Consider the following 52,242-nt stretch of genomic DNA (forward strand, 5'->3'; position numbering starts at 1 on the left):
GTGAATGACAATCAGATTTCTGTTCACTGGTCAGATCTACCGAAGGATGAGCTAGCCCGTTTCTGGCAGGATGTCGATGCCGGCACTCAGGGTAATTTCCTCATTGCACCGGTCAAAAAACTGACCCGCCGCAAGCGCGGTGAGCATTCCACAAAAGCCAAATGTGAGAACCCGGCCTGGTATCGCCCAGAGCATTATAAAAAGCTCTCCGGACAGCTCGGTCATGCCTACAATCGCCTGGTGAAAAAAGACAAAGAAACCGGGCAGGTCAGCCTGCGCATGCATGTTTCTCGTCACCCTCTCTATGTCGCCTGCCGCCGTAAGGCGGGACGTAAATATGGCTTCCGTCCGGAACGTCAGCGCCTGCTCGATGCCCTCTGGCCAGTGCTCATCAGCTTCTGTGATGCCGGCAAGCATACCGTCGGCATGTGTATCTCCCGTCTTGCAAAAGAACTCAGTGCAAAGGACGCAAAAGGCAATGTCATTCCGGAAACAGAAGTGACCGTGTCACGCCTTTCACGGCTTATTGAGGAACAGGTACGGTTTGGCGTTCTGGGCCTCGCAGAAGAACGCGCCTGGGATCGTGAATCCCGCACCTGGCTGCCAACATATGTCTATATCACCCCCGTGGGATTCCAGATGCTGGGCGTCGATATGGACAAGCTGTTTAAAGAGCAGGAGAAAAAGCTCCGTCAGAGCGCCGAGCGTGAGCAGCTGATCCGGGAAGGGGTGATGAGCGAACATGATGATGTTCAGGCCCACTCTGCGCGGAAATGCTGGTCTGGCCGTAAGCGTCAGGAGGCACTCGTTTACCGCCGCAAAAAAGGCGCGGAGCGTAAACGTGCCAACAACCTGATTAAGCTGCCGGCAGATGAACGACTCCATGCAATGTCTGAATGGATTTACCGCACCCTGCCGCCTGACGAAGCGTACTGGTGCACATCTGAGCGCCTGAAGGCTCTGGCCATCCAGCATCTTTACCAGCTGGATCTGGCGCTTTCTCCACCGGACTAGTCACAGACGACACAACAGTCTTCCTGTTTACAGGCCCCTCACCGGGGCTTTTCGTGCTGGTTTTTTTCGGCCATTCAGCTCATTTTTCATCCTTTCACTCCTTTCTTCTTCCGGTCACCATGACGTTCTGCCGGTCGTTATGGCCCGCAATGGCCACAGTCTCTTTTTTTTACACAGAAATCCGCAAACGAATAAGTGAAGTAACCCGGAAATGAATAAAAGACATTCCGCAAAACAGTCTTACATCACCTTTTCTATCTCTCTGTTCATTACATTCCAGAGTAGATCTTTGTCTTCGGCCACTCTGTGGATAACGTAAAATGCCTTCGCATGCAGCGGCCTCACGGCCGCGCGCTCAGAAGGAAATCAAAAGTACCTCCCGTCGCAAGCGCCGGGCCCCGTTCTCGCCAGAACCCGGCACCGCATACATACCTGACCCCTGCTAAACCGACGCCGCCCCGGCCCGAAGGGCCGGAACACCATCGCTTTAAGAGGGATGTTGTAACTAGAAGTAAGAGCGGCTGCAGTTAGCGTCGCGGCAAGCGCGCTGTACACGCTCGTAAGCGCCTCACGGCGCTAACGCGGAGATACAGCCCGTCAGCGGCCTCTGGCCTCGACGTGCTCACTCCGACCGCGCACGTCACTACCAGGCGTGGCGGTTAACGGGTATGGCTCTGCAGGGTAAGGGATGGGACAGGCAGAACCTTTCAAACCGCAGCGGCTTACGCCGGTCACGGCGCCCGTCGGCATTCTCTCCCTGTCTGGCCTCAGCTGGCGCCTCCATGCCGCGATGCGGCATTAGTGAGTTCTGCAGGACAGCGTGCCCATTTTTTGTTGTCAAAACTCGTTTCGGGAATATGCTTTCAGAAACAGATAAGCGAGGCGATAAAATGGACACGTTGCTTTTACCCGGCCAGAATCCCCGTGCCTGGGCCGAAACCATGATCAACCTGGAGGCCCGGAAACTGGTGAATACGGCCAACACGGTGGCGGCTATGCATCTCCAGGATGGTTTCATCCGGATTCAGTTTGTGGATGAGATCAGGGCATTCATCATGGCCCAGTTTGAGGCCGCACGCCGGGCGAAAACGGATGATGACTGTATGGCCTGTCTGCGGGCCTTACGGGCTGAGAATACCAGCCTGCTGGAGCAGTCCCGATCGCTCAGAACCGGCTATGCAAAACTCTATGCCGAGGTGAAGGTTGTCCGGGATGAGAATAAAATTGTGGGTTACATCATTTCAGCGGTCGACGTCGTGGTGGCCGGTGCGGCCATCTTTGGTGGGATCGTCATGATGTCCTCCATGACGCCGGTGGGCGTGGTGGCCGGCGCGGTGATTGTCGTAAATGGCTTTAACACGATTTCACGGGAAGCCGCGCACAACCTCCTCGGTGATAAGCAGACGGAGGGAATATTCGCTGACGGCTCGATGGAGATCGCTGAATTTCTGGGCTTCAGCCGGCAGCAGGGGCTGGGGACGTTTAAGGCTGTCACACTCTTCAGCGAAGTCTACGGCGCGTATGGCCTGAGGCTGAAACCCGAAGCACAACGGCTGTGGTACTGGACCAGGCCCGATTTCTTCAGGAAAGTATCCGGCACCCCCCGTCCCGCAATGGCGCTTAAAATTGCGGGATGGGGGGTTAAAGCCAAAGTGGCGCTTGATTTACTGACTATTGAGCCTTCCGGGAAATAGTCTTCTGCAGGCGGAATGCTTTCCAGCCCAGTACAGGAGGGAAGGTCACCCAGGCAATGATCAGGACTACAAGGGAACTCATGCCCCCGGAAAGAATGTGTGTCCGGCTGCCGGCAATGAGGGTGACCAGCATAACCAGAACCAGCGCGACAGTGATCCATACCGACACCCGGAAGCGCCGTGAGAGCGCATCGATGAGATGCTGCATGGTGCCTCCGCCTGCTGCAAGCCGGCCCTGTAAATTGTCCACTTCGTTCTTGCTAAAACCTGCCTCAAGCAGCTCTTTCTCACTGATAGCCATCACGTCCTCCCTAATCAGGCGAAAGTATACTGTACCAGACCAATAATCCCCAGGTGACCGGCGTAAGCATAATAAAAGAAATTACGCGGCATGAAACGCCTGCGGCCCTCCGGACAGATATGCCTGCAGAATGAAACCACTGCCAGGGGGAATGCCAGAGTAGGCAGCGTGGCCAGTAATAATGTTTCTGCGGGCATATCCAGGAGATGCGATAACCCGTTTAAACAAAACAGTGACAGCACGGCAGTGATGGCTGCCAGCCGCTGCACACCGGGTGTATCGCTGCCACAAACCGTTGCCATACTGATGGCCAGCGTTATTCCTGCCAGCCCGTAGCTTGCCGGCTGCAGGGGCCAAATCATGAGGGACAGGAGCAGATATCCGGCGAGCATTCCTTTCCGGCCGTACCGGTACTGCAGGGCAAGCAGCTGCGTGACGCCTGCAAACACGAACAGAATGTTCAGGGCCCACCAGGGCTGTTGATTCTGGAAGGCCAGGCTGAACACCGGCTGCGTTATGACTGCCCAGATCCACAGGCGACTGGCTCTCTTCTGCAGTCGTTCCGGGGTGCGCTGTACGTTCATCGCCCATATAAGCGTGAACAGGGGGAAGGCCATCCGGCCAAGCGCATACATCACCGGCCAGGCTGGCGACAGAAACACCGTATTGATGTGGTCGATAATCATGGCCAGAAGTGCGAGAAGTTTGACCATATCGAGAGCTGCGGGACTGAGCTGGCTGGCGTTCCTGATACTGGGAAGAACGTCGGGTACTGAATGATTCATGCTGTAGATTCCCCTTGCGACACGCGGTTAACAGCCAGCACTGAACATAATGCCAGAATGCCCTGCCGGTTTGCGTTGTGACCCTGATCTTTAGTTTCTCCAGAATCTTGCGCACTGCAAATTCTGATTTATCACGCAGCACGCGCATTGCGCCTGCCACATCCTTATTCTGAATACAAATACTTAAATTATGAAAATCTTTCACACCGCCCCCTTTCTTACTCTCTTATTATCGGCCGTGTGAATATTATATTTAGTTCAGTAGGATTATTTCTAATAAAAGTTTTATATTAGCACCCCCCCAATTTTAGTCATATTATTGACTATGCTTAATGGTTGACAATTGTTATTCAATATTTGCATTGCTTGCTGATGCCTTTGCCCTGACCAGAGCGAAATCTTCACGAATAGATTTTGCGGCAGGCTTCCACCCTTTAGCCCATTCCTCGTTCATACGGCCTTCACTAACAATTTTCAGGGTGATGGCATAAGGGGTGCGCTGCAGTTTCTTTGACAGCCAGAGTATATGATCATCGATTCTGTCATCCGGAATATCAGAAATAATCGAATGAATAAGGTCCAGGTCCTCCGGTGCCCACGGTTTTCCGGAACGCGGAAAAACTTCATCCGGAAGGCGTGGTTTTTTTTCCTTTTCTTCTTTTACCTGCTTTCTGGCTTCTTTTTCAGCTGTGATGAGGCGCTGCCGTTCTGTTAACGCACCCAGAGTTGCAACCGTCCTGACCATATTTTCGCGCTGCTCACGCGTAATATTGACTTCACCGCATATAATGGCATTTAACGTATCGATAAGAATTTCCAGTTTGCTTTCGGTTAATTTGAAAGTCATACAATAATCTCCTTAATTTTTATTCGTTTTTTGCTCATCCTGATGCAGACTACGCCAGCGCCAGGGCTCTATCTGACCCGGTTCTGACCAGAGTCCAGCTGACTGGCGGCGGGCTTCGGCCTCCAGAACAGCGTAGTCTGGCCGGACGGGTTTTCCGTGGTAACGGTATGCCCAGGCCAGACCTTTACGTACCTGTTCGGCATTTACATCCGTCATACCAAGCCATATGGTACCCAGCAGGCGTCCATAGCGATCCGTTTCACTTCCCTTGACGGTTACGGGCCGCTGAGCCACCATCGATGACAGTTCCTGACGGGAACGCTGGCCAAAGGGTTGACTCTTTTCCGGCGCATCGATGCCAGCCAGGCGAACACGCGTCAGTTGGTTTCCTGGCTCAAGTATCTCAACGGTATCCCCGTCCAGCACGCGCACAATCCGGCCGCTGATATCGGCACTGGCCGAAAACGCCACAACGAACAGGACCAGTGAGCAGAACTTCCGTTTCATTATTCGTTATCCCAGGTTGTATACATTGCGGTTATTAAGCATGTAAATTTCAACTCGGCTTATCCTCCAACGAGGCTTTTTAAAGGAATGCCAAACATTGAATGTAATTTCCGGATCATGGGCAGCGTCAGATTACGTTTGCGGTTAAGCACTTCATAGACCCGGTTAGATTTTCCGATCGCCGGCTCAAGATCTTTTACCGTCAGTCCCTGCTGTTCCATCCTGAACTTAATAGCTTCAATCGGGTCCGGGGCTTCGATAGGAAAGTGTTTGTTTTCGTATTCATTAATCAGCACGCACATGATTTCAAAAAAGTCTCCCTCCGGGGTATCGGCAGGAGGTTCGTTATCAAACATAGGCTCCACAGCGCGTAACGCGGCTTCATAGTCCTGTTCAGTTTTAATTGGTTTAATCTGCATAGGGTTTACTCCAGGCTGACAGTTTCAGCATCTATTTTGTCATATTCTTTATGCGTACCAATGAATTTGATAAACATCCATCCTCGCTGGTATGCAATCGCAACAATTAACCGATAGTCATTTCCCTTAATATTAAAAACCACTCGCCTGTTTTTAAGAATACTGGCACTGCGGTATTGTTCTTTGATTTCTGCCGGGGTTTTCCATTCAGCTTTACAGGCCTCATCTACCCAGGCTTTTAGCGGCTGCTCTGCATCGGGATTCGCCGTCCAGAAATCCCTCAGTGTCTTGATAGCGATTATCTTCATGTCATAATGATAGTCCCATTTTAGGACTATCTCAAGTATTTTGTCCCGTGATGGGACTTTAATCTATTTGAAGATACATTCCAGAGTGTCAGCGCCGGCTAAACCTGTACTGTAATTTCATATTTTTTGGTTGCCTGCCTGCCGTCGTGACAGAAGCCTAGGTTACACAAGGCTCAGGATTCCCCTGTGCCACTGGAGGTATCTATGATGAATTATCAGATGACGCTGAACGAACTCGTTACCGCCACAGAACAGGCCAGAGAGAACTACCGGCGGCGTGGTACGTTGATATGCAGAATGCTCTATGAATTCTGGTATGTACGGCTGGGAACGGAGGCTTTCGATCAACAGACGCTGACGCTTCGGTGTCCGCTTGCACTGGAAGAAATGTACCGCCTGGCAATTCAAGCGCCCTAGAACTGTTCTGTTACAGGCAGAGCCGCGAAAGCGGCACTTCCCTGCACTGCTTTTCTGGTGTGCAGCTCCACTCAGCCAATGAGCTGCAGGGCATAACTGATATTGAGGCCTGTCAAATTGGTATTGAGGGCCTTCATCATGTCTGCACTCGTATACTTGATATTGCCCTTCAGGCTTCCCTGATAGCCTTTTGACGTGACCACTGCCAGTTGTTCCGGATTGCAGAGAGCTTTCATGCCGGCGATCAGGTCTGACTCAACGGCACGCAGATAAAGCGGGGAGGCCGCCACCACAAACCGATCGGCAGGCCTTGACTGCATCAGCTTCTTCAGTGAGGTACACCGTCGTTCCGAAGGTGGACGCGTTGTCAGCCGCTCCCAGTGAGTGCGATGGCAGAACGGCATCGAGGAGAACGTCGCTTCATACGGGACCACGGGATCAGAGACATGCAGTAGCCCCAGGCCTGCGGATATAATCCACATCTCAGCACCACTACGCGCCGCAGCTGCAGCTGCCCTGCTCCAGTGCTGGCCTGTATACAGCTCGCCGGCAGTCATGGGGGGCGATCCGCGACGGGCCTGCGCCAGTCTCTCCATCCAGAGCCCGTAAGCTCTCTCCACGTCACGTTCATCCGGAAACACAGCATCACCTGCAGCCACAGTTTTGCGGCGCGTGCAGGTGACGATGAGATGGACGTCAGGTCGCGAAATATAACAGACAGGAATTATTTTTGAGCTGGTTTACGAAGCTTCTGAAGGAGCAAAATTTCCTTGTCATTCAGCTCCTCCCCATTCTTCAGCTTTTTAAATATTATCTTGTATCTCTTCGCTCTTCTCCATGTATGAATACTGACCAGCACTGCGGTTGATGCAATTATCATTGCGATAATTGATATGTAAATCGATGTATGTTCGGGCAATTTTCTATTCCTCATGCGGACGAGGGAATGAAGACATACCGGCTACTACTCCGGCGTCGTTCCACACAATCACCGTGGCCAGATGTTCCGCCACCTCCTGTCCCGTGTAGCCGGCCAGGATCGCCAGCGCCCGGGCGCCCGCGTCACGGGACAGCGGACTGCAGAACCCGAATGCGTCCGTCATCAGGAGCCACTGCAGACGGTCCGTCCAGCGCTCGTCAGATCTGCGGACAGGTGAAAACACAATCTCCGTCAGCTGCCCGCGGTTGCAGTACAGCTGGCGCTGCTCCAGTTCGTCCAGCAGGCTGTTCAGTTCGCGCCGGTCAGCCTCTTCCTGACTCATTTGGGCCAGCGGATGCGGTGCCACTGCAGCTCCTGCGCCTGGTCGCCCGTGAACCCCGCGCGGGCCAGCAGGTCGGTCAGCGCGGCCTCCGTGTCATCCTCACAGCCGGCAGCCGCGAGCGGGAACGCCTCCGGACTGTCGCGCAGAACGTGCAGCAGGCGCGCCGGTGCCGGCAGCGCCCGCAGGGACGCTTCAGGACTGACCACGGAGAGTCGAATATCCTCAGTCAGGCCGGAGATCCCCTGCGCCTGCAACGCGGTGTCCAGCTGGCGGTACCAGATGTCCGTCCGGTCTGCAGGCGCGGTACCGTGCTGCGTGCCCTCCTCCGGCGTGGTGCTTTCATTAACCTGCACCCGCACCGCAATCCCCGCATCGTGGCAGGCCTGCAGCCACGTGGCGACCTGCAGGGGATCGCCCGCCAGGCGCGTCAGCTGCCCGGCCGTGTTCCACAGCTGCAGGCAGGTGGTGCCGTCGAGGCGGATAACGTAGTCACCCCGGCATGCCAGGTGCCAGCGATCGTCCAGCGCCACCGTCCGGTCGTCAGTCTCCTCTGCCTGGCCGGGCGGGACCAGGGGCAGAACCCGGACAGTCGTCGCGCGCTGCTCCGCCTGGACGCGCGCCTGTTCGTCAGCGAGAAGCGGGGCGGCCAGCGCCCGGCCGGCGTCCGTCAGCTCAACGGCCAGCTGCAGGTTCGGCGCACGCAGGGTTCGCAGCCAGCCCGCAGCTTCCATGCGCCGGCAGGAGGCGCGCAGGTTTGTCCCGTACACCGGGGCGTCCCCGCCCTTCTCCAGCACCCGCTCGATATCCCGCGTGGCCACCGGCCCCGGACGTTTCGCATCGAGAGCGGCCAGCACAATCAGCACCCGACGCTGCAGCGGTGACGGTCGGCGCGCCTGAGTCATTGCTTATCCGTCTCCGGCCAGATGAGTTTTCTGAGACGCTGATGATCGACGTCTATGAGCGCTTTGGTTTGTTCGTAATTTTTCAGTGGCGCACCAGTAAGCGCCAGTTCATACCACAATCCCAGCAGGGTGCTGGCCTTACTCGATTCGCTGATATATCTAACGCCCTGGCTGTCCAGCTCGCATTCCCGGATACGTTCTTCCGCTATCCGGGTCAGCTGCTCATAGCTGAGTGAAAACGTCATTTCCTGATCCATCCTGCATGCCCCGTCTGATAATATCCGGTTAAGTGTAAAATCATATCGGATATGATTATCATTATTAATGATAAAAATCACACTCAGTATGATTTTAAGCGATTTGCTTGATTATCATATCTCTTGAGGGATTCCCGCCGCGCAGATCCGATTTCCGGCTGTTCCGGATCTCCTCCGAACGCACCGGCGCAGAAACACAACATGTGCCACGCAGTCAGCTGCTGTTTCTCCTATATGTTGTGTTTACCCCCTTCCCTGCGACCCTTCGTGCAGGGGCAGATATTGCCGCTTTGTTTATTCCCTCACCGTGTTACACTTCCGGAAACTGTTGAATACGCAAAAAATCGGATCACACCGAAACGGCCATCAGGTAATTTAACGACGTGGCTATATGGCTGCTTATTATCAGCCTGAAAATGATGACGGCAGGGGAAAATCCTCAAGCGTTATATTCAGGCGTGTGAGCAGGGAATGATTGCGAATTGTGATTATTTCCATGAGTATCTCTTCAAATGCTTCAGGAGGATCTTTGAATGCAGGTATCGAAATACATAACAGCTGACGCGTTAATTCAGGAACTCCATGATGAAGGACACGATGTCATCTATGAGCGAATTACTGAATATCCGGTTCTGAAAGGGGTCGCCCAGATCCCACCGGCAAAACATTTACTCACTCAGGAAGGATACGTCGTCGGGATCTTCGTTGAACCTATGGGAGGATGGCGCCGGCGTGAAAGCGATGACTGCGTCAGTGATGAACCTGGTATTGAAGACAACCCTTTTAAGGTGAAGCACGATGTTAATGCGTCCCGGAAAATAATCCGACGCCTGTAGGAAGACGCTTTCAGCAAGGCGGGATTTCTCAGTAAAGGAGGGATTATGTGTGATTTATGCAGGGCGGACGGGAATTACTTCCATACGCCGGAATGTGTGTATGGCCAGCTGGTCAGTGAGTACCCCGTGATGTGGCTGCGGGATTCGACCCGGATTGGCGCCTGCTACACCCTCCGTGAACTGCTGTCGCCGGAAGGGATGGTGCTGGCCATACAGAACGCACCTCCCGTGACGGGATGGCGGCTGCGTATGCGGTATAACGAGGCCACAGATGAAGAGATCGACCCGCAGCGCGGGGACTGTATCGAGCTGCCCTCCAGGACGGACGCCCTGCTGGCCTTTGAGTCGTTCCGTGGTAGCGCGGCGTCAGTATGAACGGCGGGATTTTTCATTTACAGAACCATACAGAAGGGTACTGGCATTATGGGAAGCATGAAAGACCAGATGATGGATATTGAATCTGAACGATTTGATAAATGGCTTGCGGAAAATTATCCGGATGTTGTCCCCGGCTCAGAAGAATGGGAGCAGGCCGCTAACCTTTATTGCTGGGAACAGGAGTATCTCGCCGATCAGGCTCAGTGGGATCATGAACACGGGCTGTTTGTGGCTTCCCTAAACAATGTTCATCAGCGTTACCTACACGCCATGCAGGAGTTGAAGGGGCTGTATACCCTGCTCGATACAGAGCAGCCTGAACTGGTGTACAGGATGTCTTTCGTCCATGCCGTGACGGTCATGGAGGCGTACCTGATGTACTGCGCCAGGGCTCTGCTGGAAGAGGACTTGCCGCTTACACGGTTCAGGGATGAGTTTTATATGAAGTCCGATAAAATCAAAAATCCGGTAAAACATGCTGCCCGTGACATGGCTCTTTCTCTGTTCCGGCCTGCGGCGCAGAATTTTGTTTCCCGGATGACGTTTCATAACGTAAAAACCATTGAGCGCTATTTCGAGACTGTGCTTCATATACCGCCCGTCTGGCCAACTGAGCCGCTGGGTATCATCGCAGACTGGCGAAACGATCTGGTACACCGCAACGGTGTGGATGAGCATGATGTGCCACGAGTGATATCAGCGCCGCAGCTGCAGAGCGCCCTGCAGAAAGTGTCGGATCTGATAGAGGCTGCAGATCATTCCCTGCGTCTGGAAGTGGACTATTTTGGTAACTCGCGTACAGAAGAAAACCGGGAAATCATTGCGGCAGCACTGCGCATATCCCCGGGCAGAGAATCATCCTGATGACCGGACTCGTAACCCTGGGAGGGTATTCGGCCACAGGTACTCAGTTACCTGTTTCTATCGACTATCCGGCGGCGCTGGCCCTGCGTCAGATGGCACTGGTTCAGGACGAACTGCCGAAATACCTGCTGGCCCCGGAAGTGAGTGCCCTGCTCCACTATGTGCCCGACCTTCACCGCAAGATGCTTCTTGCTACCCTGTGGAACACAGGCGCCCGTATTAACGAAGCACTGGCCCTGACCCGGAGTGATTTTTCCCTGGCACCGCCCTACCCGTTCGTGCAGCTGGCCACACTCAAACAAAGGGCTGAAAAAGCCGCCAGAACGGCTGGCCGTGCGCCCGTCGGCAGTCAGACTCACCGGCTGGTACCGCTTTCTGATGCGAACTATGTCGGTCAACTGGAGATGATGGTGGCCACGCTGAAAATTCCTCTTGAACGACGTAATAAGCGAAACGGCAGAACCGAGAAGGCACGCATCTGGGAGATCACCGACCGGACGGTTCGCACCTGGCTCAGCGAAGCAGTTGAAGCCGCAGCGGCCGACGGGGTGACGTTCTCCGTGCCGGTGACCCCGCACACGTTCCGTCATTCCTACGCGATGCACATGCTGTATGCCGGTATACCACTGAAGGTGCTGCAGAGTTTGATGGGGCATAAGAGCATCAGTTCGACTGAGGTGTATACGAAGGTGTTTGCGCTCGATGTCGCGGCACGGCACCGGGTGCAGTTCCAGATGCCGGGCGATGAGGCGGTAGCGTTGCTAAAAAATAGATGATTAAGATAGCAAGATAGTAATTTATTATCTTGCTATCTTAATGGGTTGTTAAGTTATTAAGTTATTAAGTTATTATTTTAATCTAGATTTTTCAATGAGTTGAGATATTTCTTCTCGCGATAAATTTTCTAACGCCATCACTGCAGCTCTAACTACATCTGATCTATTGACTCTCCTGTTCCCTGATAACATCTCTTCCCTTATGACATTATCAATTGAGCTAAGATTCTCTTCAGCAAGAGAGATGCTGACTGGTTTTGCTTTACTAGTCGCAGGTTTATTACTTGGTTCGTCAAGATTTTTTGCAGTAAGGCCAGCTGAACCTCCGTTTATAAACGAAGCTTCATCCTTTGGCGGCGTATGTGCTCTATTTCTCACAGAATGATCTCCTTAACCAGAGCTTCAATTTCTTCTTGGGCTTTGATGTTCTGTGTTTCAAAAATAGTCATTGATTCGGCCCAGGCATCCCTGTGAGCTTTTCTGTCACATACGCGAGCATTAGACAGATTCATTTCCGGAAAGTCTTTGAGAACATCCGCCGCCTGATTAGCTTCATTAACGAACATGTTAGTTGGTGTCATATTCAACACTAAATACCCACGTACAGACTCGTTGAAATCTTTAGCAGCAGTAAAAACAGAGCATGTATGAGGTACAACATCCAAATCCATTTGGGACGGTCGTAAAGGGGAAATAAACACATCTGCAGCCATTAATCCACTTCGCATCTCTGCACTGTCACGGCCAGCACAATCGGCGATTACAAAGTCATAAGACTTTTCATGCTCTTTAAGCATGGCTTTGATGTTGCCGGACGCTCCAGTCACAGGCATATGAGGCAAGTTCTCTGGTCGATTGTTATACCAGGTTAGCACTGATTTTTGATCGTCGGCATCTACAATGAGAACTCGCTTTCCTAATGCCATAAGATATGCAGCGATGGAAACTGCGAGCGTACTTTTACCTACTCCACCTTTTTGACTACCAAGAACAATGATCATATTCCGCACACCTTGTTTGTTATCTTATTAAGATAATAGGATAACAAGCATTAATTTTCAATATGCGCCGGAGTTAATATTTTGTTATCATATTAACTTAATGTGTTAACAATTACATTAAATTCAATGCATTAAAATACAATATTATCATCTTGCGATCTTAACAAGATATTACGATAACAAGATATTATCTTGTTATCGTAATCGCACTTTTGAGTGAAGGAGTAAAGCAATGGACCTGGTGTGGAAAAAAAATCCAAGGGGAAGGCTTGAAAGGAAACTGAATCTGGCAGAGAGAGAGGCATTGCTGCATGTGTTCAGCAACGGTCGAAAACCCGCTCAGGCTGATTTACGTATAGCAAATTCTGTGCTTGAAGAAATGGACCGCCGTAAGTTGTGGTTAAAATGCGATTGCGTCGAACATGACCCGAACATTGAAGGTCCTTTTAACTGCGAGGTTAACGTTGCCAGGTTACGCCACGTCAAGACGACAAGACAGCATGATGAACAGTGCCCTTTGTTCAGGCTAAAGAAAAGTAAGGATGCTGATAACACAATCACAGAAGGAAAAACCAGCCCACTAAATCCGGTTGGCGGGAATGACTGGTTACCTGACAAGAAGAAAGACACCAAAATCACCGCTGTGGAAGGGCCGGTAGTGCTCCGTAAGCGTCGACGCAAAACTCTTAAACCCATTCCGGCTCTGGGCCGAAAATTGCTGACTCTCATTCAGGCAGCTGGCCTGAACCAACTTGAACTAGTACCTGAATACAAAAGTCCGGGGTTAGTCGGTTCGGTCAAAAGAATAAAAGAAGTTCTGGATGAACATACAATGGGCAACGGAACACAGCTTAATATGTTGTTCAGTTGCGCACCCTGGCTGTCCCTCGAACGGATTAACGACATGCTGACTCAGCTGGAAGTCTCACTGCAGACTGATAGCAGTGATAAGGAGGCACGCGTGTATATCATTGGTATTGCGACCGATGCCAATCGGGAAGAAGTAACCTTTAGCGTTCGGAGTAATACTTTTATCCATAGGCCTGAAGCCCGAGTCAGTATCAATGGAGAAAGCACCTACAACACTGGCAGTCGGGCCCCATACTGGGCAATTCTGGAATACCGCAGAGGTAGGGATGGCAAGGTTTACTGCCATGAGGGCTATGCGCATGCTGCGTATACGCTTGATAATCCTGTGCCTGTGGATAGCAACAAAGAACGCGACACACTGAAGGTAATAATAAACGCCAGCAGCTATGCTGGCCGTCAGGAAAATCATCCGGATGCTATCAGCCTCAGCAAGCCACTTTTCACGTCTAAAAGCACTAAAAATGGGGTGGAGGAGGTCATTCATCCTGACTTCATACTGAATGTGGTTCCGAGCAAAGAAAACATAGTTACCACTTTCATCATCGAAACAATGGGCTCTGAATCCGAGGAGTATGTCGAGCGTAAACTGCAAACACATAGCTGGATGGAGCAGGAAGGTGTGCTCTTAACTGATCCTCCGGGTTGGCCAGAACCTTTAGACAGGACATTTAACAGCTTCCTGCTCAAACACATCTTTAGTGCAGGGAAAATGCACAAATAGTTCAGGCAGCGGTTTTGAATTCAAATAGTGACAATGCACCCTCAGCCAGAAGTGGAAAGGACGCACTTAAGTGTGACAAACGACACTCAGGGCTGAGGGGAGATGTGACAAGCTGCACTGAACTAAATGTGACAAATTGCCCTCATTAAGTGTATTTAAAGCACAAAATTGGAACCATGTAGTTCCAGAAAACCAGTCAGGGCAAAGGAAGACAAACTGTTCTGTGACAAATCACCCTGAGAGCTTTAACTCTAGTGTGACAAACCACCCTGCTAATTGTGACAAATCACCCTCAAAACTCACTCAGGTGTAATCGACATTATGTCGCTGAAAGAAAAGACTATATGAGTCGTCTGGCGTCCTTTCTTTTTCTCTATATAAGACAGGCGCATTGGCGTTCTGCTGTTAATCTCATCGACACTCGCCTGCAGGAACCTACGGCGAAAGTCCGGCATACGCTGATAACTTTGCGGAAGCTGATAGCGCTCCATGATCCAGTCTATTTTCAGGGATACCACGCCAGAGCCATCCGGCTTACGGTACTGGCATAGTGACTCGTACAGGCGCATGGCATAGGGATTGGTGATCTCTTTCGTTTCACTTAGTCGGAACTGTGTGAAACGGTTCTGAAGGCCAATAAAGAAAGGAATGAGGTACGGGTTAATATGAACGCTGTAGAGCCCTCTGGAGGGACTATGGGCACGTTTGATGAACCAGGGAAAGGACTCATAACCTTTTTCTTCCCCGGCATCCTCTTCAGGCCGATAAAAGACCACTTCTTTACCCGCGAATCCCTTGAGAGCCTGACGGATATCTTTGCTTGCCTCGGCGGAGGTCAACCCGAAGGTTTCCGCATACTTGGCGACCTGAATTTCACATATACCGTCATGCTCCTGCAGCGTACCGTCAGATTTTCTGATCTGGTCCACAAAGAGATAAAGCATACGCTTTTGATCGCGAGATAGACTGTATGCCGCCTCAGTCAGTTCGTTTGACTGGACAATTCGCGGGCTATTCTTACGTTTTTTATGGTTGATAACCGCAACTTCCGTCATGACAGGTCCGTGTAAAGTGTGACAGGAATTTAGATTGTCACACTAATTGAAAAAGAGTCAACAGGTTGGGATAACTTTGTGGAATACAACAAATCATGAGGGCAATTTGTCACAGGGTTAAGGGCAATCTGTCACACTTTAAGATGGAGATTGAGGGTGATTTGTCACACTGAAAGGGCAGATTGTCACACAGATCCTTCTCAAACCCGCATGAATAAAGGGCTGAGAGGTGTTCTAAAAAGGTAAACCTAACAACCCTTTAAAAAGATCTTATAAAAATATGCCCGTGGATAAGTGGATAAACAGAGTGGGGTATCCATTAAACACCGAGCGTAAGCAGAATTTGTCCGTGCAGTTCCCTGGTGCTTCCTCGCTCACTCGCGGGCTTCGCCCTGTCGTTCGGCTGCGGCGAGCACTACTGGCTCTCTCTGAAAGGCGAAATTTAACCGATCCTCGCTATGGGGATATCTTTCCAGCGGGTGGTGTACGTAGGGGAGAGCATATCGCGTTTCATCTGCCATGCAGGCGCAATACCTCGTCCTGCAAACCAGACCTGTCCCAGCCCGGAATGATTAATGCCATCGAGAACCTTCATCAGCTCAGCGCTGTGAGGACGTGGAGGACGTTCGTCGAACAGCTGCAGCTGCGAAACGCCGGAGCCGGTGAAGTCATTCAGCATCACACCGGCTTTGGCATACCGGTGCCCATCCTTCCAGATACGCTCCAGAGCCGTTGTGGCGGCCGCAATGATGTCCCGGGTGTCCTGAGTGGGGGTAAGCAGTTTCTCTGTGGCCACGTTGCCATAGTAAGGCTCTTTAACGGCGAACGGAGACGTTTTGATGAATACGGAAATATGCCGGCAGTACTGGCGCTCTTTACGCAGTTTTTCTGAGGCCCGCTCTGCGTACTGACAGACAGCCTGCCGCAGCGAATCGTATTCAGTGACCTTCTCACCAAAGCTGCGGCTGCAGACTATCTGCTGCTTTGTTGGCGGGGCTTCCTCAAGCGACATGCAGCTTTCCCCGTTCAGTTCGCGCACTGTTCGCTCGAGAACGACGGAGAAATTTTTACGGATGAAGGCCGGGTTCGTCAGGGCCAGATCGAGCGCGGTCTTAATGCCCAGAACATTGAGCTTGCGTGCAATACGGTTTCCCACGCCCCAGATCTCTTCGACCGGCTGCAGCGAAAGCAGTTTCTGCGTTCGCTGGGGATTCCCCCGGGTCAGGGCGAGCACACCACGAAACTGTTTCCACTCCTTTGAGGCCCACTGCGCTGATTTTGCAAGGGTTTTCGTCGGCCCGGCACCCACGCCGATGGTCAGTCGGGTACAGTCATATACGTGCTGGCGCAGCTGCCGGCCGAAGTCCTCCAGGTCCATGCAGTGTTCAACGCCGGTCAGGTCGAGGAACATCTCGTCAATCGAATACTGTTCCACCCTGGGGGCCAGCTCCTCCAGGCAGTTCATTACGCGCGCTGACATCGAGGCATAAAGTTCATAGTTGCTTGAGAACGCGTATATTTTTTCCGGGTACCTTTCGTTTTTCATCTGAAACCACGGCGTGCCCATTTTGACCCAGGGCTTTGCCTCGGCACTTCTTGCGATGACGCAGCCATCGTTATTACTGAGCACCACAACCGGCTTTCCTTTCAAATCCGGGCGGAAAACGCGTTCGCAGCTGGCATAAAAGCTGTTCACATCGGCCAGGGCAAACATCAGTACATCTCCCTCGGGCGGTGGATGATGTGCGTGACGACGCCAAAGATATCCAGATCGTCCGGGTCGGGATAAATCGGCGACCAGGCGGCGTTCATGGGCTGCAGCGTCAGTCGTGGCGTCAGCAGCAGCCGTTTGACCGTAAACTCCCCCTGCACGCTGGCCACAACAATATCGCCATGCCGGGGCTTCTCGGCACAGTCCACAACCAGCAGATCGCCATTATAAAGGCTGCCGTCGGCCATGCTGTCACCGCTGGCGCGAAGGTAGTAAGTCGCGCTCGGATGCCGTATGCAGTAATCATGGAGATCCAGATCGGATTCGACATAGTCAGCAGCAGGGCTGGGAAAACCGCAGCTGGCCAGGTCTGCAAACAACGGATGGGCCTGTGGCGGGAGTTCTTTCCCGGTGCTGAAAAGCTGCAGTTTCATCTTTCCTCCTGACGTCTAAATATACTGGTTATGTATACAGTATATTTAACAGCGTGAGGATAATCCAGATCGCCTGCGCCATGAACAGAGTGAGTAATCTAAGCTACTCAAAATGTTCAATAATATCATTTTGATTGTTTTGTATTGCTCATGATGAGAAATAAGGCTTTTATTTTTCCATTTTGCTCTTATAATGTGTATCAAATTGAGTGTAATTGACGGAGCATAATGGTGAATATTTACTGCGATGATGGTTCAACTAATGTTAAGCTGGCATGGTTTGAAGGAAACGAGCTGCAGACCCGGGTTTCTGCTAACTCCTTCCGGCATGGCTGGAAAGTGGCGGAATTCAGTGCTGCAACGTTCAACTATCAGGTGGGCACGCTGAAATATACCTGGGACAGCGTCAGCCGGGATGCCATTCCGACAACAAACGTGGAATATCAGTACGGTGATCTCAACCTGCTGGCCGTGCATCATGCCCTGCTGAACAGCGGACTTGAGCCGCAGCCGGTGAGCCTGACCGTGACGCTGCCCCTGAGCGAGTATTATGACGGGGACTGCCAGCGGAACGAGGAGAACATCCGACGCAAACGGGAAAACCTGATGCGTAAACTGGTGCTGAATAAGGGCAGGGCTTTTACCGTAACGAACGTGACGGTGATGCCGGAATCACTGCCGGCGGCGTTCTCCCGTCTCGCGGAGCTGAAGCCCGGTCCCGCAGAGACCACCCTGATTATCGATCTCGGCGGAACCACGCTCGATGCCGGCGTGATTGTCGGACAGTTTGACGATATCAGTGCGGTACACGGCAATCCGTCTGTCGGCGTGTCGCAGGTCACCCGCGCAGCTGCAGGCGCGCTGCGGGCTGCAGACAGCGAAACCAGCGCGCTAATTGCTGACACGGTCATCCGCAACCGCAATGATCGTCAGTATCTGCAGCGAGTGATCAACGATGCCGGAAAAATTGACGATGTTCTGAACAAAATTACAGAGGCAATCACTTCCCTGGGCGCGCGTGTCACCAGTGAGCTGACGGCCTTCAGGAACGTTAACCGGGTATTCCTGGTCGGGGGAGGCGCATCCCTCATTGAAGAGGCTATCCGTCAGGCCTGGCCTCTGGCTCCTGACCGTATCGAGGTTATCGGCGATCCGCAGCTGGCGCTGGCCAGAGAGATTGCCCTTTACAATAAAGAGGACTAAACGTGCCGGACGGCCAGTATTCTTTCTATCTGCACAGCGACGATCGCACCGACATCGCGGCGATGGCGACCATCAGCACCATCTCACAGCCCCTGCGCGGTGACTTCATCCGGACCGCTGCCACCGCCGGGGCGGTGATGTACCAGACGGATGCCCGTTTACCGGCGCTGATCCCGGTGTTCTTTGACGGGCATCTGAGCGCCATCCGGCTTTGTGCCGTGATGGCGCTGGTATCCGGCACCTGGTCTTCACTCTCAGGACTTCCTGATGAGCCTGATTGTGGCGTGGCTGCTCTGGCCATGTCACCGGAGACGGAATACCAGCGCCGGCGTTACACCCTGACGCTTCAGGATGACCGGAGCAGTGAACGGGTTGAGCGTGTGCTGACGGGGGTGTCATCCCGCCTGCGCGGAGAGCTGCTGAGAAACCTGATTATCACCGGTCTGGCCCTGCATACGACCGCACCGGAGCTGCCGCGTCTGCTGGCCAGCATGCCGGTACCGCCCGGCACGGTCAGCGAGCTGCAGGTTCTTGTTCAGCAGATGGCCGGTACGGCTGGCGTGAGTCAGGCTGCAGTACCGGAGAAACCAGCAGAGCCTGCCGCACCGGTATCCGGTGAAGCGACCAGGATAAAGAAAAATATGCAACGGGTATTCGGAGACTAAAACATGTCAGTGGTTAAACAGAAGGCAGAGCAGTGCATTCATAACTTTCTGCGTGCCCGGAACGTGCCTGAATCTCAGTGGCCGGATCTGGTCAAAAAGACCGGCAGGGGAATGATACTGGCAGGCGTGGCCGTTGTGGTTCCCGGCGTTCTGGTTGATAACATCTCCCTGCCGGTGACAATTGCGATGCAGGTCTGCTACGCCTCACTGATCGGCCTCGGGGTTCTTCTGGCGTTTGACGAGAAAAAACCAAAGGGGCAGGGATGAATATGAACATTAACCTGAAGGAGGCCGTGGTGAGTCTGGATAAACTGACGGGAGAGGAACGCACCCTCGTAATTGTTGCACTGCAGGCGCTGTATCGTCAGCGGGTTTCAGCATACAACTCGACCCTGACAGCATGCAGCTTGTCGGGAAAAACTCCGCCTCAAGATGATATTTTTGGGCTGCATGAAGTGCAGGAGGCACTGCGCAGAATTGGGGCGGCACCGGAGAGCCATTAAATCAGGCCCATGCACTTCAGAAAAAAAACGGCAGGGTGACATCACCTCCTGCCGTAAACATACTTGCTGTTATTATTCTTAAACTTTAGAACCGGTTTGCGTTAAGTCAAAATATATCATCATGATTTATCGCCCTTATTTTTCTCTTTCAGAAAACAGACCCGCCATGCTTTCATGTTAATCCGGCCGCATCGGACGCAGGGGAAGCTGTCGCTCGCGTCTGCCACGGTCATTTTACGGTGGCGGGGCACAGCGCGAGGCTGCAGCAATGTCCGCAGGATACATTCTGAATGTGGAATTCTGGCTTGCAGACGATTTCTGACGCCTGGTCACGGCGTGTATGAAGATGAAATTGCAAAAGCCATGCGTCTCTGAGAGCTCAGCCATGATGCCGGAATCGTTTTTAACCGGAACGCGCTTTAGTTTGTCACTTACGGAGTTAAGGCGGGGGGAAAAAAAAGGACACCTTCCGGGGAGGGGTGTCCTGAAATGTGTCATATTCGTTGTAAGTGAAAACCCATCAGATGTTTTCGGCACAGATAATTGCACAATCGCTGCCTTTTTTCACCTGCCATATATCCGACTCAAAAAAAAAGACGTCTCCGGCCGGGGACGTCCTGAAATCAAAGGCACACATGTAAGATAACGGCGCGAATCCATTATCAGTGTGCATTCTGCCATACCCTGTCTGACTCATCAGCTACCAGAACCGGTAACAAAGGTTGTCGGTTCCCTCCGCCTTATTGCCGCCAGCCGGCGGCGAGTTCAACGCCGTGCCTTCACGCTAACCCGGCCGCTGCGGTCACAAGGGTTCACGTTGTCTCCGTCCTCACCCGTTCGCACCTTTCACGGTGCATTCAGCCCGTGAAAGGCTTGCGCTGCGGCTTGCGGCGTCGCCCCTGCGCCCTCCGCTTTCCGCCGGGTTTTTGTGGCGGCACGGCGCAAGAGGGTGCCGCATATCAGAGAGGAGTGTATCTATGTCCCGTTTTATCCTGGGTGACTGCGTGCAGGTGATGTCCCGTTTTCCGGCGCGTGCCGTCGATTTTATTCTTACCGATCCACCGTATCTGGTTGGCTATAAGGACCGTACCGGTCGTACCCTGGCCGGGGACAACTCAGCAGAATGGCTCCAGCCCGCCTGTCATGAAATGTACCGCGTGCTGAAAAACGACAGCCTTATGGTGAGCTTCTATGCCTGGAACCGCGCGGATCTGTTTCTGAATGCGTGGAAAGCGGCCGGCTTCCGGGTGGTTGGCCATATCGTCTTTGCCAAGAGCTACGCCTCAAAATCGACGTTCGTGGGTTACACCCATGAGAGCGCCTACCTGCTGGCGAAGGGGAGGCCGCAAACCCCGGACCGTCCCATCCCGGACGTGATCCCCTGGAAATACACGGGCAACCGACACCACCCGACGGAGAAGCCGGTGCAGAGCCTGCGACCGCTGATTGAATCGTTCACGCGTCCGGGGGCCATTGTCCTTGACCCGTTCGCCGGCAGCGGCTCCACCTGCGTGACCGCCGCCGAAGCCAGCCGCCGCTATATCGGGATCGAGATGCTTGAGCAGTACCACGCCGCCGGCGTCCGCCGTCTGGCACAGGTTGAACGGGCGATAAGGATGCCGGCGGCCAATGACGGCGCGTTTTACCCTGACTATCCGGAGGCAGCATGAATTACCCGGGCCTTGAACACCTGCGCGCGGACGTGGCCGCGCTCAGCAATGCCATGTGTGATGTGCGGATGCTGCTGAACCGCCTCGAATCGCAGCACCGGCACGACGCGGCAACGCTTACTGAACGTATGGCAGCGCAGACTCTGCGCCGGATTAACACCCTGCTTCTGGAAGCCTACCGCGAAGCCCTGGTGCTGGACGAGACTTTTCAGGACTGACTGACCCTGCCGGGCTGAGGCCCGGCCTGTAATCCCTTACAAGAGAGAAAAAACAATGTACGGAACCCGCGAAGAACTTTGTGAACATCTTGAAAACATGTTCACGCCTGACGAACCCCTGGTCCTGCTGGTCTGGACGGAAGAGGGGATTAGTGTGACCTGCCGTGAAGCCCAGCCAGAACCGGACGGGGCTGAAATCCGGGAAGTGATGAAGGCGCTCGGCGAAATGAAAATGACGCAATACCGCCAGGAGGGGGTAAATAATCTGACTGTCAGCGATCTTCTGACCCGTCAGCGCGAAGCGGCAAACCGTGAGGTGAGTGTACCGGCGGTACTTCTGTCCCGCATCCTGCGTAACTATGAATGCGAGCTGGAAAATCGGATCGGTATGGCCTGGGAAGCCGGGCGGCAGGAGCCAGAAACCGTCAGGAATGAGCTGAAGGACGTTCACGCATTACAGGAGACGCTGGCCGCGTAAGGGAGAGAGCCGGGGTAACGTCCCGGCAACCGGTGGACATCCACAGCGAATAAGGATGTCAGTATCTTCCGCTTTTATCCGCCGCTGCCCTCCGGGCCACGTCGGGACAATGAAACTCCCCTGAAGCTCCGTGCGGTGACGGCATGCGCCGTGACTTCACTGTAGCCCGGCCGCATCGGCCACAAGGGTTCGCTCACGCCTCCGTCCTCACCCGTTCGCACCCTTCACGGTGCATTCAGCCCGTGAAGGCTTTGCGCTGCGGCTTGCGGCGTCGCCCCTGTGTCCTCCGCTTTTCGCCGGTCTGTCGTGTCGTCACGGCGATGCCGGAATCGAGAATATGTTAACCGTGGAGGATCTATGAACCAGACCGTGACCTGTGATGCTGTTCGTCTTGAGGGTGCGCAGCGCCTGACTTTCCTGCCTGATTTGTTTGGCGGCGATTTTATGACGTCCGAGGCATCCGTGTACGCCTATGCCCAGCGTTACTGCCCTGAGTATCTGGGGGGATTCTGGCAGTTTTACCGGCTGCCGGAAGGTGGCGGATATATGGCGCCTGACGTGGAGAGCCTGACCCTGTGCAATCCGGACAACTGGTTTGAGCAGACTGTCAGCGGGGAGGTGGCGGGGATCATCCTCACGGCGCTGGTACTGAATCACCGGAGCTGGCACCACAGTAACCATGACCATGAGGAGCTGTGCCGCCACTTCTGCCGCCGTTATGAGCAGCTTATGGCATTTGCTGATACCCATCCTGAAAGCGCCACGATCTGGCGTGCTCTTGACTGATTCACCACGGGCGGCAATGCCGCCCGACTAATGGAGAAAAACATGATTGGTACAGCAAAAGAGATAGCCATCGAAATGCTGCGTGATGACGATAATGACGGCGAGAAATTTGTATTCGCCAGCTGGAGCCGGAACGATATTCGCGGTCTCTGCATTGACTGGGATCTCAGTGATGAAGAGATCGACGTGGTGATGGAAAGACTGGAGGCAGAGCTGTATCCCTCCGGATGTGTCCCTCTCATCTACAACATTGTTGAGGTGATGGTGGAAGAAAAACGGAAACACCGTAATGTCACCATTCCGGCAGCGGCGCTTGCGGTGGTGATGCAGCTTGCAGGGAAGGAAATGGAGCGTATCGCCGTATGCGCTGAGGATGGCGGCGGATCGGCAGAAGAAACCCTGAAAGAAGAAAACGACGTCATGTTGAGCCTGCGCGCTGCGCTCGATGCCTGACAGAGAAACCGGAGGCGTTGCCTCCGGAAACTGAAAAAAGGAGAACACCATGCAACTGTCACCGGAAACCCGCAGCATCCTGCGCCAGTATAAAGCGCTCATCAACGAGCGACGTCGCGAATCCGGACTCAGCCCCGTAACCACGGCGAAAGTGCTGGATGAGATCTGCGAATCGGCTACCCGCCAGTGTGCCGTTTATCTTTGCGGCCACTTCATTCTCCAGGGCGGTCAGGGGGATGCACAGTAAATAATCCGGGCGGGGCATAGGCGCCGCCTGTTCGCGCGCGAAAACCCTGTCATCCCTTCGGGCTGACAGACGGCAAGGCCAGCGCCTGCGGCGCTGCCCCCTCCCGCCCTGATGTAATCCCGGGGAGATGCACATGAAAGGCATTGTGAGGGCAAATTGTCACTGATACGGTCCTGCGTGGCGTGGCGTGGCGTGGCGTGGCGTGGCGTGGCGTGGCGTGGCGTGGCGTGGCGTGGCGTGGCGTGGCGTGGCGTGGCGTGGCGGCTCTGAAACCCGATCAGCAAATCCTCTGAAAACACCTGAATCCCACTTCTGGCCCCCTTCGGCTCCCGGCCAGCGCTGCTGTCCGGTCGTCGAGCCCCACTCCGCCAGGGCGGCTGCTTAGCACCCGCCAGGCTCCGCCGAACCCCTTCGGGTTTCGGGCTGACGCTAGGGTCTGATGGCGAAGGTCAGGGGCTGCGGCTTCTCCGGCCGTGCCGTCCGGAACGCCTTCACCGCGCCGGCTGATGCCGTCGCTTTAATGTCGCCACGCCGTTCCGACGTGTCGGGTGTGTGCATCCTGTTCATCCGGTGAGGCCATCCCCCATGCGTCCTCACGCGGAGGGCTGGTCGTAGCACCGTCTGGTCGTCATCCGAAGGGTGAAATGCACTCCGCCAAAACTTTTTGCGGGGCGCAAAAACTTTTGTCTCCGCCCTTCTTCTGCCGCCCCGCCGTAGCTACTTGGCCCTTGCCGCGAGAGTACCAGCCTGGGAGATGGACAACCACCACCAGAGGAGAAAAGCAGGATGAACACACAGAACGTCAACGTCAAAACCGCCGGAGAGGAAACCGCCGGAAGATGTGGGGAAGAGCAAAACCCTGTTTCTGTCGCGCGGGAGTGGGTGGCTCAGGCCACTTCGCTGAAGGCGGGGGTCACCGTCACCCTGTCCGACGTGTCCCGATACGGCGACGTGCAGGTGGAGATCCGCACCAACGGAACGCTTAACTGGCGCGCCTGGTCGTTTGAACCGGATTTTCTTTTTGAACTGAAACGCAACCTGCAATACGTGCAGCTTTAACCGGAGGCCGGATGTCCGGCCTTAACCCAGAGAAGGAGGAAAAATGCAGAACCTTAACACCCGTCCGGCGACCCGTAAGGTCGGGCAGAGCACCGAAATCGTGAAGCTGCTGCGCATTCAGGCCAGCGACACCCACTTGGTCGAGTTTGACAACGTGGACACCCGCTTTAACGACTGCAACAACTGGCAGGTGATGGCAGGAGGGAAACGTGTCCTGTTCAGCAACCGCATGTATGAGCGTTTTTCAGATGTGAAATCGGGGATCGTGGCAACGATCAACGTGTGTGAAAACAGCGGCAGCGTAACGGATAAAGCGATGCTGGAAGGGGCAAAAGTCATGATGCAGGTTCTTGATGGCTATCCTTCCTTTGCAGCACTGGCAGCACACCCGAAACGCATTACCGGTTAACCGAGTGCCGTGACCGGATCGCACTCCGGCCACGGCTGACCACAACTATCACTGAGAGGTAAAAATCATGGTCGCCACCAATACTACGGCAAAAAAGCCAGCCAAGACCACCCGTCAGACAAAATCTGCGGAAAAAATCGCGCAGTCTACCGAGCAGAAGCTCGTCCAGCTGCTCGCTGATACGCCCGTGCAAATCTTCCCATACTCCCGCCTGTCACACACGGACTTAAACACGCGCATCATTCCGCATACCGATCGGGAAGTGGAAGAGATGGCAGACAGCATTCAGGCAATGGGCATCCTCCAGAACCTGATCGGTGCAGAACTGCCGGACGGTACGATCGGCATTGTCGGCGGGGAAGGCCGCCGCAGAGGCACAGGCATTCTGGTGATGCGCGGTGTGCTCGATGCAGACACGCCGTTTGTTCCGGTGAAAGTCCTGCCCGTGGAGATGGCTGTGGCGGCCTCGATGATTGAGAACGGTCGACGTAAAAACATGCATCCCGCCGAGCAAATTATCGGTTTTCGGACCCTTCAGCAGGAAGGTAAAACGGCCTCTCAGATCGGCGCACTGATGGGCTACCACCCGCGCCACGTTCAGCGCTGCCTGAAGCTGGCGAATCTTGCCCCCTCCCTGCTGGATGCGCTGGCGCGGGATGAAATCTCCCTTGAACAGTGTGAAGTCCTGACACTTGCTGATACCCATGAGCGTCAGGAGCAGGTCTGGAAAGAGGCTGTTGAAAAGTGGCGCGATCCTGCCGTACAGACTCTGCGCAAAATGGTGACCGACGACAAGATGGCCATCAGTCACCCGATGTTTGAGTATGTGGGCGAGGAAGCCTATACCGCCGCTGGCGGTACGCTGACCGCCGATCTGTTCAGCGACAGGGACAGTACCTTTGCCGATGCGGCGCTGGTGAGATCCCTGCTGGCTGGCAAGCTTACCGTGCTCGCCGCTCGCGTTAAGCAGGAGCAGGGCTGGGGCTGGGCTGAGTTCCGCATGACGGAACTGCGCGCCAGCGGTGAGGACGGTGAACTGTACCGTTTTGCCATGCCGAAAGCTGTCCTGACGGAAAAAGAACAGAAGCGCGTCAGCGAGCTGGAAGAACAAAGGGACGCCACTGAAACCTGCGATGACGAATACGAGCTTCAGCAGCAGATCGATGACATTTACTGCGAGGCAGAGTATCGCGAAGCCACGCCGGAATTTCGCGCCGCCCACGGTATCTGGGTGTCATGGGATGGTAACAATTTTCGGGTTCAGCCCGGTATCCGTAAGCTGACCGACGAAGACCGGGCAGAAGAAGAACAGGCGCGTCAGGAACGTGAAAAGAACGTGATCAGATACACCACGCCAGACATTCCCGCTGACGCCTATCCGGCAACGCTGGTTAAGGCCATGTCAGCCGAACGTACTCTGGCCGTTCAGGCGGAACTGGCGGGTCGTCCTGACGTGTCGGTGGCGCTGCTGACTTGGACGCTGTGTCTTGCGCTATTTGATCGCACACACGGCAAGCGCAGCCAACCGCTGAAAGCCTCCGTGTCCTCGAACCAGTATCACCTTGCATCACTGGCTCCATCCGGTGAAGAAGGGAAGGCGCTGACGGCGCTCAATGCACAGAAAAAAGCGCTTCAGGCAACGCTGCCCGAAAACTGGCATCTCGATTTCACCTGGCTGCTGTCATGGTCAGCAGAGCAGGTGAACACCCTGCTGGGATTCTGTGCAGCGCACGGTATCAACGGTATTCAGGAGCGTATGTACAACCATACGCAGAAAAGCGAACTGGACGGGCTGGAAGCAGCGCTGGACTTTGACCTGCGCAAATGGTGGCAGCCGGATGCCGAGAGCTACTTCGGTAAGCTCACGATTTCCCAGATTGGCAAAGCCTATGAAGAATCCGGACTCAGCGCCCGTGCGGGTGAAGTTGTGAAGCTCAAGCGCCGCGATGCGGCGAAGGCCGCCGAGCAGGATCTGAATGCTCAGGGCTGGCTGCCTGACTGGATGGTGCGCACAGCGCCAGCCGCTGAGGCTGAAGAAGCCACCGAAACCGACGCTCACAACACTGACCACGCTGCTTAATACCGGAGGCCGCCGCCTTCAGGCGGCGGGAACAGACATGACCATGCAATATGACCTGAACCGAATCAACACCCTGACCGCATCCGACCTGGAGTTTATCCGTCAGCAGGGCGAGGACGCGCGCCGCACCCTCAGCGATGCCGTGACCGGCCTCCTGTCGACACCTGAAGGATGGTGCGTCAGCGCCGAGTTCCGCAGCGAGTTCGGCGGCTTCTTCCCTGTCCAGTGCCGCTTCAGCGCGGACGGCAGTGATGACTGGCATCTGTGCGTGTGCAGTCCCGGCGAAGTCTCGCCGTACTGGCTTCTGGTGCTGCTATCCTCCGGCGGTGAAGTGGTGCGTACCCTTTACCAGAGCGACACGCTCCAGCCTGACCGGATAAATCAGCTGATCGCGCAGCTGGCAGGTATGCGCCGTTTTAACTGCACTGCCCGCACCGTGGCGAAGCTGATGAATGTTGAGGTGACAGCATGATCCCGTCCTCACACGCGCTCGTTTCCCTGAAGCCCGCCCGTCAGGCTGCAATACAGGCTATCAGCCATGTTGAGTCTGCCCGCGAACGCGGTGCAAGACTGCCCGCCATGCCGTATGTGCGTACCTTTCTGCGCTTGCTCACGGGCAGCGGACGCCTCAACGCCACGGTGGCCAATAAAATACCTGGCCTGCACTGGGTGCCAAATAACCGTCATTCGAACCTGAAACAGGTCGAGGAGGCGCTTAATACGATGATTGCCACCAGTGGCGAAGCCTGCCCGCTACCGCTCACAATTGACGTGCAGGCCGAACTGTTTCCTGAAGTCATGCACACCCGCACGGGTCGACGGCTGCACAGATCCGGCATTAAGACCACGCGCCAGCTGCGCCGCCAGTCCCGCGAGTACGAACAGCGCTGGAAACTGCGCCAGAATCTGCTGGAGCAGGCGAAAATCGACCTGAATTTTCAGTCCCCGGAAACCGTCTGCACCTGGTACACCCGGTGGAGCGACGAGTTTGACGCGGCAGAGCTTGCCGGACCGTTCTGGCGCTGGCAGTCGCGGTTCACGTCGCTGAAGGAACTTGACTGGCTTCGCATCAGCGGTGAGCCACTGTATGCAGTGATGTACGAAATCCCGTTCATCGTGCGGGAGACACCGGAACCTGTCCGTACTGCTGAGCGCTGGCAGGTACCGAACAAGCTGCGGAATCAGCAGGGGGCAGAATGAGAAATAACCCCTGCAAGACGGAGCTGAAAGTCGCGCGCAGCCAGCGTAACAAGCTCCGTACCATGTCGGCAAAGCTGAAAGAGATGTGCTGCGAGTGGGACGGACTCAGTGGCTGGCTGGAAACCGAAAGCGAGCAGCTGGTTGAGAGTATAGACAGGCATCTTGAGGCGCTCGAAGACCAGATCCGCGAGTGGTCAGAAGGTACGGATAACCGGGAGGGATATTGAGCATTATCAGCCGCAGGTTCGACAAAAAAGAGACAGGAACCGTGTTCCGGCATGCTCAAAGCGGGAAGATCCTGTACCGTCTGAATGCCCGTCTGGAACTTTATGACTGGGAAATGTTGCAGGCGATGATCAGCTTTGTCTATAACGCCGGTGTGACCGCCGGAAGCGAACAGCGAGCTGCTGAGATTCGTGAGACGCTGGGGATTTCAGGAGCTGAATGACGCGGAATAATGATGAGGATTTATACAGTTTTCAGACTGTTATTCCTGGGCAGATGATCGACAACGGGATATAATGGCGATGGCGCTTGAGGCTTTTTGCCTCATGACGTGAAGGTGGTTTGTTACCGTGTTGTGTGGCAGAAAGCAGAAAGCCCCGTAGTTAATTTTCATTAACCCACGAGGCCACCTGTATGCCTAGACAACATCAGGATAGCCTCTTAGATGCCGCAAGGCAAGGAGAAGAAGGCCATGAAACTGCCACGAAACACTCTGCTCTGGTGCGTATTAATAGTGTGTCTCACACTGCTGATATTCACTTACCTGACACGGAAATCGCTCTGCGAAATCCGATACAGGGACACGGACAGGGAGGTGGCAGCTTTTATGGCTTACGAATCCGCTAAGTAGCTAACCCCGGCGGGGGGAACCCCCCGCCACTAAGGGGCTGAGGCTGTCTGGACATGCCTGAAGCGCCTTTATGAAGGGGTTACCGGTTTACCGGTAGCCCCTTTTTCCTTCCTGACGCGACCGCACGCCTGAACTTCCGGGAAGGGCTGTTCCCCTGCGGGGAACGGGGGAAGGGGGACGCGCCTTCGGCGCTGCCCCTCTGCTCCCTCCGCCTTGCCCACATTCCTGCCTTTCCTGCCTGATTTTGCTGAAGTCAGAGCGCCATGAGTTACCTGCCTGTATCTGGCTTCGGCCTGGTTTTCCCTGTGTTCTTCATCCCGGGCGTCATATCCGGCGTCCTGCCGGTTAACTTTTTCAGCTGCAGCTCCGTGGCCATAACCCAAAAAACGGGCAGGGCGATGGCCCCCTTCGGCTCCCGGCCAGCGATGCTGTCCGGTCGTCGAGCCCCACTCCGCCAGGGCGGCCGCTGCGCACCCGCCAGGCTCCGCCGAACCCCTCCGGGTTTCGGGCCATACGGCTAGGGTCTGATGGCGAAGGTCAAGGGCTGCGGCTTCTCCGGCCGTGCCGTCCGGAACGCCTTCACCGCGCCGGCTGACGCCGTCGCTTTAATGGCGCCACGCCGTTCCGACGTGTCGGGTGTGTGCATCCTGTTCCCCCGGTGAAGCCATCCCCCGTGTGTCCTCACGCGGAGGGCTGCTTGTAGCACCGTCGGGTCGTCATCCAAGGGGTGAAATGCACTCCGCCAAAACTTTTTGCGTGCCGCAAAAACTTTTGTCTCCGCCCCTTTCCTTCCGCCCTTCGCCGTTGCTCCTTTTGCCCTTTGCCGCGAGAGAACTCACCAGGGAGATGGACAACCATCACCACAGGAGAAAACCAGGATGCACACACGAAACGTCAACGTCAAAACCGCCGCTCAAGAATCTTCCAGGAAGATGGGGGGGAAAACCGTGTCGTACACGATCCTCGTCGCTGAGACGAAAAAAAACTCTGAGGAGGAATCGGACGTTCTGGAGTTCAGCAGCCTTGCAGAGCTGAAGAAACTGCGCAGACGCTGCCCCGAAACAATGCGCTGCACCTATTTCTACGCCCTCAGCAGCGGCGTCGATAAACAGTTCCGCCATATCCATGTGGCTGAAGCTGACCACTTCAAACAGTTTGTGCGCCTGATCGAGCGCGAAGGCATCGACATTTAAATCCGGTTCATCCCGTGCGGCAGCCGCCGCACTGAACCTCATCAGACAGGAGCCAGAAACATGAGCGTTAACACCCCGACCGCAAAGGCCTGTTCCGGAAATGGGCATATGTCAGCCCCGGAGCCTAAAACAGCCTCTCTAATTGCGATTTATGGCAATGAGGCGAGCTATTCATGGAACGTTCTGGAGGATCTGAAAGCTGCAGGTGCTTCTTATACCCGCAGAAACATTATCGCCGATATGTTCCGCCGTCTGGGCGTTCAGTAACCCGGACTTACCTTTGACCCGATGCGGTGCTGTATAGCAGCTACCGCTCGGAACTAAATCAAACAGGAGCCTGAAAGATGAACGTTAACCCCCCGACCGTTGCACCAATGGCCTTTTTCGTTCCGTCTCATAACGCCGTTTATGACCGCGCAACACAACAGGACGGGCAGTGGGTGACTCAACGTGAAGCTAAAACGCTGGAATCCCTTCGCCGTCTCTATCCGGATGCGGAGCTGATCCCCGCGACTCTGGTACAGGAAAAGCAGAATGACGGCTATCGCCGTCCCTGGGTGGAAATCACCGAGGCCCGCTATATCGACCAGCTGGAAACGTTGCCGCCAGTGGACTGGTGCAGGGGGTATGGCGGGGAGTCGTTCAAGTCGATGGAGTTTACGGGCGGGGACGTGACCGCGATTTTTGTCCGGTATGGCGCGCGTTTCTTTGAGTGCCATGACCTGCACACCCGCCATCACCGGGAGCTGATTGGCGACGTGATCACCCGTTTCTGTCTCGATACGCCGCTGAATTCCGCGCATTAAAAAAGCAGGGTTGCCCCTGCTTTCTCAACGCCGGGTAGCCGCAGCAACGGTGAACCGGCAATCACAACCAAAGTAAGGAGATTGATCGTGAAATTAGACCCGCAAACTGTCGCACAGGCGAAGGCATTTGTAAATGCCCTCCGCGCCGGAAAACGCGCACGCGTCCCCGCGCTGCGCTTCTCACAGTGGCAGCAGTTTCTGTCCGTGATAAATGCCGAAACGGGCTACGCCGCCGAGGCTGACTGTGGTCTGGCTGTCAGCGTCTATCCGGCGCTTGGACTGGCTTAACAGGAGGCGGCCGCCTGCGGGCGGCCGGTAAGGAGAAACCATGTCACAACTGAGTTTTGAATCCCTGTTCCTGCCAGACCAGGCTGATCCGAAGCCGCGGGCTTCCGCTCCTGTCCGGGTGCAGTCCCCAGCTGAGGCGCGTAAGCAGTTCGCCAGTGTGTTCCGTCAAACCGCGAAATATATGCGCCGTTCCGAAGTGTTCCGCGACTTTATCACCCTCGCCGCCAGTGGGCTTGATATAGCGAGCATACGCTCGCCAGAAAGCATCGAAAACAGCCGACGAATCTGCGGGCGGTATCAGCCGGACGATTTAGACGCCATGAGACAGCTGTTCTGCCTGTTGGTGGAGGGGCTGGCGGGTGAAATGCATGATTTTCTGGGCGCACTTTATATGGAGCATGAGCTGGGCGCGGACGAAATGGGGCAGTATTTCTCTCCGTCCTCCATCTCCCGCCTGATGGCCGGACTACTCATGCCCGGCGCTCAGGAGACGATAAAGCGTGAGGGTTGGATGACGCTAGATGAGCCTACCTGTGGTAGCGGCGGGATGGTTATTGCCTTTGCATACTGGATGGCTGAGGCGGGATATAACCCCTCAGAACAGCTGTATGCCACCTGCACAGATATCGATCCGATGGTGGCTGATATGGCCTTTATCCAGCTGGCTCTGCTGGGTATCCCTGCGAAAGTCGTGACCGGTAATACGCTGACTCTGAAAGCAAATCGCGTGCGTTATACCCCCGTTTATTACTTCAATGACTGGCAGGGACGTCTGGAGTTTCGCAGTCGTTTCGAAGCTATGAAAAACTTTCTGGCCACAGTGGCCGCCTGACTGACAGAGCGGCAGGGCAGACCTGCCGCAGGGAGAGAAAATGATGAGCAACACACTGAACGCTGTTCCGGCCACCGTGCTGGAGACGATGGCAGAACGCCTGCAAGGCCAGGCTGAACCGATAAAAATCCGCAGCAACGATGATCACGCCGCGCTGGCTGCAGATGTGCTCTGGAAATTTGCCCGTAAAACCGGGCTGAACAGGGAAAGCGAAAGCGTGCAAACTGTCATCACGGATTTTCTGGCAAATCTGCTGCACCTCTGCGAACAGTGCGAGCCGGACGGGGCTGGCATTGAGGGATTTAATGTCCTGCTGAATATGGCCATGATGCACTATGAGCAGGAAAACGGAGGTGACAGCGAAGAACCGATCTGATCGGAAATCCTGGCCCCGGTGCATATCATCGGGGCAACCGCAAAAAACTCTACCCCTTCGGGGTAAACGGGGAGGGCGAAAGCGCCTCCGGCGCTCCTGCCGTTCCCCGTTGCTGTGCTTCACTCCTTCCCTGCGATCATAACCGGCATCCTGCTGGTTAACTTTCTCAGCTGCAGCTCCGTGGCCATAACCCGAAAACAGGGCAGGGCGATGGCCCCCTTCGGCTCCCGGCCAGCGCTGCTGTCCGGTCGTCGAGCCCCACTCCGCCAGGGCGGCTGCTGCGCACCCGCCGGGCTCCGCCGAACCCCTCCGGGTTTCGGGCTGACGCTAGGGTCTGATGGCGAAGGTCAAAGGCTGCGGCTTCTTCGGCCGTGCCGTCCGGAACGCCTTCACCGCGCCGGCTGATGCCGTCGCTTTAATGGCGCCACGCCGTTCCGACGTGTCGGGTGTGTGCATCCTGTTCCCCCGGTGAAGCCATCCCCCGTGTGTCCTCACGCGGAGGGCTGCTTGTAGGACCGTCGGGTCGTCATCCAAGGGGTGAAATGCACTCCGCCAAAACTTTTTGCGTACCGCAAAAACTTTCGTCTCCGCCCCTTTCCTTCCGCCCTTCGCCGTTGCTCCTTTGCCCTTTGCCGCGAGAGAACTCACCAGGGAGATGGACAACCATCACCACAGGAGAAAACCAGGATGCACACACAAAACGTCAACGTCAAAACCGCCGCTCCCGAATCTTCCAGGAAGATAGGGGGAAAAACACAAACTGAGTCCAGTGGCTTTGTTATGGAAACCATCGGGCAGAGTGAAACAGTCTCAGCGCTTACTTTTGAACAATTCTGGGATCTGTATTCATGGGTCGTCAGCGAATCACAAGCTGATGTGAAGCCTGTTAATTTTGTCGCACCGGCTGACAGTGTCGAACTGATTTATATCGATCCGGAAGTCCCGGATTACTTCTCAGTATGGCTACTGGATGGTTACCCGGTTGCCGCAGCTGCATTGCTGGAAAATTTCTCACGCGTATTACCTTCTTTCGTAAAGATCTTCGCTGGAGACAAATCATGATGCAAACAACGGTGACACATAAAACAACGCTCCTGCGCACTGATGGCTTTGTACGCAATATTCACTCACGTAATCCGTTCGACGTGATTCGTGCTGAAGTGGTTCTGGCTCGTATGGAAAAGCGGGCTGGAAAAACATGCGGCGCGTACTACGAAATCTATGATGTCACTTTGCTAGGAATGGCGCTGGACTACCTGGCTAAATTACCTCTTAAAGACCGCCCGGTATTCATGGGAGCAGCGTCGATGCGCGGCTTATTTCTGACGTGGGCTGAGGAAGAACGTGCGAAGGAGGCATACGACGATTTAATGACCGAGATGGCCATTGAGGCGGGTGAGATTTAGCCCCTGATACAGTATTCGGTCCAGCCCTGGTGGCATTCATCAGGGCAACCGCACAAACCTCTTTCCCCTGCGGGGAAACGGGGAGGGCGAAAGCGCCTCCGGCGCTCCTGCCTTTCCCCGTTGCAGTGCTTCCCTTCTCACCTGCGATCAGAACCGGCGTCCTGCTGGTTATCTTTCTCAGCTGCAGCTCCGTCATGGCCATAACACGGAAAAAGGGCAGGGCTATGGCCCCCTTCGGCTCCCGGCCAGCGCTGCTGTCCGGTCGTCGAGCCCCACTCCGCCAGGGCGGCCGCTGCGCACCCGCCAGGCTCCGCCGAACCCCTCCGGGTTTCGGGCCATACGGCTAGGGTCTGATGGCGAAGGTCAAGGGCTGCGGCTTCTCCGGCCGTGCCGTCCGGAACGCCTTCACCGCGCCGGCTGATGCCGTCGCTTTAATGGCGCCACGCCGTTCCGACGTGTCGGGTGTGTGCATCCTGTTCCCCCGGTGAAGCCATCCCCCGTGTGTCCTCACGCGGAGGGCTGCTTGTAGCACCGTCGGGTCGTCATCCAAGGGGTGAAATGCACTCCGCCAAAACTTTTTGCGTGCCGCAAAAACTTTTGTCTCCGCCCCTTTCCTTCCGCCCTTCGCCGTTGCTCCTTTTGCCCTTTGCCGCGAGAGAACTCACCAGGGAGATGGACAACCATCACCACAGGAGAAAACCAGGATGCACACACGAAACGTCAACGTCAAAACCGCCGCTCAAGAATCTACCGGAAGATGTGATTCAAACCTCACCACGTCCCAGTTCACGGATCTGTTTTGCTGGGTCCTGGCAGCATCGGAAGGGGAGCCACAACCGGCAATTTTTACGCCGCCAGAGAATGCCACTGAGCTGACGTTAATAAATGACGAATGCCCGGATTATATCTCTGTCTGGGTTGTAGATGGTCGCCCGGTGGCAGCTGCAATGCCGCTGGATAATTTTCACCGTGTTATTTCTTCATCTCTTACTAAATAATCAGGAGTAAATAAAAATGGTCAGTTTAGCAAGCCGTTATCGTATGCCTACCTCGATCCGTAAAGACCGTCCGCTAACAAATGATGAATTACAGCTCATCGTTCCGAGCGCGTTCTCATCGGATAAACACGATTCACGCTCTGAACGTTATACGTATATCCCGACCATTAACATTCTTGATCGCTTACGTGATGAAGGTTTTCAGCCATATTATGCAACTCAGTCACGTACACGTGACCAGGATAAACGCGACTTTACAAAGCATATGCTTCGCCTGCGCCGTCATGACCAGATTAACGGAAAAGAAGTACCGGAAATTATTCTGCTGAATAGCCATGATGGTTCAAGCAGCTATAAAATGATCCCCGGTATGTTCCGTCAGGTTTGCAGTAATGGTCTGGTTGCATGGAAGGATTTTGGTGAAATCCGCGTACCCCATAAAGGGGATATTGTCGGGCAGGTTATTGAAGGCGCTTACACGGTGCTGAAAACATTTGACGCGGTTGATGAAAATATTGACCTCATGAAAAGCATTCAGCTCACTTTGCCTGAGCAGCGCCTTTTTGGTAAGACCGCCCTGGAACTTAAGTACGATGGAAAACCAGCGCCGATTACCCCGGAGCAAATTATTAACCCCCGCCGGGTACTCGACAGAGGCCAGGATTTATGGACCACGTTTAACGTGGTTCAGGAAAATGTGATCCGTGGTGGGATTCGTGGCAGAACGCAAAAAGGGAAGATGACCAGAACGCGGGAAGTCACCGGAATTGATGGTGATATCAAATTAAATCAGGTGCTCTGGAAAATGGCGGAGGAGTTTGCAAAACTGAAGGCCTGAAAATTAAGCCGCTCAACAGAGCGGCTTTTTACTGCACGCTATGTGACGATGCTGTTTCTGCAATTTTAATATCATGCTCCTTTCCCGCAGCTGGCGCGAGACGTTCTGAAAGTAACTTTTTTCTGGCCAGTAATACACGATATATATTTTTGATATCCTGTGCATAGGCCTTGCGCTGTACAATGAGCTTTTTGCTCGGTCCAGTATTATACATCCCCACGCTGTCCCAGTTTTTCCCGTATGACCGAAAGTTGTGCGCCAGTACCCATGCTCCCGTATAAACGCAGATACATGGATCATTTAACAGGCGCTCACGGGTAATATTGAAGTTTTTAAGTTTACCGTAATGGGAACTGTTCACCTGCATACCGCAGACATCTTCCGTTCCATTCCTGTTTGATCCATTTATCGCATCCGGTACCAGATGGCTCTCTTTAATCGAAATTGACATAAGCAGCAGCGGATCAATTTGGTAATCTTTCCCGGCCTGATCAAAGCACATCTGCGGAGCTGCGCCAGCAGATAGTGAAAGAGTCAGCAAAGCAGCAGGCAGTGACGATATTTTCATGGTTTGGCCTTTTAGCGAAATAAACGGGCTTTGGAGAGGCGCTTTAAAAAATACCCCGGCGGATCGTCGTAATCAAGTAAATTCACTACAAACGCGCGTGAGCGCTCTCCTGATGGGATTTAACACCTGTCCGAAATAAACATGTCAGAGCAGTAGGCGGTATTAACATGCCGCTCTTTACTAACCCTTTAAAACATCACACCCCACGCAAGACTTCGTCTTGCAGATTTTTCTTTTAATTTCAGTTGGATGCCCGTAAGAATTTTGCGCATTGTTGGATTAAGAACGTTAAATGTCGCACATACCGACACTACACTATCGTATAATCCTGATACCTGTTAGTGTCGGTATGTCACACATGTATCGTACAATTGTAGATATGCTTTAATTCCATTGAATTATATATCGCACAGTGTCACACTGTCGCACATCCTGGTGCTGGATTGTACTACTGTATAGAGCGTAAATTCACAGCAGTATCAATCCATTGCACCTTTGCGCAGCAATCTGATAATCCACCAACAGGCTATATGTAGTGTCGGTTCCGACACTAACTTAAAACAGGTAAGAAATATGGGAAGAGTCGGCATCTACCTTAAAGATAAAATTGAACGCGAAGTTCGTGATATCGTTCAACAAGACCTGCAAAACGGCGCTAATGCTGGAGAAGCAAACATATCAGCTACCTGCAACGAATTAATCAGGCTTGGACTTCTTGTTTATAAGCGCGATGGCGAGGATGGCAACCAGTTTGATATTGAAGGATATCGCAGAGACCTCATAAGAAAAGCAGCCGGCTCACGTGAAGGCACAGTTCTCATTGCAACACTAGTCGCTGAAATGTATTTAAAAATGACAGGAAAAGACGGCGAGAGCAGCCTGGAAGATACGCTCGATATGATTATTAGCGGCATAAATACAGCCGAGAACGAAGCGGAAGCAAGGCACTTCATCAACGAAAAGGAATAAATCTGCGAGCCGGACACTCCGGCTCGCATCGATCACTGAGACGATTTTTCATCCCAGAGGAGGTCACCTTTTTCCACCTCTCTTATTTTTTCCTTCAGGAAAACTTCAAACTCCATACAGAGAACTTTAAGTGCCTGAGCATCCTCGTTCTGGTCAAGCAACCTTTCTGTAAAATAACCCAGCGTATTCATCAGGCGGGTGAGCATTTCGTCATTCAGACTACGGTTATGCACCTTCGCCATTGCCCTGATTTCATCAGCAAGATTCTCGGGAATACGCATGCTATATCCGGTTGTTTTCCCCGGAAGCAAAATCCGCTCACCCTCACGCCACATCCACAATTGTTCCTGCTTGAGTGGGGTTTTAACTTCAGCCACAACTTCAGCGGATTCACTATCAAGTAATTTTCCAAGCCACCCCTCGAATCTTACCGCTAGCGCTATGAGCCGCTCACCCTCCGCAGTTTTAATGACTGGCTTACCCGGCTGATAATTTAGCGACAATAAAAGCCTGGCAATAATTTCCTCATTCACACTCCTGTTGCCAGCTCTGGCACATATTCTCAGCTCCATAAGCAAATTATCCGGAGCACGCAATCGCCACTCCACCGCTTCACCTGGCTGGAACTTACGCGGACGGCCGCGACCATCCCACATTTTATCTTTAACTTTCATAGCTATAGATCCCGGAGGCCATTTCCGAACTTACTGGTCAACAAAGCCTACTCACTTACATATTCGGATAAATCTGAATTATTCCAAAAAGTGTGACATGCGTCACAGTTTTTTTTTTTTAGGGTCATGGGAAAATTGCGCCCGCGTAAACAAGCACTTACGCGATTCACTTTTGTTTACTTCGGAGAAAACAAACATGTTAACCAAAGGCAGTGCCCTTAACGTCGGTAAGGGATGGGCGGTAGCGTCTTTATTCCGCAAAGCACGCGAAAATCGCAAAGCTAAATTTTACTTAAAGTCAGCAGGCGCTTTTTTAATTGCGCTTATGGTCACTCACCCGGCATTCGCATCTGGTACTGACCTTCTTTCCTCACAAAACACCACGGTTAATTCAACCTTCGGTTCTGGCTCTTCACTGGTTAAATGGTTCTACATCGCCGAAATCATCATGGGCCTGTTTATTTACATTAAGGCCCGCTCACCACTGGTGTTCGTCGGTATCGTTATGGCAATCATCTTTACCCGTGTCGCCTTCGGCATCGCGAGCTAAATGATGAATGGGGAAGGAGATAAATATAACTTCCCGGAAACAATGAACCAGCAGGACCGTTATTTAGGCTTACCGATTGACGAGTTAATTGTTACCGCACCCCTATTGATTTTGGGGGTGCTTAACAACTTGTCACTTGAACTTGGTGTAATCGCGGGAATCCTCTGGTTTATCGTCAGATATCTGAAAAAAGGGCAGGGGTCATACTGGTTGCTTAATTTCTGTTACTGGCACCTGCCATCACTTTTATTCAAAGTAACCTTTCGCCAGATACCTGATTCAAGTTTCCGGCACTGGAGGGCATAGTTTTTCATGAAACTGAATATTAAAGGAGAGCGCGATAAACAACTCCGCTATGCGTTTATTGGTCTTTCAGCTTTAACTTTACTCATGGGCGCAGGGAATGTACTGACAGGGTCACTGGCATGGTATTTCGCCACAACCCAGAAAACCATCACCACGCCGTTAACGTTTAACCGCCCATTTGCATCAGATTCTAAAAGTGTCGATGCGACCGGTCTGACACAGTTCGCCGCTTCCTTTATTTACTGGCGACTCAACGTTACCCCGGAAAACATCGAACATAACCAGAAAATGATTCTTGGATTTGTCCCCTCCGCCGAACGGGACGTACTCAAGAAAGCCCTGGACATAGAAACTGAGCGCATCCAGAAAGCGGGCATCACCACCCAGTTCGACACGAAAGAAATTCGCGTCATGGATGATGGCTCCGTGCAGTACAGCGGGGTACTGAAATCCTCCACCACAAACGGCGCAATCATCACGCCACTGAAAGACCAGGAAAAAACCTACCGACTGAAACTGAGTTATGACAACGGTGTGATTAACCTCCACAGCTTTGAAGAACTCAAGCCGGTATCTTCCACTAACTGACAGGACTGCCCATGAAATTTCGCATTTCACCGGCAGCTGCTGCTGTGTTTTTGGCAGCGGGATTATTTACCAGCGGCCTCCGGGCCGCTTCCGCACCCGCAGCCATTCCGTTTGAGAACGACGCCGCCTTTAACGTCACCCTCAGCAACACCAACCCGAGCAAGGTTGTTGTAGACGGAGAACTCATTACCAGCATCAGCGGACCAACCGGTGCGTATGACCAGAGCCAGACCGAGGACGGAGCGCTTATCCTGTCTCCGCTTGTCGGTCAGAACTTCACCCTGTTTATCCAGACTGACCACGGTTCATCGCTGAGCCTGAACGTCAGGCCGCAGCCGGGTAACGGCAAAACACTGCGCTTCACCCCGATGTCACCACCACTTCGCAAGAACGACGATGCGAAGGCATGGGAAGAAGGGCAGACCTATGAAAAAACGCTGGTTGCGCTATCCCGCGCCGTAGTCAATGGTCAGGTGCCGGACGACTACCGGGAATACCCGGTCAGCCGCATGCCGGCTTACACACCCGCCAGTGATGTACGCCTGACGCCTGAACGCCAGTTTGTGGGCAACCACCTGCGGGTTGTTCGCTTCCGGATGAGCAACCCGGGCAGCATCACCCGCAGCCTCCGCGAGCGCGATTTCTGGCGCAAGGGCGTTCGGGCCGTAATGCTGTCGCAGAATCAGCTCTACGCTGGCGGCGAAGGCTATGCCTGGATTGTGTTTTCAGATGACGGAGACGCCCGCCCATGACCATAAGCCTGAATGAAAACCTGAAAACCCGCCGCAAGCAGCTGGCCATCCTGGCCGCCGTCATCATTGGCGGCGCAGCTGCAGCAGGCGGCGTAATGTGGTACGGGCAATACCAGCAAAAACAAAAGCAACCCGCACCGGTTGCAACACCAAACCTGACCGGCGTTGTGACCGCGACGTTTAACGAACAGGTCAACGATGCCGCGCTGACACAGCAGCAGGCAAAAACCTCCGCTCTTGAGCAAAACCTTGCCACGCTTGCTCAGCAGTTCGCGCAGAACAAGCTCACCACCGAGCAAAAGCTGGCTGAAAAGGATGCTGAAATTCAGCGCCTGAATGACCAGCTTACGAAAGCCCCCGGCAGCAACCAGACCACTGGCCAGCAGACACCACCTGCTGGCCAGAACGGAACACCACTCCCCGGTCCCGTTGCTGCCGGTCAGGCCCGACCACCCGAATACAATGTGACCCCCGCAGGTGCACCGGCCGCCACTGGTGTGAATATGGGGCAGGGCGCAGCGTTCTACCCGGGCGGCTCTGGCCAGAGAATGACAGGTGGCCTGTCGACAACAAAGTTCAGCTACGACAGCCTGAAGAAAAAACCAACCAAACTCCCCTGGATTCCTTCTGGCTCATTTTCTGATGCCGTCCTGATTGAGGGGGCCGACGCGAACGCCAGCGTCACCGGGCAGCAGAATACCAGCCCTGTTACTATCCGCCTGCAGGGCAACATTCAGATGCCCAACAACAAAGAGTTCAATGCTGACGGTTGCTTTATTGTGGGTGAGATGTGGGGCGATATCTCCAGCGAACGCGGAAACGTCCGCACCCAGTCCATCAGCTGCATCCTGAAAAACGGCAAGCACGTGGACATGGAGTTTCAGGGGCATGTCAGCTTCCAGGGTAAAGGCGGCATTCGCGGCAAGCCCGTTATGCGAAACGGCATGATTGTCGGCTACGCCGGTGCAGCAGGCCTCCTGTCAGGCTTTGGCGAAGGTATCAAATCTGCCGCTACGCCATCAGTAGGTATCGGTGCCACTGCTGATGTTGGTGCAGCTGATGTGTTTAAGCAGGGCTTTGGCGGCGGGGCTAATAAGGCCGCTGAAACGCTGAGCCAGTACTGGATTAAGCGCGCTGAGCAGTACCACCCGGTAATTGATATCGGCGCCGGAAATCAGGTGACCGTTGTATTCCAGAAGGGTTTCCGCCTTGAAACCATCGAGGACGCCGAGGACGCGAAAGCGAAAGAGGAACTGCAGAAAGCCGGCAACGCCGCGCAGAATGCCGTAACTCCGCAACCGGCGAGCCAAACCACCGCATCCAGTACCACCTCAGTCGGCAATATCAACCCGGATGACGTTCTCCGTCAGGCCAGTCAGCTGCGCCTCGGTGACACCATCAACTAAGGGAGCCGCATATGTCGTTTAAAACTGAGCTGGATGTTATCGAAGAAGACCTGAAGAAATGGCGTGCCGGGAAAAGGCTACATAAGTACCGGATATTTTGGTGCGCAGCAGCCATCCCGGGCAGCATGTTTCTCTACGGTGTTTTTTATCAACAGCCTGGATTTATCATTATGGGCGTGGTCCTCGGTTTCCTCTTGTTCCTGGCAGCGTCAGGCAAAATGGACGCTCCCGATAGCTGGGAAGGCCGAATCAATCAGGCATTGCAGTCGGTTAGCCCGAGAGATAAAGACGCGTTCGAAAAACTGTGCCGCACAGTGAATGAGAAGAGGGCTATAGAGCCTGATGACATTGCTGCATGGCTCAAAGACGAAAAAGAAGCGCGTGCGCTTTTCGAGCGTCAGCGAGATGAGAAGCAACGCTACAGCTTCACTAAATGGCTGGAAAAACGGGAGTCTGACCTGAAGGCCGAATGTAATGAAGAGGGCAAATGAAAACAACAGCGCAGGGGGGCGGGTCAGACTGCAAAGCAAAGGATGTGAACCGTCGAGTAAGGATAACAGTTAACTGGCTCTATTCGATCCTTTGGTGGCTCGGGTGGATAGCGGCAATTTGGCTAAATATAAAAGGGTTAGAGGAGGTGTATGACTACCGTCGTTTGGGAGCACAGCTGATAGCCATCATCCTTATTTTATTACCCTGGCCAGGTAGCTCCGCCGTCCCCCTGACGGGATTGAACGACGACAACAAAAAGGAGCGCAAATGAAACGCATTGCCTCAGCTTTGTTGATGGTGCTCTCCCTCACAACACCTGATGCGGTGAAAGCTGCCGCGACAGTGGTGGTTCTTAACCAGATGGCAGCGCAAAAGCAAATTGCCCGCGCAGCCCGGTTTGAAGCTCTGGAAAGCGAAGCACTGGCCCTTCCTGATGCCTGGAAAGCGTATCAGCAGGTGTCTGACTCAGTCCCTGGGGATGCACCTACCGAACTGCAAAATCGCTACCGCAGCCTCGCTGTCTCACTGGCAATTAAGGCCGCAATGACCTGTTCTCCAGAAGCCCTCAAGCTCCTTGAGCGTAACGATGTGATTGAGTTTCGTGTACTCCGTTCATCGTTAGTCTCAGCCTGCAGAACCGCTAAATAAGGAGGTTGGAATGCGTGATGAAGAGCGTAATAACAGTCTGCTCAGGAGCATGCGGATGCATATTGCTGAATGGGAGGCTCGGCGACCTACTTCTGCAAGAAGTACGTTCATCTTCGTTTGGCTTGCCATGTTCCTCGGTGCAGCAGCATTGGTACTCGCGTACTACCTGACTCTATGGGCACTGGGTTTCCTGGTTGTCTGGTTTTTTCTGAGTCAATGGATATGCAGGCGAATTGTCCCCCGCTACAACGAAAGCTGGGCGGAGGTATTCGACAGGAAGCTTACTGCTTATGAACCCCTAAACCTTTCCGCCTGGGAACAACTGAAACACCAGGCTGAAACAGAAGGGCTGACAGCCAGCATTGTCAGACGCTGGTACCAGGAAGAAGCGAGGTCCGTCTGGCCAGAAAAGAAACCTGACCTGAAGTTCCTCAGGAAGAAAATCTGCGCTGACAGCAAAAAGGACGAAGTGAATGAATCGTAAAACAGCACTCACACTCTCTCTGGTCGTATTGCTCAGTACACCTCAGCTTGCTACCGCCGGGATGTCTTTATTTGGGTCCGTGACCGGACGCGGTGAAGAAAGCTTCCTGATGGCTAAGAAAAAGGCCCTCGCTGATAAAGACCCCTGGCATGCCTGGCTGGAATTGTCTGCCAGTGACCCAGGCGATATCTCCAGCGATATTCGTGAACAATACAGCGAACTGGCAGCTTCACTGGTTCTGAGTGCAGCCCGGAAAAATAATCCGGATGCACTGGTCCTGGTGTTCAGCCGGGATGACGCGCCGGGGTTTGTTGGCAGCCGACCCGAGCTCTATGAGCCACTCCTGATGCTCGCAGAAATGGCAGCAGGAAACCGGAAGGACAAAGAGCTGTTAATGACAGCCGGGGACATACTGCAAAAAGGACAGTGGACAATCAAAGACAGCCAGCGCGCAGCGGGTTACTACTCACGGGCCTGGCTGGCAGGAGAGAACAGCGCACCTGCAAAGATTTACTCCATCTACCAGGAGCTGCAGGACCCTGGCAGCGCTTATCTCTGGCAACTTCGCTGCATCGGCAACTGCCGTATCTGGCAGGATGAAAGCCACTCTCCGGTGACCCAACTCCTGAACCCCCGCCAGATTCAGTGGATTCAGAAACAGGCACGGGATAAGACCGTCATAACCGTTAACGGGCTGGCAGCCCTTAAGGAGCTGCAATGAACATAATGTCCAGAAGCCTTATGGCAGCAGGCCTGACCGCAGGGCTACTGCTCAGCACCTTAAGTGCGCATGCCGGTAAAAGCCCGGGTTCTGGCTCAAGGTCTTTCAGCTCGTCCTCAACCAAAGGCTCTGCTGTACGAAGTTCCCCGCGAACGTCGACGTCAGGACCGGTCACGTATAAAAGCGCTGTACCCGTGACGCCGGTCAACCGCTTCAACTCGCGGACACCTGAAAAAACCGGCAGCTACCGTTCTGTTTTGTCTCAATCGCAAACCCTTCCTTCAGAAAAGCTGCAGACAGTTATTCGGGAGAAAGAACGAAGCGGACCGGGCTGGATGGGAACCGCGCTGCTGGTCTGGTTATTGAGTCAGCACGACCTTTCCTCCTCTGATAAGGAGTGGGTAAATCAACAAATTGCGCAGGCGAAAAAAGAGAACCAGCAGATTCCGCCACCGCCTCCAGAACTGTCAGATGTGGCATTCAACTGGAGCTATCCATCTGCGTTTAAACCAGGGGAAAAAGCGCTGATCGCCGTTAGTGCAACACAGGGCATTGCCGGTAAATCAGTCCCTGTTACCTGTGTAATGAAAGGCTCTTACGGCGTTAAGGACGGTGAAATCACCCGGATGGAATGGACGCCCGATAAGGCCATGACAGCCGTGATGCGCTGTGAGGCCGGCGGGTTGAGTGACTTACGTATCTTTAGCGCAGGAGATATGAAATGACAGCGACTGCCAGAAAATTTTCACTGTGATTCAGAGCAACTGCAAATAATCGAAACTGAGTATTACCCCTCCCTGAATACCCCTTAAATTAAAACCGGAGTTACCCCATGAAAAATCTACTGGGTGCTGCACTGCTGTGCAGCGCACTGACCGGCTGCGCCGGTCTCAATTCTGATTTCGACTGCAACAAGACCGCGACCGACCAGTGCCTGACTACCGGTGAGGCCAACAAGCTGGCCGCTCAGGGTAAAAGTCTGGATGACCTGACGGCAGAGAAAACCGCAAAAAAGCCTGCGGGTGAAACCCTGCCGGCACTGCGCAATTCAGCACCGGTCGTGAATCCCTTCCGTCCTGTCTCCGCCGCAGCAACCGGAACCACTGCCGCTAAGCCTGCTGCACCGAGCCCTCTGACCACTGCGCCGGCGAAATCGTCTGGCTCGCTGGTCACGCCGCTGACCACGCCAAGTCATGCGACCCCTGTGCCGGTTAACACTGCGGGCCGCGTTCCGGTTCAGCGTATTCCTGACGCCACGCAGCGCCTGTGGATTGCACCCTGGGTGGACACGGACGACAACTTTCATCAGCCGGCTGTGGTCGAGTTCGTGAAAAACAAATCCCACTGGGATGAGAGCTACCGCGTCATCGGGGAGGGCGGGGAATGAGCAGCCACCACGTTTCCGGCAAGAACGGCGTCGATCATCTGGTGAAATCATTCATCCATACACGTAAAGGAACGGCGCAAATCACCGCCACACAGTCAATCGATACCGACGATGAAACGCTGGACGTTCTGAGCGTGAGCTGTGACTGGCAGATTAAGACCGCCGGTGATGCACCGCACACCGGCCAGATGAACGAAGAGAAGCTGCGTCGCCTGGAGTTGATCCGGGCCGCTGCGGAGGGCCGAAAATGAGTTTTGTCGACAGCCTGATGGATATGCTGAAAAACGGGAAAGAGGAAGACGGGGCAGCAACGGCCCGCAACAACCTTTCCCAGACCTGGGACTACCCGTCCCTGGTCGCTGCGCTGCCGTACCGGTATTACGACGACAAGAATGAAATTTTCGTCAACGCCGGCTCTGCGGGCTTCATTATGGAGGCCGCCCCGCTTCCTGGTGCGAACGAGCAGGTGATGGCCGCGCTCGATGACATGCTGCGTAAGAAGCTTCCCCGCCAGACCCCTGTGACCGTCATTATGCTGGCCAGCAAGTGTGTCGGGGAACGTATCGATCGCGGCGTGAGTAACGACATGTGGAAAGGGGGGATGGCCAAACACCTCAATAAAATTACCCGTGCGTTCTGGCAGCGCTCCGCGCTGCACGGCCTGGCCAACGAACGGGAATACCCGCTCTACCTGCGTAACTACCGTATCTTTCTTGTTTATGGTCAGCCCATTAAGCGCGCTTCCCAGATGCAGCGGGTGATGGATGACCTGATTCAGATACGCAACACCATCCGCGTCTCACTGGGAGCCGCGCGCATCGACAGCATGAATACCGATGTGCACGCTTTCCTGTCTGCAGTACGCGAGCAGATGAACTACCGTCAGGAGCAGGTGCTGACATCCTCCGGGGATTACAACGAGGATGAAAAGCTCAACCGCCAGGTGGTTGATCCGGGGATTGACCTTAAGGTTCATCCATCGCATATCCGGATGGAGCTGCCGGAGACCATCGACGCGCGCGGGACACGCCTGCCTGCATCGGCATGCCGCATCATCAACATGCAGCTTGCCAAAACGCCTAAACGTTTCGCCCTCTGGCAGGGGGCTGACAATCTCCAGAACCTGCGTTTTCCCGACCTCGGGATACCCTGTCCCTTTATGCTGACCTGGACGACGGAACTGGAGGAACAGACCAAAAGCCAGAGCGAGTCTTTCCGTAAAGACCAGGACCTGTCGAAAAAAGCCAACTCAGCCTATGCAGCACTCTTTCCCGGTACCAAAAAAGCGGCAGAAGAATGGCGCCGTACCCGGGAACAGCTGCACAGTAATGAAATTGCGCTCTGCAATACCTACTTCAACCTGACCCTGTTCGCGCCGGACAACAATACCGAGGCGCAGAAGTGTGAACTGGCCGCCGTCAACGTGTTCCGAAAGAACGAGCTGGAAATGGTGACGATACAGTATCAGCAGATGCGTAACTGGCTGGCCAGCTTCCCGTTCGTCATGCAGGAAGGGATGTGGGAGGACCTGAAGATAACGGGAGCAACACTACGCGCCAAGTCATGGAACGCGGTGAGCCTGATGCCGGTCGTCGCCGAACGTCAGCTGTCCAACGTGGGGATGCCGCTCCCGACCTACCGCAACCAGGTTGCGTTCTATGACATGTTTGGAGAGGAGAACGGCAGTACCAACTTTAACATCGCGGTCACCGGCACTTCAGGGGCAGGGAAATCGTTTCTGATACAGGGGGTGCTGCGCGATGTTCTAAACGCCGGTGGTTACGGCTGGGTTATCGACATGGGGGACAGTTACAAGAACTACTGTCACCAGGCCGGCGGGGTTTATCTCGATGGCTCCAAGCTGCGCTTTAACCCGTTCGCCAACGTTACGGACATCAAACATTCTGCAGAAGGGATTGTGCGCCTGCTGACGGTACTCGCCAGTCCGACGCAGCCGCTGGATGGCGTCTGTGAAGCGATCCTGCAGAAAGCGGTAATGGATGCGTGGGAGAAAAAGGCAAACAAAGCCCGTATCGATGACGTTCATAATTACCTGACCAATGAGGACGTGAATCAGGCGTTCGCTGATAAGCCGACCATCATCGCGCGTCTCGCTGAGCTGGCCATGCTGCTCGATACCTACTGCACCTGGGGGCCTGACGGAGAATACTTCAACGCAGACACCCCGACGCTCGATGGTGAAACCCGCTTCGCGGTGCTGGAGCTGCTGAGTCTGGAAGACAAGCCGAAGCTACTCTCCTCCATCCTGTTCTCGCTCATTCTGGCGATTCAGGAAAAGATGTACCACAGCCCGCGCGACCTCAAAAAAGTCTGCATCATCGACGAGGCATGGCGTCTGCTGGGTGGCTCCAACCCGCACGCGGCAAGGTTTATCGAAACCGGCTACCGCACCGTGCGTCGTCACCGTGGCGCGTTTATCACCATCACCCAGGGCATTAAGGACTTCAGCGCCAGTAAGGAAGCCGAAGCCGCCTGGAACAACAGCTCCACCAAAATCACCCTCCTGCAGGATGCGAAGGCGTTTAAACAGTACCTTGCCGATAACCCGGATCAGTTCTCGGACATGGAAAAAGAAGTTATCCGTGGCTTCCAGCCAGCCCTGCAGACCGGCTACAGCTCCCTGCTGATAAACGCCGGTGAATACAGCTCCTTCCATCGACTGTTCGTCGATCCCGTGACGCGTGCCATGTTCAGCTCGCGCGGCGAGGACTTTGCTTTCATGCAGAAAGCGCAGAAAGAAGCGGGGGCAACTGCGGAAGAAGCGGCGTATATGCTGGCGGAGAAAAAATACGGCAGTGAACTTCGTGAACTTGAAGAGTGGGTGAAAGCAGCATGAGCGAACAACAGAGCAAACCGTATAACGGCGACACCGTCCGCGACGGTGTAACAATCGCCAGCAAAACATCCCGCTGGGTTAAAGCCAGCATGCTGGGGCTGGCGGGACTTATGGTTATGACAGGCGTGGCATATGTGACGGCGAAAGCCGTCACCCCGGAGGTTGTGGTCTTCGACATGAAGGGGACTGTGGACCTCTTCATGCAGCAGTCCGCTCAGTTACAGCTCGATGAAAACAGGGCTAAAGCGATGACCCAGCAGTTCAACGCGGCACTGACCGGCAGCCTGGATACATGGCAGTCCTCACACAACGCCATCGTTCTGGTGAAGCCGGCGGTGATGAGCCCGCAGCGCGATATCACGAATGAAATTCGTACTGATATTGCCCGACGCATCCAGGGGGGCCAGTGAAAAAACGACTGCAGCTGACGGCCATGATGCTGCTGATGCTTTCCGCCGGCAGCGGGGCGAAAGATCTCGGTACCTGGGGCAACGTCTTCGAGCCTGCAGAGCAGGACATGCTGGCGTTTATCCAGAATCGCCTGAAGGGAATGGAGCAGACGGGCGAGCTGGACCGCCTTCGCAAAGAGGCAACGGAAAGAGTGAAGGAGCATGCGGTACGTCCGACACCGGTGGAAGGGCTCACGAAAGCGAAGGAATACCGCAGCTTTGCCTGGGACCCGACATTTACCGTGAAGGAAACGATCACAGACATGCAGGGCAACGTGATCGCCCGCAAGGGCGACACGGTCAATCCTCTGGATAAGGTGCCCTTCAGCCAGGTGCTCTTTTTTATCGACGGCGATGACAAGGAGCAGGTGAACTGGACCCGACAGCAGCTCGCCGGCCAGACCAGCGTGAAGGTCATCCTGGTGAACGGCAACATCAAGGAAACCAGTGATGCGCTGAACGAACGTATCTACTTCGACCAGTCTGGCGTACTGACCCGTAAATTCGGTTTTGAACACATCCCCGCGCGGATATCGCGCGACGGCCGCGTGATGAAAGTGGAAGAGATTCCGGTATCAGGAGCGAAAAAATGAGTGCAACAACGTTAGGTGACCTGTTTCCCGAAATGCGTCAGGCGGTCACATCCCATCGACGTTACGGCAGAAAACCGCGTAAACCCGCTGAGATAACGTCGCGCATGGGAACAGCAGAACGGCTGAAGACGCTGTACCCCGAAATTGACTCCTGGCATCCGGTACTGGTGACCAAAGCCTGGCTCCACTGGTGTGAGCAGAACCAGCAGGACAGCCGGGAGCCGTCCAGGCGTGATGAACGTTTCCCGGACTACATCATTCACCTCTTACTGGAGAACATGCGGGCCGAGGACAGCGCGAAACGTAAAAAGGGCCCAACGCTGTCACTTTCCGAGCGTCTCGACAGGTTGTTTGCAGGCGAAGGGCAGGAGAACGCCGAATGTCACTGATACACAATAACACTGTGCCACCTGCGTCTCAGCACATGACAGGCCACAATGCTGATACCAGGGGCTGCGACGAAACCGTGAATCAACTCTGTCAGCTGTACCCTGAAATCGCATCATGGCAACCGGCGCTGATCGCCGGTGCCTGGCATCAGTGGTGCGCGGAGAACCAGCGTCAGCCGATAGCGCCAGACGAACGTGATGAGGCGTTTCCCCTGTACCTCGTCAGGCTTATCCGTAACAGAATGGAGGAGATGAACGCATGGCGTTAATCAGCTGCTTCACTGGCCCTCAGGGGCTGCAGGGGATGCTCACCTGTTTGCGTGATACTGAGGGCATGACCGGTATTCTGGTCGTCGTTGCACTACTCGCTGGCTGGATTGTTGTTCAGCATCTTGCAGATGCACGCCGTGAACGCCGTGCGCGGGAGAGCAGACCGGGAATACCCGTCCCTCTGGCGCAATTTGGCGGTGCCCGACATGCCGAAGCGGTTCACGCCTTTGCTAACCGGGAATGCTATCAGGTGATGCTGGCTGAGCTGGAGAAAGGCCTGACTGAAGCAGGTTACCTACTGACGCGGGATAAATCACAGCGCTGGATATTGCCAGAGGCAGACCGGCATAAGCTCAGCCGCCGGGTTTTCCGGGCGCGTCTGCTGGAGATGACGCCGAGAGTGACTGAGCAGCAGGTAAAAGACAGTGAAGACGCGGCGGTGAACGATGGTTATGCCGGCATGTGGCTCAGTGTGTTGATTCGCGGAAGTGAAAGTGCAGGGTGGTACATCACAAAACCGGTGCCTGAATTTTTCCCGACGAACTTTCCGTTAAAACAGGTCACCATAACTGTCAGTGCAAAACAGTCTGTCCTGACGCGGGATGTCGTCAGAATCATCAACGATGTGGCTGAAAAAGTGAAAAAACAGCCTTCATTTCCTGAAACACCGGAACGTATTGCAGGAAAGGTAATTAACAGTGAACTGTGTTATGGGGCCGATCAGAGACAGGTAAAGGTGGCGCCAGGCTGGTTTAGTTCACCGTCAGGAAATGATGTTCCTGACGATATCTCCGAAGGCCAATTCCCTCCGGCGGGGATGTCAGAATACCGGCATTTCATTGTCCGGGCGCAGGCAGGAAGGTTTTATACCCCGGCTGCACTTGCCTTCTATATTGATGAAGCGGGACGCAGGATAGAACAGGGGGAATCCAGCGGAGCATGCTACGAAGATGACAGCGGCTACGCTTTCGCCGTGACGCCTGCAAAAAACACGCCCTGATACAACCGCGCTGCCCTTCAGGATGTTCGGTGCTCACTGCGTTGCGCTCCGCCTCAGCCTGAATGTCATCCCGGTTTCCGATTAACCCCGACCAGGTAACGCCATGAAAAAAGACCCTGTTACTGAAAAGGGCCGGAATGTCACCTCAGTACGTCACGATGAGGGTTCGGCCCGACAGATGGATGAAATCCTCAACGACAATCCACTGTACAAACCCTCGCATGTTCTGCGCGGCGCCATTCTTGCCCTGTACGAAATGAGCCAGGAAGAACGTCTGGCCATCATCATGAAAGCGGCCGGTAAAGCCAATAACCACTGATCCTTTTTAAGCCCTTCCGCCGTCCGGTGGCTGCGGCACTCCCGGAGATACCCCATGACTCACCCTGAACCTGTCAGGCCGGTGACGGTTACCCGTGACAGCAACGGCTTCTGGACGCACCCTCATTATTTTGCACCCGCCAGTGATAAGGCCTCACAGACTGAATTTGGCGACTGGATGCGCCGGCACAATCTGACCTGCGCCACCCGTTGGATGGAAAACGACGCGCCTCCCCAGGTGATTGCCGACTGGGAAAAGGGGAAACAAAACATCAGTGACTGGCTCCCTTCCGCGCCTCAGGGCGAAGGCTGGTTCATCGGCTCCATTCATGACACTGAGGACGGCCCGGTCTGTGTGTGGCTGCGGGAGGTGAAATGAAGCGTTTCTCATGGCTTGCCGGTGTGATGCTGGTCCTGCTGTCCTGGATGCCAGCTCAGGCAACGGCCGCAGCCAGCAACGCGGGTGATGGCCGCTGGGTTAACCCGATAAGCGATGTCTGCTGGAAGTGTCTGTTTCCGATGACGCTCGGTAATATTCAGCTGGCCGCCGGTCCACAAAAGGATACCAACAACCCGGCTTCGCCGATCCAGATTTGTCCATATGGTGTGTTTTATCGTATCGGTCTGGCCATCGGGTTCTGGGAGCCAATGGCGATGGTGGACGTAACCCGTGAGCCTGGCGTCATGGTCAACATGGGCGGCTTTAAAATCGATCTCGGACGAACGGGAACGGGAACCGCAGGGCAGAGTGACCGGCCCGCTGCCGGCACGTTCTACCATGTTCACTGGTACAAATACCCGCTGATTTTCTGGCTGAACATCATCACCAGTCTGGGGTGTCTGCAGACCGGCGACATGGATATTGCCTATCTCTCCGAAGTTGATCCTCTCTGGAATG

At 54.3% G+C, this 52,242-nt stretch carries 76 protein-coding genes and 1 pseudogene (1 of these 77 only partly in view); 60 read left to right on the plus strand and 17 right to left on the minus strand.

Annotated features, from left to right (window positions below; all coding sequences use genetic code 11):
* Nucleotides 1-1,014 carry a plasmid replication initiator RepA gene (repA, locus tag ELK40_RS00005; RefSeq protein ID WP_127728825.1) on the plus strand — a complete coding sequence of 338 codons (1,014 nt, stop codon included), beginning with the start codon at nt 1-3 and terminating at the stop codon, nt 1,012-1,014.
* Between the two features lie 890 nt (nt 1,015-1,904).
* A complete protein-coding gene (locus ELK40_RS00010) occupies nt 1,905-2,708 on the plus strand; it encodes a DUF4225 domain-containing protein (protein ID WP_127728827.1) in 804 nt (267 codons plus the stop codon).
* Here the strand turns inward: ELK40_RS00010 and ELK40_RS00015 are convergent.
* The 6 genes from ELK40_RS00015 to ELK40_RS00040 all read right to left on the minus strand — a co-directional run bounded on the left by ELK40_RS00015 (nt 2,686) and on the right by ELK40_RS00040 (nt 5,875).
* The gene (locus ELK40_RS00015; protein ID WP_032656054.1) at nt 2,686-3,009 is read right to left on the minus strand and encodes a hypothetical protein; all 324 of its coding nucleotides are present in this window, start codon (nt 3,007-3,009) and stop codon (nt 2,686-2,688) included. The genes ELK40_RS00010 and ELK40_RS00015 overlap by 23 nt on opposite strands.
* 14 nt (nt 3,010-3,023) lie before the next feature.
* Nucleotides 3,024-3,794 carry a TraX family protein gene (locus ELK40_RS00020; RefSeq protein ID WP_127728829.1) on the minus strand — a complete coding sequence of 257 codons (771 nt, stop codon included), beginning with the start codon at nt 3,792-3,794 and terminating at the stop codon, nt 3,024-3,026.
* Nucleotides 3,795-4,140: 346 nt separating this feature from the next.
* The gene (locus ELK40_RS00025; protein ID WP_127728831.1) at nt 4,141-4,641 is read right to left on the minus strand and encodes a hypothetical protein; all 501 of its coding nucleotides are present in this window, start codon (nt 4,639-4,641) and stop codon (nt 4,141-4,143) included.
* A 12-nt stretch (nt 4,642-4,653) separates the two neighbouring features.
* On the minus strand, nt 4,654-5,148 hold the full coding sequence (locus ELK40_RS00030; protein ID WP_127728833.1) for a thermonuclease family protein: 495 nt from the start codon (nt 5,146-5,148) through the stop codon (nt 4,654-4,656).
* A gap of 59 nt (nt 5,149-5,207) precedes the next feature.
* Nucleotides 5,208-5,567 carry a transcriptional regulator gene (locus ELK40_RS00035; protein WP_029403836.1) on the minus strand — a complete coding sequence of 120 codons (360 nt, stop codon included), beginning with the start codon at nt 5,565-5,567 and terminating at the stop codon, nt 5,208-5,210.
* A gap of 5 nt (nt 5,568-5,572) precedes the next feature.
* Nucleotides 5,573-5,875, minus strand: a complete 303-nt coding sequence (locus tag ELK40_RS00040; RefSeq protein ID WP_127728835.1) for a type II toxin-antitoxin system HigB family toxin — start codon at nt 5,873-5,875, stop codon at nt 5,573-5,575.
* 204 nt (nt 5,876-6,079) lie between these two features.
* On the opposite strand from ELK40_RS00040, the gene ELK40_RS00045 reads away from it, so the two are divergent.
* Nucleotides 6,080-6,292 carry a hypothetical protein gene (locus ELK40_RS00045; RefSeq protein WP_073001829.1) on the plus strand — a complete coding sequence of 71 codons (213 nt, stop codon included), beginning with the start codon at nt 6,080-6,082 and terminating at the stop codon, nt 6,290-6,292.
* Between the two features lie 71 nt (nt 6,293-6,363).
* Here the strand turns inward: ELK40_RS00045 and ELK40_RS22800 are convergent, their stop codons facing one another.
* From ELK40_RS22800 to ELK40_RS00060, 4 genes are all read right to left on the minus strand, one after another.
* Nucleotides 6,364-6,888, minus strand: coding sequence for a DUF6884 domain-containing protein (locus tag ELK40_RS22800; RefSeq protein WP_348523111.1), 525 nt, complete (start codon nt 6,886-6,888; stop codon nt 6,364-6,366).
* Nucleotides 6,889-7,215: 327 nt separating this feature from the next.
* Nucleotides 7,216-7,554: a hypothetical protein gene (locus ELK40_RS22655; RefSeq protein WP_164850597.1), complete on the minus strand. Its 339-nt coding sequence runs from the start codon at nt 7,552-7,554 to the stop codon at nt 7,216-7,218.
* Nucleotides 7,551-8,456, minus strand: coding sequence for a hypothetical protein (locus tag ELK40_RS00055; RefSeq protein ID WP_164850598.1), 906 nt, complete (start codon nt 8,454-8,456; stop codon nt 7,551-7,553). Before ELK40_RS00055 ends, ELK40_RS22655 begins: the two co-directional genes overlap by 4 nt.
* Nucleotides 8,453-8,713: a hypothetical protein gene (locus tag ELK40_RS00060; protein WP_127728839.1), complete on the minus strand. Its 261-nt coding sequence runs from the start codon at nt 8,711-8,713 to the stop codon at nt 8,453-8,455. The genes ELK40_RS00055 and ELK40_RS00060 overlap by 4 nt, the downstream gene beginning before the upstream one ends.
* Before the next feature lie 533 nt (nt 8,714-9,246).
* Here ELK40_RS00060 and ELK40_RS00065 point away from each other — a divergent pair.
* Genes ELK40_RS00065 through ELK40_RS00080 form a run of 4 tightly spaced genes read left to right on the plus strand, consistent with a single transcriptional unit; the run spans nt 9,247 to nt 11,567 of the window.
* Nucleotides 9,247-9,549 (plus strand): hypothetical protein, encoded by a 303-nt coding sequence (locus ELK40_RS00065; protein ID WP_033488145.1) that lies wholly within the window; start codon nt 9,247-9,249, stop codon nt 9,547-9,549.
* A 45-nt stretch (nt 9,550-9,594) separates the two neighbouring features.
* Complete coding sequence (locus tag ELK40_RS00070) at nt 9,595-9,924, plus strand: hypothetical protein (RefSeq protein ID WP_033488146.1); 330 nt, start codon at nt 9,595-9,597, stop codon at nt 9,922-9,924.
* Nucleotides 9,925-9,972: 48 nt separating this feature from the next.
* A complete protein-coding gene (locus ELK40_RS00075; protein ID WP_033488147.1) occupies nt 9,973-10,791 on the plus strand; it encodes a hypothetical protein in 819 nt (272 codons plus the stop codon).
* Complete coding sequence (locus ELK40_RS00080; RefSeq protein ID WP_127728841.1) at nt 10,791-11,567, plus strand: site-specific integrase; 777 nt, start codon at nt 10,791-10,793, stop codon at nt 11,565-11,567. Before ELK40_RS00075 ends, ELK40_RS00080 begins: the two co-directional genes overlap by 1 nt.
* A 72-nt stretch (nt 11,568-11,639) precedes the next feature.
* Here ELK40_RS00080 and ELK40_RS00085 read toward each other — a convergent pair whose 3' ends face one another.
* A complete protein-coding gene (locus ELK40_RS00085; RefSeq protein ID WP_071530977.1) occupies nt 11,640-11,945 on the minus strand; it encodes a hypothetical protein in 306 nt (101 codons plus the stop codon).
* The gene (locus ELK40_RS00090) at nt 11,942-12,568 is read right to left on the minus strand and encodes a ParA family plasmid-partitioning AAA ATPase (RefSeq protein ID WP_008502208.1); all 627 of its coding nucleotides are present in this window, start codon (nt 12,566-12,568) and stop codon (nt 11,942-11,944) included. Before ELK40_RS00090 ends, ELK40_RS00085 begins: the two co-directional genes overlap by 4 nt.
* A gap of 232 nt (nt 12,569-12,800) precedes the next feature.
* Between ELK40_RS00090 and ELK40_RS00095 the strand changes: the two genes are divergently transcribed.
* Nucleotides 12,801-14,159 (plus strand): hypothetical protein, encoded by a 1,359-nt coding sequence (locus ELK40_RS00095; RefSeq protein ID WP_127728843.1) that lies wholly within the window; start codon nt 12,801-12,803, stop codon nt 14,157-14,159.
* Between the two features lie 299 nt (nt 14,160-14,458).
* Here ELK40_RS00095 and repE read toward each other — a convergent pair whose 3' ends face one another.
* From repE to umuD, 3 genes are all read right to left on the minus strand, one after another.
* Nucleotides 14,459-15,214, minus strand: a complete 756-nt coding sequence (repE, locus tag ELK40_RS00100; protein ID WP_008502210.1) for a replication initiation protein RepE — start codon at nt 15,212-15,214, stop codon at nt 14,459-14,461.
* 442 nt (nt 15,215-15,656) lie between these two features.
* Entirely contained in the window at nt 15,657-16,928 is a 1,272-nt protein-coding gene (locus ELK40_RS00105; protein WP_127728845.1) for a Y-family DNA polymerase, read from the minus strand.
* A complete protein-coding gene (umuD, locus tag ELK40_RS00110; RefSeq protein WP_032663686.1) occupies nt 16,928-17,359 on the minus strand; it encodes a translesion error-prone DNA polymerase V autoproteolytic subunit in 432 nt (143 codons plus the stop codon). The genes ELK40_RS00105 and umuD overlap by 1 nt, the downstream gene beginning before the upstream one ends.
* Before the next feature lie 231 nt (nt 17,360-17,590).
* On the opposite strand from umuD, the gene parM reads away from it, so the two are divergent.
* From parM to ELK40_RS00265, 29 genes and pseudogenes are all read left to right on the plus strand, one after another.
* Nucleotides 17,591-18,562, plus strand: coding sequence for a plasmid segregation protein ParM domain-containing protein (gene parM / locus ELK40_RS00115; RefSeq protein ID WP_164850605.1), 972 nt, complete (start codon nt 17,591-17,593; stop codon nt 18,560-18,562).
* 2 nt (nt 18,563-18,564) lie between these two features.
* A complete protein-coding gene (locus ELK40_RS00120; RefSeq protein ID WP_127728849.1) occupies nt 18,565-19,227 on the plus strand; it encodes a plasmid partitioning/stability family protein in 663 nt (220 codons plus the stop codon).
* Nucleotides 19,228-19,230: 3 nt separating this feature from the next.
* Nucleotides 19,231-19,494 (plus strand): hypothetical protein, encoded by a 264-nt coding sequence (locus ELK40_RS00125; protein ID WP_127728851.1) that lies wholly within the window; start codon nt 19,231-19,233, stop codon nt 19,492-19,494.
* Nucleotides 19,491-19,730, plus strand: a complete 240-nt coding sequence (locus ELK40_RS00130; RefSeq protein WP_244599381.1) for a hypothetical protein — start codon at nt 19,491-19,493, stop codon at nt 19,728-19,730. Before ELK40_RS00125 ends, ELK40_RS00130 begins: the two co-directional genes overlap by 4 nt.
* A 977-nt stretch (nt 19,731-20,707) precedes the next feature.
* Entirely contained in the window at nt 20,708-21,400 is a 693-nt protein-coding gene (locus ELK40_RS00135) for a DNA methylase (RefSeq protein WP_127728853.1), read from the plus strand.
* Nucleotides 21,397-21,618 carry a hypothetical protein gene (locus ELK40_RS00140; protein WP_013087144.1) on the plus strand — a complete coding sequence of 74 codons (222 nt, stop codon included), beginning with the start codon at nt 21,397-21,399 and terminating at the stop codon, nt 21,616-21,618. The genes ELK40_RS00135 and ELK40_RS00140 overlap by 4 nt, the downstream gene beginning before the upstream one ends.
* A 55-nt stretch (nt 21,619-21,673) precedes the next feature.
* A complete protein-coding gene (locus ELK40_RS00145) occupies nt 21,674-22,096 on the plus strand; it encodes a DUF1380 family protein (RefSeq protein WP_127728855.1) in 423 nt (140 codons plus the stop codon).
* Between the two features lie 357 nt (nt 22,097-22,453).
* Nucleotides 22,454-22,882 carry an antirestriction protein gene (locus ELK40_RS00150; protein WP_126497527.1) on the plus strand — a complete coding sequence of 143 codons (429 nt, stop codon included), beginning with the start codon at nt 22,454-22,456 and terminating at the stop codon, nt 22,880-22,882.
* Nucleotides 22,883-22,924: 42 nt separating this feature from the next.
* Nucleotides 22,925-23,335 (plus strand): DUF1380 family protein, encoded by a 411-nt coding sequence (locus ELK40_RS00155; RefSeq protein ID WP_032663704.1) that lies wholly within the window; start codon nt 22,925-22,927, stop codon nt 23,333-23,335.
* 49 nt (nt 23,336-23,384) lie between these two features.
* A complete protein-coding gene (locus tag ELK40_RS00160) occupies nt 23,385-23,582 on the plus strand; it encodes a hypothetical protein (RefSeq protein ID WP_127728857.1) in 198 nt (65 codons plus the stop codon).
* Between the two features lie 786 nt (nt 23,583-24,368).
* The gene (locus tag ELK40_RS00165; protein ID WP_127728859.1) at nt 24,369-24,641 is read left to right on the plus strand and encodes a hypothetical protein; all 273 of its coding nucleotides are present in this window, start codon (nt 24,369-24,371) and stop codon (nt 24,639-24,641) included.
* 43 nt (nt 24,642-24,684) lie between these two features.
* Nucleotides 24,685-25,050, plus strand: a complete 366-nt coding sequence (locus tag ELK40_RS00170; protein WP_127728861.1) for a hypothetical protein — start codon at nt 24,685-24,687, stop codon at nt 25,048-25,050.
* A 67-nt stretch (nt 25,051-25,117) separates the two neighbouring features.
* Entirely contained in the window at nt 25,118-27,130 is a 2,013-nt protein-coding gene (locus ELK40_RS00175; protein ID WP_127728863.1) for a ParB/RepB/Spo0J family partition protein, read from the plus strand.
* A gap of 37 nt (nt 27,131-27,167) precedes the next feature.
* On the plus strand, nt 27,168-27,602 hold the full coding sequence (gene psiB / locus ELK40_RS00180) for a conjugation system SOS inhibitor PsiB (RefSeq protein WP_061549460.1): 435 nt from the start codon (nt 27,168-27,170) through the stop codon (nt 27,600-27,602).
* Nucleotides 27,599-28,330 (plus strand): plasmid SOS inhibition protein A, encoded by a 732-nt coding sequence (locus ELK40_RS00185; protein ID WP_127728865.1) that lies wholly within the window; start codon nt 27,599-27,601, stop codon nt 28,328-28,330. The genes psiB and ELK40_RS00185 overlap by 4 nt, the downstream gene beginning before the upstream one ends.
* On the plus strand, nt 28,327-28,557 hold the full coding sequence (locus tag ELK40_RS00190) for a hypothetical protein (RefSeq protein WP_127728867.1): 231 nt from the start codon (nt 28,327-28,329) through the stop codon (nt 28,555-28,557). Before ELK40_RS00185 ends, ELK40_RS00190 begins: the two co-directional genes overlap by 4 nt.
* A complete protein-coding gene (locus ELK40_RS00195) occupies nt 28,554-28,778 on the plus strand; it encodes a hypothetical protein (RefSeq protein WP_244599382.1) in 225 nt (74 codons plus the stop codon). The genes ELK40_RS00190 and ELK40_RS00195 overlap by 4 nt, the downstream gene beginning before the upstream one ends.
* Before the next feature lie 191 nt (nt 28,779-28,969).
* Nucleotides 28,970-29,119, plus strand: a pseudogene (locus tag ELK40_RS22805) (DUF5431 family protein); the annotation flags it as partial.
* Entirely contained in the window at nt 29,067-29,186 is a 120-nt protein-coding gene (locus tag ELK40_RS00200; RefSeq protein WP_223230179.1) for a type I toxin-antitoxin system Hok family toxin, read from the plus strand. The pseudogene ELK40_RS22805 and the gene ELK40_RS00200, both read left to right, overlap by 53 nt.
* Nucleotides 29,187-30,064: 878 nt before the next feature.
* Nucleotides 30,065-30,379 (plus strand): hypothetical protein, encoded by a 315-nt coding sequence (locus tag ELK40_RS00210; RefSeq protein WP_063617449.1) that lies wholly within the window; start codon nt 30,065-30,067, stop codon nt 30,377-30,379.
* Between the two features lie 108 nt (nt 30,380-30,487).
* Complete coding sequence (locus tag ELK40_RS00215) at nt 30,488-30,646, plus strand: hypothetical protein (protein WP_223825186.1); 159 nt, start codon at nt 30,488-30,490, stop codon at nt 30,644-30,646.
* 77 nt (nt 30,647-30,723) lie between these two features.
* Nucleotides 30,724-31,185: a DUF1419 domain-containing protein gene (locus tag ELK40_RS00220; RefSeq protein ID WP_063136928.1), complete on the plus strand. Its 462-nt coding sequence runs from the start codon at nt 30,724-30,726 to the stop codon at nt 31,183-31,185.
* Between the two features lie 87 nt (nt 31,186-31,272).
* Nucleotides 31,273-31,473, plus strand: coding sequence for a hypothetical protein (locus ELK40_RS00225; RefSeq protein ID WP_127728869.1), 201 nt, complete (start codon nt 31,273-31,275; stop codon nt 31,471-31,473).
* Nucleotides 31,474-31,513: 40 nt separating this feature from the next.
* On the plus strand, nt 31,514-32,305 hold the full coding sequence (locus tag ELK40_RS00230) for an N-6 DNA methylase (protein ID WP_063136926.1): 792 nt from the start codon (nt 31,514-31,516) through the stop codon (nt 32,303-32,305).
* A gap of 40 nt (nt 32,306-32,345) precedes the next feature.
* Nucleotides 32,346-32,681, plus strand: a complete 336-nt coding sequence (locus ELK40_RS00235) for a hypothetical protein (RefSeq protein ID WP_059312598.1) — start codon at nt 32,346-32,348, stop codon at nt 32,679-32,681.
* A gap of 687 nt (nt 32,682-33,368) precedes the next feature.
* Entirely contained in the window at nt 33,369-33,743 is a 375-nt protein-coding gene (locus ELK40_RS00245; protein ID WP_127728871.1) for a hypothetical protein, read from the plus strand.
* Nucleotides 33,740-34,087: a hypothetical protein gene (locus ELK40_RS00250; RefSeq protein WP_127728873.1), complete on the plus strand. Its 348-nt coding sequence runs from the start codon at nt 33,740-33,742 to the stop codon at nt 34,085-34,087. The genes ELK40_RS00245 and ELK40_RS00250 overlap by 4 nt, the downstream gene beginning before the upstream one ends.
* A gap of 704 nt (nt 34,088-34,791) precedes the next feature.
* The gene (locus ELK40_RS00260) at nt 34,792-35,085 is read left to right on the plus strand and encodes a hypothetical protein (protein ID WP_023345480.1); all 294 of its coding nucleotides are present in this window, start codon (nt 34,792-34,794) and stop codon (nt 35,083-35,085) included.
* A 16-nt stretch (nt 35,086-35,101) separates the two neighbouring features.
* Nucleotides 35,102-35,923 carry a DUF932 domain-containing protein gene (locus ELK40_RS00265; protein WP_127728875.1) on the plus strand — a complete coding sequence of 274 codons (822 nt, stop codon included), beginning with the start codon at nt 35,102-35,104 and terminating at the stop codon, nt 35,921-35,923.
* Nucleotides 35,924-35,951: 28 nt separating this feature from the next.
* Here ELK40_RS00265 and ELK40_RS00270 read toward each other — a convergent pair whose 3' ends face one another.
* Nucleotides 35,952-36,491: a lytic transglycosylase domain-containing protein gene (locus ELK40_RS00270; RefSeq protein ID WP_127728877.1), complete on the minus strand. Its 540-nt coding sequence runs from the start codon at nt 36,489-36,491 to the stop codon at nt 35,952-35,954.
* 573 nt (nt 36,492-37,064) lie between these two features.
* Here ELK40_RS00270 and ELK40_RS00275 point away from each other — a divergent pair.
* Nucleotides 37,065-37,460: a conjugal transfer protein gene (locus ELK40_RS00275; RefSeq protein WP_127728879.1), complete on the plus strand. Its 396-nt coding sequence runs from the start codon at nt 37,065-37,067 to the stop codon at nt 37,458-37,460.
* A 32-nt stretch (nt 37,461-37,492) separates the two neighbouring features.
* On the opposite strand, the gene ELK40_RS00280 is transcribed toward ELK40_RS00275, so the two are convergent.
* Entirely contained in the window at nt 37,493-38,134 is a 642-nt protein-coding gene (locus ELK40_RS00280) for an Arc family DNA-binding protein (RefSeq protein ID WP_127728881.1), read from the minus strand.
* A 196-nt stretch (nt 38,135-38,330) separates the two neighbouring features.
* Here ELK40_RS00280 and ELK40_RS00285 point away from each other — a divergent pair, with 196 nt between their 5' ends.
* The 22 genes from ELK40_RS00285 to traU form a co-directional block, all read left to right on the plus strand.
* Nucleotides 38,331-38,684 (plus strand): type IV conjugative transfer system pilin TraA, encoded by a 354-nt coding sequence (locus ELK40_RS00285; protein ID WP_032645467.1) that lies wholly within the window; start codon nt 38,331-38,333, stop codon nt 38,682-38,684.
* A 3-nt stretch (nt 38,685-38,687) separates the two neighbouring features.
* On the plus strand, nt 38,688-38,990 hold the full coding sequence (gene traL, locus ELK40_RS00290) for a type IV conjugative transfer system protein TraL (protein WP_032641335.1): 303 nt from the start codon (nt 38,688-38,690) through the stop codon (nt 38,988-38,990).
* A gap of 6 nt (nt 38,991-38,996) precedes the next feature.
* Nucleotides 38,997-39,578 carry a TraE/TraK family type IV conjugative transfer system protein gene (locus ELK40_RS00295; RefSeq protein ID WP_032641264.1) on the plus strand — a complete coding sequence of 194 codons (582 nt, stop codon included), beginning with the start codon at nt 38,997-38,999 and terminating at the stop codon, nt 39,576-39,578.
* A gap of 11 nt (nt 39,579-39,589) precedes the next feature.
* On the plus strand, nt 39,590-40,330 hold the full coding sequence (traK, locus tag ELK40_RS00300; RefSeq protein WP_023338038.1) for a type-F conjugative transfer system secretin TraK: 741 nt from the start codon (nt 39,590-39,592) through the stop codon (nt 40,328-40,330).
* 2 nt (nt 40,331-40,332) lie between these two features.
* Nucleotides 40,333-41,736: an F-type conjugal transfer pilus assembly protein TraB gene (traB, locus tag ELK40_RS00305; protein WP_127729005.1), complete on the plus strand. Its 1,404-nt coding sequence runs from the start codon at nt 40,333-40,335 to the stop codon at nt 41,734-41,736.
* Nucleotides 41,737-41,747: 11 nt separating this feature from the next.
* Complete coding sequence (locus ELK40_RS00310; protein ID WP_127728883.1) at nt 41,748-42,227, plus strand: hypothetical protein; 480 nt, start codon at nt 41,748-41,750, stop codon at nt 42,225-42,227.
* A complete protein-coding gene (locus tag ELK40_RS00315; RefSeq protein WP_127728885.1) occupies nt 42,224-42,499 on the plus strand; it encodes a hypothetical protein in 276 nt (91 codons plus the stop codon). The genes ELK40_RS00310 and ELK40_RS00315 overlap by 4 nt, the downstream gene beginning before the upstream one ends.
* Nucleotides 42,496-42,876: a hypothetical protein gene (locus tag ELK40_RS00320; RefSeq protein ID WP_127728887.1), complete on the plus strand. Its 381-nt coding sequence runs from the start codon at nt 42,496-42,498 to the stop codon at nt 42,874-42,876. Before ELK40_RS00315 ends, ELK40_RS00320 begins: the two co-directional genes overlap by 4 nt.
* A 10-nt stretch (nt 42,877-42,886) precedes the next feature.
* Complete coding sequence (locus ELK40_RS00325; RefSeq protein WP_127728889.1) at nt 42,887-43,360, plus strand: hypothetical protein; 474 nt, start codon at nt 42,887-42,889, stop codon at nt 43,358-43,360.
* The gene (locus ELK40_RS22765) at nt 43,350-44,081 is read left to right on the plus strand and encodes a hypothetical protein (protein ID WP_194235712.1); all 732 of its coding nucleotides are present in this window, start codon (nt 43,350-43,352) and stop codon (nt 44,079-44,081) included. The genes ELK40_RS00325 and ELK40_RS22765 overlap by 11 nt, the downstream gene beginning before the upstream one ends.
* Before the next feature lie 194 nt (nt 44,082-44,275).
* Nucleotides 44,276-44,806, plus strand: a complete 531-nt coding sequence (locus tag ELK40_RS00335; protein ID WP_127728891.1) for a hypothetical protein — start codon at nt 44,276-44,278, stop codon at nt 44,804-44,806.
* 107 nt (nt 44,807-44,913) lie between these two features.
* Nucleotides 44,914-45,468 (plus strand): type IV conjugative transfer system lipoprotein TraV, encoded by a 555-nt coding sequence (traV, locus tag ELK40_RS00340; RefSeq protein WP_127728893.1) that lies wholly within the window; start codon nt 44,914-44,916, stop codon nt 45,466-45,468.
* Nucleotides 45,465-45,719 carry a hypothetical protein gene (locus ELK40_RS00345; RefSeq protein WP_127728895.1) on the plus strand — a complete coding sequence of 85 codons (255 nt, stop codon included), beginning with the start codon at nt 45,465-45,467 and terminating at the stop codon, nt 45,717-45,719. The genes traV and ELK40_RS00345 overlap by 4 nt, the downstream gene beginning before the upstream one ends.
* The gene (gene traC, locus ELK40_RS00350) at nt 45,716-48,325 is read left to right on the plus strand and encodes a type IV secretion system protein TraC (RefSeq protein ID WP_127728897.1); all 2,610 of its coding nucleotides are present in this window, start codon (nt 45,716-45,718) and stop codon (nt 48,323-48,325) included. The genes ELK40_RS00345 and traC overlap by 4 nt, the downstream gene beginning before the upstream one ends.
* Nucleotides 48,322-48,735, plus strand: a complete 414-nt coding sequence (gene trbI / locus ELK40_RS00355) for a type-F conjugative transfer system protein TrbI (protein WP_127728899.1) — start codon at nt 48,322-48,324, stop codon at nt 48,733-48,735. The genes traC and trbI overlap by 4 nt, the downstream gene beginning before the upstream one ends.
* Nucleotides 48,732-49,367 (plus strand): type-F conjugative transfer system protein TraW, encoded by a 636-nt coding sequence (gene traW / locus ELK40_RS00360; RefSeq protein ID WP_032641283.1) that lies wholly within the window; start codon nt 48,732-48,734, stop codon nt 49,365-49,367. Before trbI ends, traW begins: the two co-directional genes overlap by 4 nt.
* A complete protein-coding gene (locus ELK40_RS00365) occupies nt 49,364-49,756 on the plus strand; it encodes a hypothetical protein (RefSeq protein ID WP_127728901.1) in 393 nt (130 codons plus the stop codon). The genes traW and ELK40_RS00365 overlap by 4 nt, the downstream gene beginning before the upstream one ends.
* The gene (locus ELK40_RS00370; RefSeq protein ID WP_127728903.1) at nt 49,747-50,025 is read left to right on the plus strand and encodes a hypothetical protein; all 279 of its coding nucleotides are present in this window, start codon (nt 49,747-49,749) and stop codon (nt 50,023-50,025) included. The genes ELK40_RS00365 and ELK40_RS00370 overlap by 10 nt, the downstream gene beginning before the upstream one ends.
* Nucleotides 50,026-50,090: 65 nt before the next feature.
* Complete coding sequence (locus ELK40_RS00375; protein ID WP_244599383.1) at nt 50,091-51,026, plus strand: hypothetical protein; 936 nt, start codon at nt 50,091-50,093, stop codon at nt 51,024-51,026.
* A 103-nt stretch (nt 51,027-51,129) separates the two neighbouring features.
* Nucleotides 51,130-51,345: a hypothetical protein gene (locus ELK40_RS00380; RefSeq protein ID WP_047650740.1), complete on the plus strand. Its 216-nt coding sequence runs from the start codon at nt 51,130-51,132 to the stop codon at nt 51,343-51,345.
* A 54-nt stretch (nt 51,346-51,399) separates the two neighbouring features.
* The gene (locus ELK40_RS00385; RefSeq protein WP_127728907.1) at nt 51,400-51,723 is read left to right on the plus strand and encodes a hypothetical protein; all 324 of its coding nucleotides are present in this window, start codon (nt 51,400-51,402) and stop codon (nt 51,721-51,723) included.
* Nucleotides 51,720-52,242, plus strand: the 5' portion of a protein-coding gene (gene traU / locus ELK40_RS00390) for a conjugal transfer pilus assembly protein TraU (protein WP_032656090.1). 476 nt of this gene lie beyond the right edge of the window; the window shows 523 of its 999 coding nt (coding positions 1-523); it begins with the start codon at nt 51,720-51,722; the stop codon falls past the right edge of the window. The genes ELK40_RS00385 and traU overlap by 4 nt, the downstream gene beginning before the upstream one ends.

Source organism: Enterobacter sp. N18-03635 (genome assembly GCF_004006055.1).
Taxonomy (GTDB): domain Bacteria; phylum Pseudomonadota; class Gammaproteobacteria; order Enterobacterales; family Enterobacteriaceae; genus Enterobacter; species Enterobacter vonholyi.

Coding starts and splice junctions, on each gene's coding strand:
- ELK40_RS00010 (WP_127728827.1), top strand. CDS start 1,905: ATGGACACGTTGCTTTTACCCGGCCAGAATCCCCGTGCCTGGGCCGAA.
- ELK40_RS00015 (WP_032656054.1), bottom strand. CDS start 3,009: ATGGCTATCAGTGAGAAAGAGCTGCTTGAGGCAGGTTTTAGCAAGAAC.
- ELK40_RS00020 (WP_127728829.1), bottom strand. CDS start 3,794: ATGAATCATTCAGTACCCGACGTTCTTCCCAGTATCAGGAACGCCAGC.
- ELK40_RS00025 (WP_127728831.1), bottom strand. CDS start 4,641: ATGACTTTCAAATTAACCGAAAGCAAACTGGAAATTCTTATCGATACG.
- ELK40_RS00030 (WP_127728833.1), bottom strand. CDS start 5,148: ATGAAACGGAAGTTCTGCTCACTGGTCCTGTTCGTTGTGGCGTTTTCG.
- ELK40_RS00035 (WP_029403836.1), bottom strand. CDS start 5,567: ATGCAGATTAAACCAATTAAAACTGAACAGGACTATGAAGCCGCGTTA.
- ELK40_RS00040 (WP_127728835.1), bottom strand. CDS start 5,875: ATGAAGATAATCGCTATCAAGACACTGAGGGATTTCTGGACGGCGAAT.
- ELK40_RS00045 (WP_073001829.1), top strand. CDS start 6,080: ATGATGAATTATCAGATGACGCTGAACGAACTCGTTACCGCCACAGAA.
- ELK40_RS22800 (WP_348523111.1), bottom strand. CDS start 6,888: ATGGAGAGACTGGCGCAGGCCCGTCGCGGATCGCCCCCCATGACTGCC.
- ELK40_RS22655 (WP_164850597.1), bottom strand. CDS start 7,554: ATGAGTCAGGAAGAGGCTGACCGGCGCGAACTGAACAGCCTGCTGGAC.
- ELK40_RS00055 (WP_164850598.1), bottom strand. CDS start 8,456: ATGACTCAGGCGCGCCGACCGTCACCGCTGCAGCGTCGGGTGCTGATT.
- ELK40_RS00060 (WP_127728839.1), bottom strand. CDS start 8,713: ATGGATCAGGAAATGACGTTTTCACTCAGCTATGAGCAGCTGACCCGG.
- ELK40_RS00065 (WP_033488145.1), top strand. CDS start 9,247: ATGCAGGTATCGAAATACATAACAGCTGACGCGTTAATTCAGGAACTC.
- ELK40_RS00070 (WP_033488146.1), top strand. CDS start 9,595: ATGTGTGATTTATGCAGGGCGGACGGGAATTACTTCCATACGCCGGAA.
- ELK40_RS00075 (WP_033488147.1), top strand. CDS start 9,973: ATGGGAAGCATGAAAGACCAGATGATGGATATTGAATCTGAACGATTT.
- ELK40_RS00080 (WP_127728841.1), top strand. CDS start 10,791: ATGACCGGACTCGTAACCCTGGGAGGGTATTCGGCCACAGGTACTCAG.
- ELK40_RS00090 (WP_008502208.1), bottom strand. CDS start 12,568: ATGATCATTGTTCTTGGTAGTCAAAAAGGTGGAGTAGGTAAAAGTACG.
- ELK40_RS00095 (WP_127728843.1), top strand. CDS start 12,801: ATGGACCTGGTGTGGAAAAAAAATCCAAGGGGAAGGCTTGAAAGGAAA.
- repE (WP_008502210.1), bottom strand. CDS start 15,214: ATGACGGAAGTTGCGGTTATCAACCATAAAAAACGTAAGAATAGCCCG.
- ELK40_RS00105 (WP_127728845.1), bottom strand. CDS start 16,928: ATGTTTGCCCTGGCCGATGTGAACAGCTTTTATGCCAGCTGCGAACGC.
- umuD (WP_032663686.1), bottom strand. CDS start 17,359: ATGAAACTGCAGCTTTTCAGCACCGGGAAAGAACTCCCGCCACAGGCC.
- ELK40_RS00125 (WP_127728851.1), top strand. CDS start 19,231: ATGTCAGTGGTTAAACAGAAGGCAGAGCAGTGCATTCATAACTTTCTG.
- ELK40_RS00130 (WP_244599381.1), top strand. CDS start 19,491: ATGAATATGAACATTAACCTGAAGGAGGCCGTGGTGAGTCTGGATAAA.
- ELK40_RS00135 (WP_127728853.1), top strand. CDS start 20,708: ATGTCCCGTTTTATCCTGGGTGACTGCGTGCAGGTGATGTCCCGTTTT.
- ELK40_RS00140 (WP_013087144.1), top strand. CDS start 21,397: ATGAATTACCCGGGCCTTGAACACCTGCGCGCGGACGTGGCCGCGCTC.
- ELK40_RS00145 (WP_127728855.1), top strand. CDS start 21,674: ATGTACGGAACCCGCGAAGAACTTTGTGAACATCTTGAAAACATGTTC.
- ELK40_RS00150 (WP_126497527.1), top strand. CDS start 22,454: ATGAACCAGACCGTGACCTGTGATGCTGTTCGTCTTGAGGGTGCGCAG.
- ELK40_RS00155 (WP_032663704.1), top strand. CDS start 22,925: ATGATTGGTACAGCAAAAGAGATAGCCATCGAAATGCTGCGTGATGAC.
- ELK40_RS00160 (WP_127728857.1), top strand. CDS start 23,385: ATGCAACTGTCACCGGAAACCCGCAGCATCCTGCGCCAGTATAAAGCG.
- ELK40_RS00165 (WP_127728859.1), top strand. CDS start 24,369: ATGAACACACAGAACGTCAACGTCAAAACCGCCGGAGAGGAAACCGCC.
- ELK40_RS00170 (WP_127728861.1), top strand. CDS start 24,685: ATGCAGAACCTTAACACCCGTCCGGCGACCCGTAAGGTCGGGCAGAGC.
- ELK40_RS00175 (WP_127728863.1), top strand. CDS start 25,118: ATGGTCGCCACCAATACTACGGCAAAAAAGCCAGCCAAGACCACCCGT.
- psiB (WP_061549460.1), top strand. CDS start 27,168: ATGACCATGCAATATGACCTGAACCGAATCAACACCCTGACCGCATCC.
- ELK40_RS00185 (WP_127728865.1), top strand. CDS start 27,599: ATGATCCCGTCCTCACACGCGCTCGTTTCCCTGAAGCCCGCCCGTCAG.
- ELK40_RS00190 (WP_127728867.1), top strand. CDS start 28,327: ATGAGAAATAACCCCTGCAAGACGGAGCTGAAAGTCGCGCGCAGCCAG.
- ELK40_RS00210 (WP_063617449.1), top strand. CDS start 30,065: ATGCACACACGAAACGTCAACGTCAAAACCGCCGCTCAAGAATCTTCC.
- ELK40_RS00215 (WP_223825186.1), top strand. CDS start 30,488: ATGTCAGCCCCGGAGCCTAAAACAGCCTCTCTAATTGCGATTTATGGC.
- ELK40_RS00220 (WP_063136928.1), top strand. CDS start 30,724: ATGAACGTTAACCCCCCGACCGTTGCACCAATGGCCTTTTTCGTTCCG.
- ELK40_RS00230 (WP_063136926.1), top strand. CDS start 31,514: ATGTCACAACTGAGTTTTGAATCCCTGTTCCTGCCAGACCAGGCTGAT.
- ELK40_RS00235 (WP_059312598.1), top strand. CDS start 32,346: ATGATGAGCAACACACTGAACGCTGTTCCGGCCACCGTGCTGGAGACG.
- ELK40_RS00245 (WP_127728871.1), top strand. CDS start 33,369: ATGCACACACAAAACGTCAACGTCAAAACCGCCGCTCCCGAATCTTCC.
- ELK40_RS00250 (WP_127728873.1), top strand. CDS start 33,740: ATGATGCAAACAACGGTGACACATAAAACAACGCTCCTGCGCACTGAT.
- ELK40_RS00260 (WP_023345480.1), top strand. CDS start 34,792: ATGCACACACGAAACGTCAACGTCAAAACCGCCGCTCAAGAATCTACC.
- ELK40_RS00265 (WP_127728875.1), top strand. CDS start 35,102: ATGGTCAGTTTAGCAAGCCGTTATCGTATGCCTACCTCGATCCGTAAA.
- ELK40_RS00270 (WP_127728877.1), bottom strand. CDS start 36,491: ATGAAAATATCGTCACTGCCTGCTGCTTTGCTGACTCTTTCACTATCT.
- ELK40_RS00275 (WP_127728879.1), top strand. CDS start 37,065: ATGGGAAGAGTCGGCATCTACCTTAAAGATAAAATTGAACGCGAAGTT.
- ELK40_RS00280 (WP_127728881.1), bottom strand. CDS start 38,134: ATGAAAGTTAAAGATAAAATGTGGGATGGTCGCGGCCGTCCGCGTAAG.
- ELK40_RS00285 (WP_032645467.1), top strand. CDS start 38,331: ATGTTAACCAAAGGCAGTGCCCTTAACGTCGGTAAGGGATGGGCGGTA.
- traL (WP_032641335.1), top strand. CDS start 38,688: ATGAATGGGGAAGGAGATAAATATAACTTCCCGGAAACAATGAACCAG.
- ELK40_RS00295 (WP_032641264.1), top strand. CDS start 38,997: ATGAAACTGAATATTAAAGGAGAGCGCGATAAACAACTCCGCTATGCG.
- traK (WP_023338038.1), top strand. CDS start 39,590: ATGAAATTTCGCATTTCACCGGCAGCTGCTGCTGTGTTTTTGGCAGCG.
- ELK40_RS00310 (WP_127728883.1), top strand. CDS start 41,748: ATGTCGTTTAAAACTGAGCTGGATGTTATCGAAGAAGACCTGAAGAAA.
- ELK40_RS00315 (WP_127728885.1), top strand. CDS start 42,224: ATGAAAACAACAGCGCAGGGGGGCGGGTCAGACTGCAAAGCAAAGGAT.
- ELK40_RS00320 (WP_127728887.1), top strand. CDS start 42,496: ATGAAACGCATTGCCTCAGCTTTGTTGATGGTGCTCTCCCTCACAACA.
- ELK40_RS00325 (WP_127728889.1), top strand. CDS start 42,887: ATGCGTGATGAAGAGCGTAATAACAGTCTGCTCAGGAGCATGCGGATG.
- ELK40_RS22765 (WP_194235712.1), top strand. CDS start 43,350: ATGAATCGTAAAACAGCACTCACACTCTCTCTGGTCGTATTGCTCAGT.
- traV (WP_127728893.1), top strand. CDS start 44,914: ATGAAAAATCTACTGGGTGCTGCACTGCTGTGCAGCGCACTGACCGGC.
- ELK40_RS00345 (WP_127728895.1), top strand. CDS start 45,465: ATGAGCAGCCACCACGTTTCCGGCAAGAACGGCGTCGATCATCTGGTG.
- traC (WP_127728897.1), top strand. CDS start 45,716: ATGAGTTTTGTCGACAGCCTGATGGATATGCTGAAAAACGGGAAAGAG.
- trbI (WP_127728899.1), top strand. CDS start 48,322: ATGAGCGAACAACAGAGCAAACCGTATAACGGCGACACCGTCCGCGAC.
- ELK40_RS00365 (WP_127728901.1), top strand. CDS start 49,364: ATGAGTGCAACAACGTTAGGTGACCTGTTTCCCGAAATGCGTCAGGCG.
- ELK40_RS00370 (WP_127728903.1), top strand. CDS start 49,747: ATGTCACTGATACACAATAACACTGTGCCACCTGCGTCTCAGCACATG.
- ELK40_RS00375 (WP_244599383.1), top strand. CDS start 50,091: ATGACCGGTATTCTGGTCGTCGTTGCACTACTCGCTGGCTGGATTGTT.
- ELK40_RS00380 (WP_047650740.1), top strand. CDS start 51,130: ATGAAAAAAGACCCTGTTACTGAAAAGGGCCGGAATGTCACCTCAGTA.
- ELK40_RS00385 (WP_127728907.1), top strand. CDS start 51,400: ATGACTCACCCTGAACCTGTCAGGCCGGTGACGGTTACCCGTGACAGC.